This is a genomic window from Streptomyces sp. NPDC000983 (genome assembly GCF_040299205.1).
In the GTDB taxonomy this organism is placed as follows: Bacteria; Actinomycetota; Actinomycetes; order Streptomycetales; family Streptomycetaceae; genus Streptomyces.
The window spans coordinates 50,098-107,768 of the sequence record NZ_JBEPBM010000001.1; the positions used below are offsets into that span (position 1 = coordinate 50,098).

The window sequence follows — 57,671 nt, forward strand, 5'->3', positions numbered from 1 at the left end:
GGAAGCGGAACGCGAGAAGGCGGAAGCCAAGGCGGAGGCCGAGCGGGAGAAGGCCGAGGCGAAGGCCGAGCGGGAACGGGAAAAGGCCGAGGCGGAGCGGGAGAAGGCCGAGGCCAAGGCGGAAGCGGAACGCGAGAAGGCGGAAGCCAAGGCGGAGGCCGAGCGGGAGAAGGCCGAGGCGAAGGCCGAGCGGGAACGGGAAAAGGCCGAGGCGGAGAAGGAGAAGGCCGAGGCCAAGGCGGAGGCCGACCGCGAGAAGGCCGAGGCGAAGGCCGAACAGGAGCGCGAGAAGGCCGAGGCGAAGGCGGAGCAGGCCGCCGCGAAGGAAGAGGCCGAGCGGGAGAAGGCGGAGGCCAAGGCCGAGCAGGAGCGGGAGAAGGCCGAGGCGAAGGCGGAGCAGGCCGCCGCGAAGGCCGAGGCCCGCGAACAGCAGGCCATGATCCTCGCCCAGAACCAGAAGGCCCAGGACGAGGCGAAGAAGGAACGGGAACGGGCCCTCGCCCAGAACGAGGCCGACCGGGCCGAGGCCAAGGCCGAACAGGAGCGCGAGAAGGCCGAGGCGAAGGCGGAGCAGGCCGCCGCGAAGGAAGAGGCCGAGCGGGAGAAGGCGGAGGCCAAGGCCGAGCAGGAGCGGGAGAAGGCCGAGGCGAAGGCGGAGCAGGCCGCCGCGAAGGAAGAGGCCGAGCGGGAGAAGGAGGCGGCGAAGCAGGAGACGGCCGCCGAGAAGGCGGAGGCCAAGCAGGAGCAGGCCGAGGCCCGGGCCAGGGCGGAGGCGGCGCAGGAGGAGGCCCGCCGGGAAGCCCTCCAGGAGAAGCAGCAGGCCCGGCTGGACGCCCAGAACGAGAAGGCCGCCGCCCAGGCCGAGTACGAGGAGCAGCGGGCCGAGGCACGCGCCGAACGCGACGCGGCCGTCCAGGAGGCCGACCGTCAGGAGGCGGCGGCCCGCCGGGAGTACGAGCAGGAGAAGGCCGAGGCCCAGGAACAGCGGGACCAGGCCCGCGAGGACGCCGACCGGGAACGCGCCGAGGCCCGCCAGGAGTACGAGCGGGAGATCGCCGCGGGCACCGACGAGGACGTGGCCCGGGAGGAGTACGACCGTCGTATCGCCGAGATCGACGCCGCGGAGAAGGACGCCCTCGAACGGGCGGACGCCGCCGAGGCGGAGGCCAGGAGCGAGTACGAGGAGGCGAAGGCCGACGCCCGGGCGGAACGGGACGAGGCCCGCACCGAGGCCGAACAGGCCCGCAAGGACGCCAAGGCCGACTACGACCGGCGTATGAGCGAGATCCAGGCCGAGTACGACCGGATCGGCGCCGCCGACAAGGACATCGACGAGCTGATCAGGGAGCGCATCGCCGATCTGCCCGAGCCCCCCGACCTGTCCGCCTACGCCCCGGGCGGCTCCGCCTACTCCTCCGCGTTCAACGACAACCTCTACAACCAGGACGACCTGAACTCGGCGCTCGGCCGCCCCCAGGGCGGCGACGCCCTGGCCGGCGCGTCCGCGGACGGCTCCGGAGCCGGCTCCCCGGGCATGTACCCGCCGATGATGCGGGGCGCGGGCGGCGAGGCCGGCGGCGGCTCCGGCGAGCGTACGAGGACCGTCATCGAGCCCGGTGCCACCCGCTCCGGCCGTACGGCCGTCGCCACGCCGACCACCGACGACGAGGAGCACCGCGTCGTCCCCAGGTCCACGCAGACCAGCAGCAGTTCGCCCTTCATGCCGCCGATGGGACCCATGGGCGGGGCGGGGGAGGGCAGGCCGCAGACGGAGAGCGGCGACCGGGAACGGACCACCTGGCTGGCCGAGGACGAGGACGTGTGGGGCACCGACGAGGGCGGCGCACCGCAGGCCCTCGGGCGCTGAGCACAAGCCGGGGGACAGCTTGAGGGAACAGCGTGAGGGGCAGCACGAGGCGAGAGGGAGCGGGATGAGTCAGCCGATGCAGGACCGGGTGGCCCGGGCGATGGCCCACCTGAAGGCGGCCGAGGAGGCCGCCGCCTCGGCACGGGCCGAACTGGACGCGGCGTCGGTCACCGCGCGTTCGACGGACCGCTCGGTCCGGGTCTCGGTCGGCGCGAAGGGCGAACTGACCGGCCTGGAGTTCCTCGACGGCAAGTACCGGACGATGGCGGCCGCCCAGCTCTCCGCCGCGGTGCTGGAGGCCGCGAACTCCGCGCGGGCGGAGATGGCCCGCCGGGTCGTCGCCACCCTCGATCCGATCACCAGGATGACCTCGCGCGGCGCCGCCCCGGAGCGGATGGGCGTCGACTGGGAGTCCGTCTTCGGCACGCTGCTCGGCGAGACCGCCGTGGACCGGGGGCCCTCGGCGATGAGCAGGCTCCGCGACGAGATCGTCGACGACGAGGACACCCCGGCCGTGCCGTCCCGGGCGGCCCGCCCCACGGACGACGGACGGCACGACCGGCAGGAGGGCGTGTAACCATGGGCGGCAACTACTCGGCGGACATCCAGGCCATCCTCCAGGGCTCCAAGCATCTCTCCGACGCCGTCCGCTACGGCGACCAGATGCTGCCCCGCTTCGAGAGCGGCTGCGCCGTGTACTCGGGCTGGTGGGGCGAGGAGGGCGGCGACGACGAGTTCGCCAACGCCATCGGACCCCAGGTGCGGAGGGAACAGGAACAGGTCGCGGCCACGGTCACCGCCATCACCAGCGGCTTCCTCGCCCTGGTCGACGCGGTCGCGGCGGAGGCCGACCATGTGCAACGGCCGCAGCACCAGGCGCTGGAGGACATCGGGACGCACGGCTCGGAGAGCGAGAACAGGCGCTGAATGGCCATCATGTTCCCGCCCGGCCTGCGGGAGTTCATCGAGGTCTGGGTCGGTGCGAACGTCGCCACGGGGAACGAGGACCTCGGCTTCGACAGCCGCAACCCCTACAAGCGGCTCGCGGACGACATCGGTGACCTGTCCGACGCGATGAAGGGGGCGATCTCCAGCGCCGGGAACTCGCTCCCGCCGCGGATCGCCGACGAGTTCGTCGCCGCGGTGAAACTCTTCGTCGACGACAACGGCCAGAACCATCTGCAGAAGTTCGCCGACGAGGTCCGGGAGATCGGCGCCCAGCAGATCGACCGCTCGATCAAGCTGTCCGAGGCGAAGTACCAGATCCTCATCGAGTTCATCCTGATGAACATCGAACTGGCGCTCATCGCCGCGCTGGCCGTCTTCACCGGCGGCACGTCACTCACCGAGATCGCCATCGCCAAGGCCCGGACCGCGCTGACGATCCTGCTGATCCTCCAGCGCCTGGGCAACGCCGTCCCCACCCCGCTCTCGGTGTTGCTGGAGGCGATCCAGGAGGCGTTCGTCTCGTTCGCCGCGCAGCTGATCTCCATGACGGCACCGGACGACCCGGACCGCCGACGCAACCACTTCGACTGGACGGACATCGGCCAGGCCGCGGTGGCCGGCGCCTTCGCGGGACTGTTCGGCGGTCTGTTCTCGCAGTTCAGCGGGCCGATCGTGCGGAACATCTTCAAGGACAACCGCACCTGGAAGGAGTTCTTCGACCTTCCGCTGACGTTCCTCAACGAGGGACAGGCCGAAACCTTCGCGGAGGCGTTCACCGGCCTGATCTTCCTGGGCACCTTCACCCTGAACCCCGGCACGTTCCTCAGCGCGGGCCTCAGCGGCCTGGTCTTCGAAGCGGCCTCCACGGGCGCCGAGTACGGCGGGAAGTCGGCGCACGACCAGTTCTTCCGCGACCTCGACCTCGATTCCGACGACATCAACGACCTTCCCGGCGGCGGCGGGGGGAGCGGGGGCCGGGACCGCTACGAGAGTCCGTACCGGGACACCTACCAGGACACCTACCGGGATTCCTACGGCGACCTGTACGGGGGCGTCCACGGCAACGGTGCCGGCGACTTCACGGCGAACCTCGACCACACGGCCGAACTGCCGCCGCCGACACGGACGTTCAGCACCACCGACTCCTACGACAGCCCCTACACGCCGTCGCCCTACAGCCCCGGAACCCTCGACGACAACGCCTCGGTCTTCGGCGACAGCGACAGCGACACCGACTCGGTCCACAGTGACACCGACTCGGTCTTCACCGACGTCAGCGGCGTCTCGTCGGTCTCGTCGCTCTCGACGGTCCCCCTCCCGGAACCTCCGGGAACGACAGGGGCCCCCGGAACCCTGGGCGGCGCCGCCAAGCCGTCCTCCTCGCTCACGACCAACCCGAGCACGAACCCGCACACCAACCCGTACACGAACCCCGACGCGGATCCCTACACGAACCCGCACACGGCTCCCGACGCCCTCGGGAACTCCTCGACGGGCGACGCCGACAGCGTCTTCTCCACCCTCAACCCCTCCACCACCGGCACCCCGGTCTCCACCGCCGACACACCCTCCCCGCCCCGGCCCGTGCGCACGGAGTCCCAGGGGTTCCAGGAGTTCCCGGCCACCCGCAGCCCGGTGGATCCGGCCGCGGTCGTGCCCGGCGAGGAGTCACCCGCCCCGGCGGCCGTCGACGGGAGCCCGCTCAGTTCCGGAGCACCGGCCGGGAACCCCGTGGGGCCCCCGTCCGAGCCCGGTTCCCCCGACTCCATCGACATGATCGTGGACTGGGAGGACGGCGACAGCGACGCCGGCATGGAGGGCTCGCCCGAGCCGTCACCGCAGGCCACCTCGGACTTCGGCCGCGAACTCCTGTCCGGCCTGTTCGGGCCCGACATCGACAGCCACCGCATCTACCCCGCCCTCCGCGACACCCTCACCCAGCTCGACCAGCTGCGGCTGGCCGACCCTGCGCTGCGCGACGCCCCGCTCGACCTGGACTCCCTGACCCGGCGCGTGCTCCTCCTGGACCCGTCCGCCCCGGTGGCCGACGGCCAGCGCAGCGAACTGTTCCGGGTGGCGATGGACCCGGCCGTGGCACCGGCGCGCAGCCTGGCCGAACTGGCCGCCTTCCACCTCGAACTCCGGGGCGTGCTCTCCGCCGGCCAGGCGCTGACCGGCGACGACGGGGCCCTGTTGGGCCGCAACTGGACCACCGCCGACATCCCCGGCCTCGACCTCACCGACGTGGGGAAGGTCGTCCGCCAGAGTGACGGCGGCCTCGCGCGCGGCGACGTCGGCACCGCGCCCTGGCACCGGCCGGGCGAGCCGCCCCCGTACGTGGTGATGGCCGAGGGCGACCACGAGCGGATCGTCGTACGCGGCTACGACGGCGCCCCGCGCCCGGTGCCGATCGACGTGTTCGCCGAACTCCTCGCCCGCGACCCCGCGTTGGCCGGACTGCCCCCGGGCACCCCCGTGGTGCTGCTGGTGCCCGACGCCGGAGCGCGCGGCCTGGACCTGCCCCGCCGGGCCGCCGACCGCATCGGCAGGGAGGTCTGGTCCGCCAACGGCACCGTGAAGGTGTCCCCGCAGCAGGATCCGTCCGAGCCGTACGTCGTCTCCCTGCAGTTCGGTGCGGGCATTCCCCGCGCCGACTGGATCCGCAGCACGCCCGGCCAGGTGCTGGACCCGGCGGAGTACGAGGACGCGCCGGAGTGGGAGCGCGAGGTGCGCTCGCACAGCGTCGTCTCCGCCAGCGGCACCACCATCGGCCGGGGCGTCTTCGAGGACGCCGAGGCCCCGCGCCGGATCGAGGCGCTGCGACTGGCCACCGAGTCGTCGGAGCTGTGGCACTACAACCCCGCCACGGGCGAGTCGGCCAAGGACGACAAGCCGGTCCCGTTCGCGGGCAAGCCGGTGTACGTCTTCAGCGCCCACGCCCGGCCCGGCGCGACCCGGGTACCGACCACGACGGACCCCGGGCACCACACCAGGCAGCGTGAGACCGGCGGGATGCTCAGGCGCCGGCCGAGCCTGGCGCGGCTCCCCGAGGACCACGGCGTCGTGATGGAGGCGTGCTCCAGCGCCAAGCCGCCGGGCCTGGTCCGCACCCGCCGCGGCATCGACGACACCTTCGTCCCGGACCCCCTCGCCGCCGTCAGCGAGAGCCAGCACGTCGCCAACGAGACCGGGCGCACCACCTACGGCGGCACCCACATGGTCAGTTTCGCCGTCCTGCCGGACCGCACCTTCGTGCACCGCCTCTACACCGACTCGCGGGGACGGCGGGGGGCGTGGGTCGAGCACCGTCCGGAACCCGTCGGCGACCGCCTCGACGACCGCGCCCGCGCGGCCGGCCTGCACACCGACCCGACGCTGCCGGTCTCCGACGAGACCAGGGAACGGACGCTGCGGCTGGTCCGCGCGCTGCGCCTGACGTTCGGCGCGACGATCGAGGACGACAGCCGCTACGGCGAACTCCTGGCCGGAATAGGTGCGTTGGAGACCATGCGCGCGGCCGACCCGGACCTGCGCGACCTGGGCCCGTTCAGCATGGACCTGTTGGAGCGCGCGGCCCACGCCGGCCGGCGGGGCGCCGTGGACGCCGACGCCTACCGCGACCTGCTGGACCGGGCCGCCGAGGCAGTACGCCGCCGACCGGACACCGTCCTCTCCGACTTCGCCGACCTGCCCCCGGTCACCGCCGCCGCCCGGCGCCTGGGCGCCCTCGCCCCGCCCGCACTCGACGCCGAGGCCGCCCGCGTCCTCGGTGTGGACCCGGCGCTCGTCGGACCGCCCGAGCGGGCTCGGCTGTTCTGGGCGATGGTGAAGGCCCTGGAGTGGGAGAGCCGTACGCCCGACCCGGACGCGCTCACCGGCAGGGTCCTGCATCTGGAACGACCGGACCCGGCCCGCCGGCCGGAACTCCTCGACCTCGTCGCACGGGCGGCGGCCGGCGGCGTCGACGTGGACAACCTGACCGAACTGGGCGCGTTCCACCTGGAGAACCTGGGCGCCCTCGCGCCGGAGACCCGGCTCCTCGGCCCCGACGGAGCGCCGGCCGGCCGGCTCTGGTCGCCCGCCGCGCCGAACACGACCGTCACCACGGTCACCGACCGGGTGGTCGTCGCCGAACCCAAGCCGGGCGGCGGCTTCCGGGCCGTGGCCCAGGAACGCCCGCCGTGGAGCGCGCCCGGCACGGCACCGGCCTACGTGGTGTCCGCCGGGGGCGGCCCGGACCACCTCCTGATGACCCTGCCCGGAGGCTTCAAGGGCCGGGTGCCCTACGACGAGGTCGCCGAGCTGCTCGCCCGCGACCCGGTGCTCAACTCCCGTCCGCAGGGTGGCACGGACGTCGTCCTGGCCGTGCCGAAGGCGGCCCGGGGCGCGGGGCCGTCCGGGGTCGGAACCTCGGGCGTCGCGCGGTCCGGCACTGGAACCCCGCCCGTCGCGCAGTTCGGCACCGGAACCCCGGCCGCCGATCCGCGTGCCGTCGTCAGTGCAGCGACCGGGCGTGCCGTATGGGCCTCGCAGGGAAGCGTGGGCCTCGCCCCGACGGGCCCGTCCCGCCCGCACGTCCTCTCCGTGCTGCCGAGCGCGCCCGGGCGGCCCACGGCGGACGACTGGTCCGCCGTCCGCCCCGGCGACCTCACCGCGCCGGGCACCACCGCCCCCGAGGTGGACGACATCACCTTCGCGGACCGCCCGGACACCGGGAGCCGACCCGCGTCCGAGTCACCGGCCGCTCCCGACATCCCCGTACCGGACCACCTCGACGACGACGTGTTCGGCGACCGGGAACACCGGCCGCCCGCACAGCAGCCGACCCCGGAGGAAACCCGGTACCGGGAACTCCTGACGGACCTCTACGGCCCCGACACCGAGTCCTCCCCCCTGTACCCCGAACTCCTCGACGCCCTCACCCGCCTGGACCGGCTCCGCGCGGCCGACCCCCTCCTCGACCACGGCCCCCTCGACCTCGACGCCGTCGCACGCCGAGTGCTGCTCCTGGACCCCGGCACCTTCGTGACCGGCGCGCACCGCGGCGCGCTGCTCGCGACGGCCGGCCACCCGGCGGCGCGCTCTGCCAACGGACTGGACACCCTCTCCGCGCTCCACCTGCGCGGCCGGGGCGTGCTGTCACCCACCCGCGCCCTGCCCGCCGGGCCCGACGGCCGAGCCCGGGGCCGCGACTGGACCCAGGACCAGGCCCGGACCACCGCCCTGGACCTCACCCGTACCGGACGGGCGGGCCCGGAAGCCGACGGAACCCTGCCGCTCGACCAGGTGGACCCGGCCCCCTGGCACCGGCCCGGCACCCCGGAACCGTACGTCGTACGGGCGGACGGCGACCGCGACGCGATCGTCGTCCGCGGATTCGACGGCGCCCCGCGCGAGGTGCCCCTCGACGTCTTCGCCGAACTGCTCACCTTCGACGAGGAGTTGAGCGAGCTCCCGACGAACGTGCCGGTGCTGCTGCTCGTCCCGGACGCGGGCGGGGGAGGGCTGGAACTGCCCCGACGGCTGGCGGACCGGACCGGCCGTAACGTCTGGTCGGCCGCCGGTGACGTGGACCTCGCCGGCGCCCCGGACGGACCCGCCTCCCTCCCGTACGTCCAGCCGCCGAGGAACGCCCGCGCCGACTGGATCCTCAGCCCGCCCGGCCTGCTGCCCGACCTCGGGGAGTCCACCAACGCCCCCTTCTGGGAACAGGACGTGCAGTCCCACACCGTCATCAGCGACCAAGGCCCCATCGGCAGGGCGGTGTTCGAGGACGGCGACCGCGCGCGCCTGCTGCCCGGTGTCCGGCACGCGACGACGGCGAGCGAGCTCTACCACGTCAACCGGCAGGACGGGACATGGACCAGGGACGACGTGACCGTCCCGTTCGCCGGCAAACCCGTGTACGTCTTCTCCGCGCACGGTCTGCCCGGCGAGACACTGCTGCCGACCCGGTCCAACCCCCGCCACCGGACCCGCAAGGCCGCCCTCGGCGGCATGCTCAAACGCCGCCCGAGCCTGGCGCGACTGCCGCAGAACCACGCCGTCCTGCTCCAGGAGTGCTTCGCCGCGACCCCGCCGGGCGTCTCCCGCAAGCGCAAGCTCGTCACCGACACGTTCGTCCCCGACCCGCTGGGCGACATCAGCCAGAGCCAGCACGTGGCCAACGAGACCCGCCGCACCGTGTACGGCGCCACCCAGGAGGTCGGCTTCAGACAGGGCGACGACGGCAAGGTCTCCCACTTCGTCCTCACGGATTCGCGCGGCCGCCGCGGCCAATGGCTGGAGCACCGCCCGGAACCCGAGGGCCCCGGCCTCGACGACCGCGCCCGCGCCGCCGGACTGCACACCGACCCGCTGAACCCGGCCCCACCGGAGACCCGCGAGCGGACGCTGCGCCTGGTGCGCGCACTACGGCTGACGTTCGGGACGGCGATCGAGGACGACAGCCGCTATGGCGAACTCCTGTCGGGTATCGGCGCGTTGGAGGCCATGCGGCACGCCGACCCGGTACTGCGCGACGTCATGCCGTTCAGTCTCGACCTGTTCGAGCGGGCGGCCCGCGAGATCCGCGCGCGCGAGCACCCCGGCTTCGAGGGCGCCACGGACGGCGAGTTGGGGCCCGACGCCTACCGGGAGCTGCTGACCAACGCCACCGAGGCCCTGCGGCGGCAACCCGGGACCGTCCTCACGGACTTCCTCGCCCTGCCGGAAGTGACCACCGTGGCACAGGGCATGAGCGGTCTCACCGACGAGGAACTCGACACAGAGGCCGCCCACCTCCTCGGTCTCGACCCCGCCCTCGTCGGACCGCCCGACCGGGCAAGGCTGTTCTGGGCGACGGTGAAGGCCCTGGAGTGGGAGAGCCGCACCCCTGATCCCGCCGCCCTCACCGGCAGGGTCCTGCACCTGGACCACCCCGATCCGTCCCGGCTGCCCGACCTCCTCGAACTGGTGGTGCGGGCGGCGGCGGTCGGCGTCGACATCGACAACCCGGTGGAACTGGGCGCCTTCCACCTGGAGACCCTCGGCGCCCTGTCACCGGACACCCTGCTGCTCGACGCGAAGGGCGCCCCGACCGGGCGGAGTTGGGCGCCGGGGCCGACGGGCGGGACGGGGCCTTCGTCGGACGGGACAGGGCCTTCGGGTTCGACGGTCGACGCGGACATCGCCTTCGTCATGGCGGCCACTCCGGACGGCGGCCACCGGCCGCTGCGCCGGGCGAGGATGCCGTGGACCGACGACACCACCAGGCCCACTCCGTACCTGGTGCGCGGTGAGGCCGGTCCGGCCCACCTGACCATGGAGCTGCCGGGCGGCTTCCGGGCGCAGGTGCCGTACGAGGAGATCGCCGAACTCCTGGCGCTGGACCCGGCGTTGAACGGCCACCCACGCAAGGCCGACATCGTCCTCGCCTCCACGACGACGACGCCCACGACGCCGACGGACCCGGAGGGTGCCGACCGGCGTACCGTCATCGGTGCCGGAACCGGCCGCGGTGTCTGGACCTCACCCGGTCCGGTCCAACTGCTCGCGCAGAGCGACCCATCGAGCCCATTGGTCCTGGGCCTGCTCCCCGTCGAGTCCGGGCAGCGCCAGCGCGCCGACGACTGGTCGGTGGTCCGGCCGAACCCCGGGGCGTCCGCGACGGACCTCGACACACCGCCCACCACCGCGGCGGGCGGAACCGAGAGCGAAACCCCGCCCCCGCCCCCGAAGCCGACCGAGCCGAAGCCCGCGGAGACCAAGCCCGCGGAGACCAAGCCCGTAGAGACCAAGCCCACCCAGACCGACCTCGCCGAGACGAAGGCTACCCGGACCGACCCCCTGCCCCCGGACGCCCCGCGCCTCGACCGGGCCATGGCAGCTCCGCCCCAGGGGCGCCGAGCACCGGCCCGCTTCAAGGACGGCCGGCGCATGCCCGCGTACGTCGACGACCTCCAGGCGCTCCTGCCGCCCGGGCTCACCGCGGCCGAGATCGGACAACTCCTCTCCAACCCCGCCACGTTCGGGCAGAGCGCGGTAGCCCTGCGGGGCGTCGAGCAGGTCCTGGACGAGATCGACCGGGAGCTGCGGCGCAGGCCGGACGCCCGGCCCTCCGACACGCAACTGCTCACCGACATCCGGCAGACCCTCCGGGACAAGCCCAAGACCCTGGCCGACGGGGCCGGGCGGCCGTTCCCCTACGTCAACGCGGACGGCAAGGTCCGCGTCCTCTACCTCAGGGCACGCCACCGGGGTAGTTGGACCCCGTTCGACGACGGCGTCGGCGACTCCTCGAAGATCGACAGCATGCACCGGGCGGCCGCGACGTTCGGGCTGACCAAGAACATGCAGGCCAACTCCCAGTACGGAGTGGGCGGGCCGATCGGTCCTGCGGGCACCGCGGCGTTCGGCGGGTTCGGCCGGATCGCCCTGCGCTTCGGCTTCATCAACAAGGTCGGCTACACACTGACCGACCAGCGCATGAACCAGATGGAGACCAGGACGCTGGACAAGTCCCGCTCCTACCTCGACGACGTCCATTTCGACATCCACATCACCGACGCCGCCGGGAACGTCGTCACGGGCCTCGAAAGCGACGACACCGACTCGGACTCCGCCTCCGACAGCAGCACAGGCACAGGCACAGGCACAGACACAGACACGGACACGGACACCGACACGACCACCCCCGCCCACTTCTCCTTCGGCGTCCGCAACGGCCTCACGGTGCGGCTGCCGGACAGCGTGACGAAGATGCCGAAGCCGGGCCGGATCCCCCGCTCCATGACCCTGGACCGCAACGCCCAGTACCGCTTCGTCCGCATCGAGGGGTTCGGCCCGGTCGCCGCGATCCGCGACTGGGCCGCCGCGCGGGTCGGAGCGCTGCCCGGCAGCTCGGCCTACACCGAGCTGGACATCTTCTTCTCCGGCGACAGCTTCCAGCGGCACGGCAGCACGATGGCCCGCGGCCGCGTCACCACTCCGCCGCTGTTCGCCGACGACAGGAAGAAGTCCCCGCTCGGCGTCTTCGTGGTGGAGGAGCTCATCCCCCGGGCGGCGGTCCTCGTCGGAGAGACCGACCAGGCCGAGATGCGGGACATCAACACCTCCACCGTCCGCAACGAGCGGAGCCGGGCCAAGGGCAGAAGCCTGCTGCTCCAGGCCGTCGCCGGACCCGCGTTCAACTTCTTCGACCCCGGCACCGCCCCCTTCGACCTGCGGCTCCAGTTCGGGCCCACCGCCCAGTACTCCTTCGCCAGGACCTGGGCGGCCGGACTCGGCGGGGCCGGCACCCTGAAGTCGGCCGGACAGGTCAAAGGCCCCAGGACCGCCCTCTACCTGGTCGTGAAGTCCGTCCGGGTGCGGCGGGCCGGCGACAACGCGCCGCCGACGCGCTTCCTCACCTGGAGCCTGGACCGGATGACCAGCTCCGAGGCGCGCAGGCTCGCCGGATGGGACGACGGCACCTCGATGGCCCTGCGCCACGGCGCCGCCCCGCCGTACGTCCCGGCGTATCTGACCGTGGACCGCCCGCGCACCCTGGGCATGCACCGGGTGAAGGAGTTCACCTTCGCCGACGGACAGCGCACCCGCGTCACCCCGGACGCGGCGGACGGCGTCGGCCGTACCCTGCTGGACGCGTTCGCCGACGGTGTCGTCGACTCCGTCGCCCATCTGCGCGACGGGCTCGTGGTGCCCCTCGACCAACTGCTGCCGCCGAACCTGCCGAAGGGCTGGCGGGCCCGCTTCAACGACCTCCTCGCACGCGACCCGGACCGGCTCCTCGACGCGGCCCGCGGTCTGCCGATGCCGCCCCGGTGGAAGGACCCCGTCAAGTACCGGATCGCCCTGCAGAACACCCTCCAGATCCTCGGTGTGCTGTCCCAGCAGAACATCACCGCCAACCTGGAGACCCTCACCACCGTCGGCCTGCCGATCCGGCTCACCGACCCCGACTCCGTCGGCCAGACCTACTACACGCTCCGGGTGCACGGGGCGCTGACCGGACGGCGGTACGAGGGCAAGGACGCCGACGAGGGCATGCGCTTCAGCGCGCTCGGCGTCGACCGGCTCGACGGCCAGACCAGCGCCAAACGGGGCTTCGACCTCGGCTTCGAGGGCACGTTCTCGGGCCGCGACAACAACGTCGACGACGCAGGACTGCCCCGCAACACCCTCGGGCTCACCCTGGGCGCCCGCCACGGATGGCAGTGGGAGGCGGAGACCGGGTTCGGCTCCACGGTCACCAACGAGCCGATGTCGGTGAGCAACCAGCCCACGCACCTGTACCGCTACGACCTCGGGCTCACGGCCACCCTGAGCGGCTACTGGCGGCCCCGCGGCCTGATCCGCGGCCTGGGCCTCGGCCTGCCGGGACTGCTGGTGCTGGACGAGCCGGTCAACATCCTGTTCGGGCGGACGCCGCTCGGACACCTCAAGGGCGGCGGCCCGATGACCGGCCAGGTCCTCCTCGGCATCCCCGTGCAGCACACACCGGACGCCGACCCGTACGCGGACGGCGCCCTCAACCCGTACCTCACCGACGAGCCCGCCCCGACGTCCATGAACACCGAGCGGGCCCTGGCCTTCGCCAAGGGCGACCTCGCACTCCCCACCGGCGGCGGCCGCCCGGCCGACCGGCTCGCCAAGCGCGGCACGGCGCAGTTCGAGGCGTTCCGGCAGCACCCCTTCGTGATCGTCAACATGGTGCTGTCGCCCACGCTGATCGCGGAGGTGGACCGGGTCCTTCGAGCGGCCTCCGGCGGCGCCTGGCACCTCACGAAGGAGGGCGCCGCCACCCGGGAGGCGGTCGTGCGCACCTTCACCCCCCAGTACCTGGCGTCGAGCTTCGACCAGAGTTCGGGACCCCTCGGACTGGTCGGCAGCGGCCTGCTGGGCAAGGGCCCCTACGGCGAACTGTGGGGGACCTTCCGGTACGCGACGACCGTCGGGAAGCTGCGCCCGCTCACCCCGTCCATGGCGATGGACACCGAGATGACCCTCGGCGGCACCCGCCAGGCCGCCGGAAAGATCAGCAACAGCACGAGCTTCGTCTTCGGCGGCCAACTCGTCCACTCCGTCGCCCAGCACCCGGGCCACGGCCTCATGGGCGCGTACGGCGTCGTCGCCAACCCCGTCTCCACGTCCGGCACGCACAGCGTCAGCGTCGTACGGACGGTCGTCGCGGACATGAACCGCAAGGGGTTCACCCATCAGGTGCTGGTGGCGGGCGATGTGCAGCACTGGTTCGCGCTGCTCTCCAGCCGGCTGGGCATGGGCACCATCGGCACCGCGGCCGCCTCCACCACCCTCGTACCGCGCTCACTGGCGGGCGCGGCCGGTACCGAACTGACCAGCCCCGGGGGCCTGTTGGGGCATCTGTCGGAGAAGAGCGCCCACCGGATGGGGCTGCTCGACGACGGCTTCGGCGACGTCCCCCGCTACACCCGGCAGTCCTGGGCGCCGCAACCCTGGCTGCGCGGCGCCGCCTTCGGCACCTTCGCGGTCAACGCCCTGGACCCCACCGAGGTTCTGCTCGCCTTCGACCGGCGGATCGGGGAGCTGGGGCTCGACGACGAGAGCCGGGAACGTATCCGGCAGTTGGTGACGGCCCGCGCCACCCGGGCCCTGAAGGGGGAGATGACCACCACCCGCCCCTCGACCCTGGTCTCCGCCGGAGGCTGGGGCTGGGGCAGCGTCCGGATCGGCAGCCGACGGGTCCGGGTCCGGGTCGAACTCATCCCCGGCACACCCGTGTTCGAGGGTCTCGACCACAGTGTGGAGCTGGAGGAGAACCGGCGGGCCATCGAGACCGCCCAGCAGAACTCGGAGGCGTCCTCCGGGGCGGACGTCGGCTTCCTGACCAGCCAGGCGGTGTACACGGGCAACCCGTACGTCCCGGCCGCCGGACCGGCGTACACGGAGAGCGGCTCCCACCGCAAGACGATCGCGTCGAGTCACACGGTCACCACCGTCACCATCTACCGGGCGGCGTCCACCGAACCGCACGCGGAGACCGTCACCCCCTACCGCATGCGGATCGTCCTGGAGGCCGACGACACCCCCGCCACCGGCGGACCTGCGGACGGGAAGGAGGCGAAGTCCACGGCGCTGGACCGCTTCCGGGGGCGGCTGAGGATCGTCGAGGAGGACGACGTCGGCTCGCTGCGCGAACACGTTCCGCTCAGCCTGATGCAGCCGGCCCCCACCGGGGCGGACGGCACCGCGGGCCCGCTGCCCGCCCCCGATCCGGCGGCCGACCCGGCCCTGGCCGAAGCGCCCCGGCCGGTGCCCCTGCCCGGCGCGCCGCAACAGCTGACGGTCCTGGACGGCGAAGGCGTGGCCCGGCCGTTCGCCTTCCCCGAGAACGGCATGCACCCCCGCGGCATCATCGGCATCGACAACATCCGCGTCGCCAACGACCTCCTCCTCACCAGGGCGTACGACAGCGGCTTCAGCCTCGGCGCGCTGGAGGCGGAGGACGGCCCCGACGCCGACGCCCTCACCCGGCTCCTGCGCCGGACCAGGGAGACCGGCCTCACCCGGCTGGGCACCGGCTCGGCGCAGGCGCTGGAGGACGGCACCAGCTCCATGGCCGTCACCTCGTTCTACCCGCGCACCACCGAACCGGACGGCTACCAGGTCGCCGGCCTCACCGAGAAGTCCCTCGTGGGCACCGACACCGGCAGCCTCACCCTGCGCTCCGTGCCCGACTTCAGCGGCGCGCTCCTCCTGACCGTCGCCGACGGCAAGAAACTGGAGGTGCTCCGACGGTACGGCGAGAACGCGGGTACCTCGTCGTCCAGCGAACACAGCCAGTCCGGGAGCCTGGGCGGCGCCTTCCTGTACGACTCGCCCAACAACGCGGGCCTCAACCAGATCGGTCTCATCGGCCCCGGCCCCTACGACCTCGACGGCGACGGGATGCCGGTCGGGGACGACCACCTGACCTCCCGCAACCTCAAACCGAAGACGGGCCGCTCGTTCCTGTTCGCCGTCCCCGCCACCTGGACCGGCGTCGGCGACGTCCATCGGAGCATCGTCGACTCCAAGCTCGCCAAAGCCGCGAGGGGCACCTTCGGCAAGGCCGGACCGGGTCCGCAGGCGATGGAGTCCAAGGCGTACGTCGTCACCTGGATCCGTGAGGACGTCGCACGCGAGCTCAAGGTCATCACCGACGCGAACTTCCCCGAGAGCGTCTCCAAGGCGTGGGACGCGGTCGCCGAGGCGAGCCAGGCATGGGTCGACGCGGACAAGGCCTACTGGAAGAAGCGGCGCGCCTCCGGCGGACTGCGCACGGACCTCGACGCCGCGCAGGGCGCCCTCGACGAGGCCACCGGCATCGCCCGTGCGGCGGCCCGACCGGTCGACCTGGCCCGTACCGGCGTCGAGACCGCGGAAGCGGACCTGAAGCGGGCCGAGGCCGACGCCCGCCGGGACCACGGCATCGCCGACACGGACACGGCCGCCGCCCAGGCCGCATGGGACGCCTTCACCGAGAGCGCGGACACCGCCGACCCCGAACACGACGGCTGGGCCGAACTGCTGCGGGACGAACGGGACGCCGCCCGCGCCCGCCTGAGCGAGGCACGGGAGGCCGCCGGGAAGCTGCGGAGAGCGGCCGACCTGCGGCTCGACGCCGCGCGCGCCGAGAAGACCGCCGCGGACGAACGCCTCGACACGGCCCTGCTGTCCGCGCGGGCGCCCGGCCGGGCGCTGGACGAAGCCACCGCGCTCCGGGACGAGGCACGCGACGCCGTCGAGACCCGCCGCGACGAACTGGACGCGCTCCGGGACACGGCGGAGCGCGCCGCGGACGAGTACCACCGGGTACGGTCCGGCGCGGACCAGCTCACCCGCTGGCACCGGCTCGCGGCGACCGCCGAGGGCCGCGAGCAGTTGGAAGGCATCGCCGAGCCGCCGCCCGTGACCCACAAGGCCCCGCCCGCGCCGGCCAAGCCCAAGTCCCCCGCCCCGCCCCGCTACACCCGGTCCGGCAGCGGGGCGGACACCGTCCTCACATCCCCCGCGAAGGAGACCTACACGCTCCACGACGTCCCGAGGGACGGCGAGGCGTTCTACCGCGCGCTCGCCCTCGGCCTCGAAGGCGCCGCTCCGGGCCTGCTGGCCACGGAGGGCATCGACCTCGCCGACCCGGGCGCCCCGGCCGCACTCCGCCGCAAACTGGCCTCCTGGCTCACCGACCACGCCGACGAAGAGCTGCTGGCCGCCGTCGCCCCCGACGACACCGACGCCTTCAGCCCGGAGGAGATCGCCGCCGCCGGGCTGGACCTCGGCACCGGCACACCGGCCCGCCGCGAGTTCGACGGCCTGGGCGGACTCGTTCCGCACGCCGTCGGCCTCGACGCCGCGACACGGGCCGAACTGGCCGTCGCCCAGTTGCTGCGCCGGGGCGACGCCGCCTCCGAGGCCGGCTGGAACCACGCGGCCGCGGACCTGCTCCCGCTGCTCGCCGCACGGACCTTCGGCGTACGGGTCACGGTGGTCGGCGACGACGGCGCCTTCCAGGACTTCACGCCCACGGACCCCACGGGCGCCCTGAACGGACTCGTCGGGCCGTCCCCGCACGCAGGTGCCCATGTCGTGCTGAGCCTCGACAACCGGCACTACCGGTTGGCGGTGCCGGTGAAACCACCGGTCGAGGTGAAACCGCCACCGGTGGTGAAGGAGACGGTGGCGGTCCCCAAGCCCGCGCCGACGAAGGAGATCCAGGTCGAGGGCACCCAGGCCAAGGGGACCCAGGTCGAGGGGACCCAGGTCAAGGGGGCCCCGGTGAAAGAGACTTCGGTGAAGGGGTCCTCGCTCGACGACGAGTCCGCGCCGCCCAAGAAGACTCCGGACCCCGAGCCGAAGGTCGAGGGCGATCGCGCGCGGGGCCGCCGGGTCCGCGTGCCCGCGACGGGCGAGTGCCTGCTGTACTCCTTCATGGCCGGCGACCCCGAGCACATCCGGAACCGGCTGACCGGCCTCGCCGCCACCGACCGCGCCGCCCACGACTGGCTCGGGCACCCCGACACGGTCCGGGCCGACCTGCGGCGCCAGGCCGACACCCTCTCCACCACCGGCAAGCTCCCCACCGGCCCCGCCCAGGTGGCGCTGCACGCGATGCGCTCCCATGTGGAGGAGTACGTGGTGCGCAGCGAGGGGCGGCTGCACCCGCAGATCGTCGGCCAGTTCCGGCAGACGGTCACCGACGCGTTCGCCCGGCGCGTGCGGGGGATGAACCGGACGGAGCGGCTCGGCGCCCTCGCACACCACGGGGTCCACCACATCCCCGTGCCCGAGGCCCTCGACCCCGCCGAACTGCAGCGGCGGTACGTCGACGCCCGGGTGGCGGCCGGGCCCGCGGATCAGAACCTCTCCGCGCGGGACGCCCGTGCCCTGTACCGGGCGGAAGCCGAGGACCTCAGCCCGCGCCGCATGTTCGCCCACCTGGAGGAGCACGGTCTGCTGCCGGTCCCCGGCGACCTCGACGACGGCGCGCTGGGCCGGCTGCTCAGCACCGTCTACCCGCAGAGCACGGCCCCGCTGGACGACTCGGAACTGCCCACCCTGCTCGACGCCGTCGTCAACTGGGAGCAGCGCTGGGGGACACCGGCCGGAGAGATCTTCCTCCCGCTGCTCGCCCACGCGTTCGGACTGCGGGCCGATGTGGTGCGGCTGCTTCCCACGGGCGCCCGCAGGGTCAGCAGGGCCGGACCGGACGGCGCCCTGCGGCAGACGGAGGTCTACTACAACGGCAGCAACCACTACGACGGCAGCGACGCCGCACCCCGTGAGGGCTTCGGCGACCCGGTCATGCCGAAGCGGATCAAGGACGAGGAACGGGACCAGGACGGCGCGATACGGCTCAACCCGCTCTGGGTGCCCCTGGACGAGGTCGACCCCGACCTGCTGATCACGGGCAACCGGGACGCGGTGTGGCTGTACACGGTCACGGACGAGGGGCGGGTGATCCTCGGCTCGGAGAAGCCGAGCGGCATCGTCACCGAGGCGCAGTTCGACGCGCTGCTGGCGGGCATGCGGGAGAAGGATCCCGACCTGACGGCGGAGTCGCTGCGGAAGGCGCTGGACGGGCTGGGCCACACCGGCATCGCCACCGTCTTCGCCGACGGTGAGGAGGACGCACCCGGCCGGACGCTGCCCGGACGCAGCCGGGTGTCCGGAGAGTTCCGCTGGAGCGCGAAGCGGCGCTCCTGGGTGGTGAACGACAAGTCGGGCCGCTACATGAGCGTATTGGTCCGGCCGGGTCTGGACTCGGACGACGCCGCCGAGTGGCTGAGCAACGTGGCGGCACTGTTCAGCGACCGACTCGGCGTCGTCGTCCGTACCGAGCAGGTGAAGACCGTCGCACCGCCGAAGACCGAGCCGCCGCCCCCCGCGGCCCCGCCGGCGACACGGCCGCCGGCCTCCACCCCGGCGGCGGAGGAGGCGGAGCGGACGGTCCCGCGCCCCGGTGACGACACCGGCAAGCTGGACGTCGCGCGCCGCGTCGGTGCCGTGCTGGGCGACCTCGGCCACCCCGTGGTGCTCGCGGGGGCCGCCCGTGCCAGGGTCCGCTTCGGTCAGGCCCGGCCCTTCGGCGCGGTCGAGTTCCGGGTCACCGCGGACACCCCGCCCGACGCCACCGCCGTACGAGAGGCCCTGGAGCGGCACCTGCCCGGAGCGCGGGTGCGCGTGCGGAGGGACGCCGCCGACGGCCGTGTCCTCGACCTGTCGGTCGACGGAGTGCCCATGAGGATCACGGCGGTCGACGGACCGGCCCCCGGCGCGAACCGGGCCGGGCCGTCCCTCGTCACCGTCGGCGGTTTCACCGTGCCGGCCCCCGAGGACGCCGTCGCCGACGCCGCCCTCGCCCTGGCCACCGGAACCGACCCGGAGCTGCGCGCCCGCGACCTCCTCGACCTGCTGTGGGCCCTGCACCACACCCCCGCCGCCGGCACCGCCCCCCTCGCGCGCTCCGACGCCTACGCCTCCGCACGCCGGCCGGGCGCCGCCCCCTCCCTCGCCGTACGGCTCAGCGAACTCCTCGACTCCGTCGCCCTGGACCCCGACACCCTCGCCCGCCACACGGAGACCTGGCGCACCCTCGGCGTGAAGGACACCGAACTGCCCTCCCTCACAGCCCAGTTGACGGCGCTGGCCAGCGAGCTGCGGAACCGCCCGGACGTCATCGCCGACCCGATCCGCACGCTCGCCGCACGCCTGCCCGAACTGGCCACCGAAGAGCGCGACTTGGCGCTGGCGGCGCTCGCGCCCGGGGAACGTGAACGGCTGGCCGGCGACCCGACCCTCGTGGACGCCCTGCACGACGCGCTGGAGCCCGCCGAGTTCGCCACGGTCGCCGCGAACCTCATGACGCAGGTGCCCCCAGGGGTGGAACGGCCCGTCTCCGCCCGGGACCGGGCCCGGAACCTGGTCGCCCGGCTGCTTCGGGACCGCGACGTCACCGCCCGTCTCCTCAAGGGCGGTTCACGGGTCGTGGTGGTGCCCAAGGGCGAGGCCATGACCTCCCTGGACGCCTTCCGCGACCTGCGCGGCGGGACCAGCGCCGACGGCCGCCCCTGGGAGGGCGTCCGCGGCGCGGGACTGCGTACGGCGGCCGTCACCGAGGAGAACCTGCTGGGCGAGCGCACCACGGTCCCGACGGACGAGTCCGCCTACCCCGACGGCTACTCGACCACGGTCCACGAGGTCGCCCACACCGTCCACCTCCACGGCCTGGACCCCGAGGACAGCGCGCGCGTGACCGACGCGTTCCGGGCCACCGAGCGCGCGGGCGAGGCGGGCTCCTGGCCCGACGGCGCCCTGTACGGCCACGACGCCGACGGCCGGCGCAGCGCCCCCAACTACAGCAGCCGCGACGAGCGGGAGTTCTTCGCCCAGCTCACCAACGTCTATCTGAGGGCCAACGGCGGCACCGACCCGTACACCGGGCTGCCGCGCAACAACGGCGGTCCGGAGTGGGTCCGCGCCCACCAGCCGGCCCTGTACCCGCTGCTGCGCAGGCTGTACGGCGAGGGCCCACCGCCCCGGCCCCGACACCCGCGCAGTGTCGCCCCCGCCCGCCCGCGCGGAGTACGCCCCTCGGCCGTCAACCCCGTCGAGGCGACCGACGTCGAGAACGAGGCGCTGGCCCGCGCCCGCGCCCTGTGGGACATCGCCGAGGGCGGCCGGAGCGACGACGGCGGTGATCCCCACGACGGTGACGCCCATGAGGCCGTCCGCGCGCTCTGGAACGGAACCACCGGGGAACACGAGCCCCGGCCCCACCCGCCCGCGCCCCGCCCCCTCCCGGCCCCGGAGCGCCAGCCCCGCTCCATCGCCCTCCCCGCGCCACCGCCCGCCGACGACGTGACCCAGCGCCGGCTCCGCGAACTGTGGGCCGTCATCGACACCACCTTCGGCTCCCGACCCCTGCCCGAGGAGACGCGAACCGCGCTGTACAACTCGCTGCTCGTGATCGAGGCCGCCCGCGCCGGGCACCCCCGCTTCGGCCGCGAGCCGTTGGACCTGGCCGGCATCACCCGCACACTGCTGCACCTGCCCCCGGACACACCGGTGGACGCGGCCCGGCACTTCGACGCCTTCTCCCTCGTGGCCAGCGCCCACCGCAGGGGCCGCGGCACCACCCTGGACGCCATCGCCGCCTACGGACTGACCCGGCAGGGCTACCCCGGGCGGTCCGAACTCCTCGGACCGGACGACGTCCCGCACGGCAGGAACTGGAGCGGACGCGACGGCCTGACCCTCCACCTGGACCGGGTCGCCGACCCCCGGGGCGTCCGTCCCGCGCCCTGGGGCTCCGCCGCACACGCGCTGGTGATCGAACGGGACGACGAGGGACGCCTCCTGGCGGCCGGACTGCCCGTGTCCGACGCCGAGTTCGCCGAACTGGTGCGCCACGACCCGCAACGGCCGCCCGGCGTACCGGTGCTGCTGCTGATGGCGGAGGACGGGGGCCGCAACGAGGCCCTCGCCCGGCTGATCGCGGACCGCACCGGCACCCGGGCCTGGTTCTCCTACGGCGACCTGCGGCTCGTGCCCGCCCCCGACGGCCGACGCGTGCCCTTCCTGGCCGAGCCCGCCACCCCAAGCGATCCGGCCGGAACCTGGGTGCCCGCCGACCCGGGCCTGGTCCCGGACACCCCCGGCGCCACCGTCACCGCCGCGAACGGCACCGTCTTCCCCGACCCGGACATCCACTCGTACCCGCTGGTCACGGCCGACGGCCAGGCCCTGACCGGGCGGGCCTTCCTCAACGCGCACGACATGGCACTGCGCGAGCAGTCCTTCCGTGCCCTGTCCGCCGTCCAGCACTACTCCAACGTCATGGAAGGGCTGCCCGGTGTGTACGCCGGACGCGAGAGCGGCGACCTGCCCCTGCCGCGCGGCCTGACCGACTCCTACGTCGCCGTCGGCCACGGCGACCAGGGCCGCACCACCCTGCCCCGCCGCAGCACCGGCGCCAACCAGGCCGTACACCCAAGCCAGTTGGGCCGCGTCCTCGCCCGGCGCAGAAGCCTCATGGCGCTGCCCCCCGAGCGGCCGGTGTGGCTGCTGGTCTGCGAGGTGTCGATGACCCGCCCCGACCAGGACCTGCTCAACCGGCCACCCTCCTCCCAGTACGTCGCCAACGAGACCGGCCGCACCGTCTTCAGCGTGAACATGCAGGTCGGTACCAACGAGGCCGAGGGCGAACGGCCGCCCCGCCTGCTCGTGTTCGACGACCCCGACCGGCCCGAGGGCCACATCGAGGAGTTCCCTCCCGAACCCGGTACCGACGCCCTCGACGCGCTCGCCGACCTGGGCGGACTGCCCGCGCAGCGGCCCGGGCGCACCGACCGGGCCCGGCAGTGGGTGCGCGCCCTGCGGCGCACCCACGGCGTGCGTGTCGACTCCGACCCGGCCCGCGAGGCGGAGTTCCACGAGTTGATCGAGGGGTTCGGCGCCCTGGAGCAGCTGCGGTTCCGGAACGCCGGCGACCGCGATCCCGGCCCCCTCACCTGGGGCGCACTCCAGCACATCGTCGGCCGGTACGCCATGAGCGAGGGCTGGGACGGGTTCCTGAGCGCCGGCTCCCTGGAGCACCTGCTGCGCGCCGCCCTCGACGGGGCACTGACCCCCCAGGACACCGCGATGGCCGACGCCCCCGCCGCGCCGCCGACGTCCGGCCGCGGGCCGGGCGCCCCGCCCGTGGCCGACGAGGGGCTGCGGCGCACCGGCGACGACGAGGCCGTCCTCGACGGCACCCGGTACGCCCTGCGTCCCGTGACCGCCCCGCCCGGCCGGGCCGCCGAGGCCGCGCTACTGGCCGCCCTCGGCGGAACGGAGCCGCTCGCGGGGCTCCTCCCGGCCGCGCAGCCCGAGCGGAGCGAAGCCTTCCGCCAGTGGCTGTCGGACGCCGTCCAGGAGCAGGCTGATCAGCTCACCGACGACCAGGTGCCGCCGCCGGCGCCGTCGGCGACGGTCCCGCTGTCCCTGCTCAGGAGCGCGGGCCACCAGTTGACCGACGCCCAGTCGATGGAGGGCGCCCTGCTCGGCGACCGGCTGCCGGTGGCGGGCCTGGACCTCGGCCCCGCCGTACGGCTGCGGCTGCTGCTCGCCGATCCCACGCTCGGGGGCCCCGGCACCGAACTTCCGCTGATCCCGCTGCTGGCCGCCGCGGTAGGGGCGCTCGGGGTGGCGGTCGCCGTCGCGGAGACGGACGGCCCGGTCTCGGTCATCGGACCGACGGCGGAATCCGGCTCCGAATACCGCCGACACGCCCTGGACCTGCTCCTGCTCCTGCTGCGGGACGGGGACCGCTGGTTTGTGGGACACCCCCGCCCCGACGTCCGGCCGGTCCCCGCCGGACCCGTGCCGGGTGACTCCGATGTGTGGCCGATCCCCGCCGGACCCGTGCCGGGCGACTCCGATGTGTGGCCGATCCCCGCCGGACCCCTGCCGGGCGACTCCGACGTCCAACCGATCCCCGCCGCACCCCTCCCGAGGAACCCGTGATCGACACCGTCGCACCCGCCGTCGGCGGAACCGGCCCCGGGCCCGGGGAGAGTGCCGAGCTGCCGCCCGGGCACCCCCGATTCCGTGAACCCGGCGAGGAGTTCACCGCCGCCGCCCGGCTCGCCCCCGGTCACTGGCTGTCGCTGGTGGACCGGCACTGGCACGGCGAGGCGGGCGAGGCGCCGCCGGACTGGGCGGTGCCGGGACGCTGGCGCAGCGACGCCCGCGGCGAGATCGTCGCGTGGGCGGAGAACCCCGGCTACCGGCCCTCACCGGACGCCTACGGCTGGGACCCGCCGGCCGGCCCGGCCGACGCCGCCGTGCGCCTGGTCGCCACCGGCTACGGCCCCGAGGAACTGCTCGTCGTGGTCCTCGCCGACACCGAGGTGGCGGTCTGCCTCGACGCCGACGGAGGTCCTGCCGGGACCGAGGCGCCCGACGGCACCCCCGCCGTACCGGTCTTCCCGCCCGGCCCGGAGCCGGCCGACGGGCGCCTGCCCGCGCACGAGGTCATGCCGGTGACCGACCTCCTCGAACGGCTGCCCGAAGGGCGGGAGATCCTCTTCCTCAGCTCCACCGCCCCGGTCGCCCAACTCGTCACCGCCGAGGCACTGCGCGCCGGCCTGGCCGCGGTCCGCCGTCACGAGGAGCGGACCGAGGCGGACCGGGACGACCTCCGAGGGGCTCCCGCTCAGGGCAGCAGCGCGCAGGAGTCGACCACGTCGCCGTCCGCGGGCCTGGTGAGGGTGCGGTCCGCGGGCGGCCGTACGCCCTCCTCCACCCAGGAGACCAGCGCGTCGAACGCCGAGCGGTAGCAGGGCAGGATCGGACGGAGTCGGTCCGGATGGCTGTCGTACAGCCCGTCGACGTGGGTGCCGCCCGCGACGGTGTAGTAGCGGTGCAGCGCGCCGCGGCCGGCGGCGTCCACCATGCCCGCGTAGACGTCGGAGTCGGCCGCCTTCGGCAGCAGCGCGTCGAGATCGCCGTGCAGGGTGATCAGCGGCCTGCCGATCCGCCCGGTCAGCGCCACGCGGGCCACCGCGCGGTGCACGGAGGCCGGGCGGGAGGCGTAGTCGTAGACCGCGTCCTCGGCGCAGGGCGCGAGGATCTGGTCCGGGGTGCTGCCGGCCGAGGCACCGGGACAGTCAGGGGCGTACGACGGGTCGAACTCGGCGCGGTAGATCTTCTGCGTGACGCCCCAGTAGGCCCGCTCGTGGTAGGGCCACAGGAACTCCGAGCCGCGCGCGAAGCCCACCGCGTACAGGTCCTCGTCGCGTGCCGCGCCGGTCGCCCGTGCCACGGCCGTGGGCAGCGACGTCAGAAGGTTGGGGCCGTCCGCCGTCCACAGCGCCCCTTCCCAGTCCACGCCGCCGTCGTACAGCTCCGGGTGGTGCTCCAGCTGCCATCGGGTGAGATAGCCGCCGTTGGAGATGCCGGTCATGTAGGTGCGCCGGGGGAGGTGGCCGTAGCGCTGGGCGACGGCGCGTCGGGCCGCCCGGGTGAGCTGGGTGGTCCGGGTGTTCCACTCGGCGACCGCGTCCCCGGGCCGGGCGCCGTCGCGGTAGAAGTCGGAGCCGTTGTTGCCCTTGTCGGTGGCCGCGTACGCGAAGCCCCGGGCGAGCACCTGGTCGGAGATCGCCCTGTCCGTCGCGTACTGGCGCCGGGTGCCCGGGGCGCCGGTGACGACGAGCCCGCCGTTCCAGCGGTCCGGCAGCCGGATGACGAACTGCGCGTCGTGCTTCCAGCCGTGCGTGGCGTTGAACCGCGAGGAGTCCGGGAAGTAGCCGTCGATCTGGACCCCGGGCACCCCCGACGGCAGCCGGGTTCCGGCGGCCGTCAGCCCCGCCTGGTCCGCCGGGTCGGTGTACGGGGTGCCGACGAGACCGGTGGTGGTGAGGTCCGGGAGGCATGCGGTCCGCTGGAACCGGGCGCCGGGGACCCGCAGCCGGTCCTGGCGACCGCAGTGGTCCTCGCCGGCCGGGCTCGCCCCGGCGGGAGCGGGCCAGGTCAGCGCCGCCGCCAGCAGGGCGGTGGCGGCGAACGGAACACCTCGGGACGGACGCATGGGTGCCTCCAGGGCGGAGCGGCGGGGGAGAGCCCGGCAGGACAGCCCTGCCGAAGTCGCCCCATGCTCCGACTCCTGTCCCCTCCCATCCATGGGCCGGCGCCACATGGATGGACGTCCCCGCATGGTGTGCCAAGACACCACCTCAGCTGGGGCGTACGGCCATCCTGTCCAGTGCCTCCAGCAGACCCGGCAGCTCCGGGCCGCGGCCCACCGGAAGGACCTCGCCCGGCTCGTCGTCCAGCAGCACGAACGCGATGTCGTCCGTCCTCGCCACGAGCGACCAGCCCGGACCGTCGGCGCGCAGGGTGCGGGCGTCGCCCGACGCGAAGGCGGAACGGACCCGGCCGAGCGGCGGCGGGGTGTCCACGTAGGCGCGCGCCTCGGCGAGGACCCGGCGGATACCGCTGTGTCCCTTCGGCTTCGGCGCGTCCTCCGCCGCGTCCTCCTTCTCGTCCCCGTCGGCCGGGGTGCCGCCGTCGAGGCCGGGGAAGGCGGAGTCGTCGATCTGCTCCCGCCACGCGGCCCACTGCAGGGCGATCTCGTCGGCGCCCAGCCGCCGCTGCGCGGGACCCCAGGTGGAGGTGTCCGGCGGCGCCAGTGGCGGAGGGTCCGCCGGGTCCGGCTCGGGGTCGTGCGGAGCGGGCACGTTCGGCGCCGCGACGGCGACCGCCAGTGGCCAGCCGGGCAGGGCCGCCACGACCGTCCGCTCGTCCGGGGACAGGTCGTACTCCATGCCGCAGTCCCAGGACGCGATGGCGACCGCGACCAGCGACACGTCGTCGATGACGACCGTCCAGCGGGCGCCGTCCCCGTCCTGGCCGATCACCAGCCCGTACCCGTCGGCGAGCGGCGCGAGGCCGAGCGCCGCGCACGCCTCCGGGTAGTCGTCGCCCAGCACGCTCGGGAACTTCGCAGGCGTCAGCAGCACCGCCGTGAGCACATACAGCGCGTCGTCCTCGGCGGCGACGGCGCCCTCGTCCGTCCCGGCCATCCCAGCCTCCCCATCGGTTCGTCCATCGGCGCGCACCCTAATGCGACGGGAAGCCCCTTGTCACGACCACCCACCCCATCCGGAGCTGCTGTTTTCCGTCTGGACGGGGCGAAAACGCCTCTCGGCGAGGGTCCGGTCAGGCCGCCGGGAGGCCGAGGAGGTCCCGGGCGACCGTCCGCGGGGACTCGTCCCGCTCCCGCGCGAGGGCGATGACGGCCCGGCAGGCCAGCTCGTTCACCCCGAACGACAGCGCCTCCGGCGAGACCCATCCCGCGGCCTCGTCGACGCGCTCCTGGTCGTCCTCCGCGCCGGCCGCGACATAGGCCGCCGCCGCTTCGAAGAGATTGTGCGTCCGCGTGTCCTGGTCGGCGTCCGGCCCCGTGCGCCAGGCGTCCAGCACCTTGCCCCATGACTGTCGGAACCTGCCGAACATCCCGGCCGCCTTCCCCCTGCGATCGCCCTCGGTCATCGTCTCATCTCCCGCTGTTCAACCTAGAGTTGAATAACCCGCAACAGAAGAGGGCATCGCGGTCAAGGGCGTTCACCCGGCGGAGCGGAGCCCGGCGGCGAGGGGCGCGCGGCGGACGCTCAGCCCTCCCGCACGGCCAGGGCGAGGAACCGGGCGTCCTCGTCCACGTACGACGTCATGCGCCAGCCGGAACCGGCCAGCAGCGGGCGGAGATTGGGCTCGGCCCGCAGGTCCGCGGGGGTGATCCGCCGGCCCTGACGGGCCGCGAGCGCCGCCCGGCCGATCGGATGGAACAGGGCCAGCGTGCCGCCCGGGCGGACCACCCGGGCCAGCTCCCGCAGGTCCCGGGACGGCTGGGGCAGATGCGCGATCAGGCCCGCGCCGAACACGGCGTCCAGCGCATCGGGGCGCAGCGGCAGCGCGGCCACGTCCGTGAGCAGCAACTGCCCGTCCCGGTGCCGTCCCGCCCGTACGGCGGCCTCGAGCATGGCCGGGGTGAGATCGGCCCCCAGGACCACTCCCGTGGGTCCCACGGCCGCGCGCAGCGGCGGCAGGGCCCGCCCGGTGCCGCAGCCCGCGTCGAGGACCCGGTCGCCCGCGCGCAGACCGAGTTCGGCGACGGCGGCCGCGTACGCCGGTCCGTCGTCGGGGAACCTGGCGTCCCAGCCGGCGGCACGGGCGGAGAAGAACTCCTGGACATGCGTGTGGTCGTCGCTCATGTCCGGCATGATCCCGCACCGGCCGGGGGACGCCCGCGCCGACAGCGCCGTGCACGTTCGCTCGTAGGGCGGTCGTTGACGGACCGATCCGTGTCATGTTGCAGCACCTTTCGAAATGCGCCCCCTTTGTGCCCCCGTGCCCCGGCTAGCGTCCCTGGGCCATGGGACATCTGGACCACGCGGCCCTGGGGCCGCTGACCCCGGCGCTGTCGTACGCGATGGCCTGCATCGGCGCCGCGCTCGGTCTGCGCTGCACCGTCCGCGCGCTGGGCGCGACCGGCCGGTCGCGCCGCAACTGGCTCGTCACAGCCGCGTCGGCCCTCGGCACCGGCATCTGGACCATGCACTTCGTGGCGATGCTCGGCTTCGGCGTCAGCGGCACCGACATCCGCTACGACGTGCCGCTCACCCTCGCCAGCCTGCTCGTCGCCATGGCCGTCGTCTGCGCGGGCGTCTTCGCCGTCGGCTACGGCCGCGACCGCACCCGCGCCCTGCTGCTCGGCGGACTCACCACGGGACTCGGCGTGGCCAGCATGCACTACCTGGGCATGGCCGCCGTGCGCCTGCACGGCGAGGTGCGCTACGACCCCCTCCTGGTGGGGCTTTCGGTGCTGATCGCCGTCGCGGCGGCGACGGCGGCCTTGTGGGCGGCGCTCAACATCGAGTCGCCCGTCGCCGTCACGGTCGCCTCCCTGATCATGGGCGCGGCGGTCAGCAGCATGCACTACACCGGCATGTTCGCGGTGAGCGTGCGGGTCACGCCCGGCGGCGACACCCTGCCCGGGGCCACGGCGATGCAGTTCATCTTCCCCCTCGCCGTCGGCCTCGGGTCCTACCTCTTCCTGACCTCCGCCTTCGTCGCCCTGTCCCCGACGACCGGGGAGCGCGCCGCCTCCGCCTCCGCCCAACGGCCGGTCGAGAGCGCCGCCCAGTAGGGCCCATCCTATGGATCTCTCCCGAGCGAGGAGGCCATGCGTACACCCCGCAGGACCACCGCATCCGGCGCCGGCCCGGCGTCCGCACCGCCCGCGCGCGGCCGCCGCGCCCACGCCGGACCGCCCGCCGACGAAGGCCCGGAGGAGGCCCCGGGCGCGATACCGGGCGACCCGCCCACCCGCGCGGGCGGATGGCGGCTCCGCCCGCGCACGGTCCGCGCCAAGATCGTCTGCCTGCTGATGGTGCCGGTCGTCTCCCTGCTCGCCCTGTGGGCCCACGCCACCGTCACCACCGCGCAGGACGTCTCCCGGCTGCGGCAGGTCCAGCGCGTCGACGCCGGCATCCGCGCCCCCCTCGCCGCCGCCGTCGCGGCCCTCCAGGCCGAACGCGCCACCGCGGTACGCCTCGTCGCCGACCCCTCGGCCGTACGTGGCGACGACTACCGCAGGCTCACCGGGCGCACCGACGCGGCCGTCGCCGCACTGCGGCTCGGCCCGCGCGACACCGTCGCCCACGCCGAGGAACTCCCCGCCGACGTCGCCGCACGGCTGGAGGAGTTCGTCGGTGGCGCGGAACGCCTCGGCACCCTGCGCACCGCCGTCCTCGACCGCGAGGCCGGCTGGAGCGAGACCTACCGGCGCTACACCGGCACCATCGCGGCGGCCTTCCCCGTGGGCGGCGCCCTCACCGGCATCCAGGACGCCGACCTCGGCTCGGACGCGCGCGTGCTGCTGGAGTTCTCCCGCGCGGCGGAGGCCCTCGCCCAGGAGGACGCGGTCCTCGCCGCCGCCCGCCCGGCCGGCCGTCTCGACGGGGAGCGGCTGCGGCTGTTCACCGGCGCCGTCGCCACCCGCCGGGTCCTCACCGGCGCCGCCGTCGCCGACCTCGGCGGCGCCGGGCGCACCGCCTGGCGGGAACTCACCGCGGGCGGCGACCACGCCGCCGTCGAGGCCGCCGAGGACGCGGTCCTCGCCGCCGCGCCCGGCCCGCGCGCGGCCGACGCCGTCCCGGAGGCCGCCTGGGACCGTGCCTTCGCAGGCGTGCGGGACGGCATGCGGGACATCGAGACCGACGCGGGACAGGGCGTCGCCGACCGCGCCGACCCGTTCACCCGGGGCCTGCTCAGCCCGGCGGGCGCCGCGGTGCTCTTCGGCCTCGCCGCCGTCCTCGCCTCGCTGGTGATCTCCGTCCGGATCGGCCGCGGCCTCGTCGTCGAACTGGTCGGCCTGCGCAACAGCGCCCTGGAGATCGCCCGCCGCAAACTCCCCGAGGCGATGCGGAGACTGCGCGCCGGGGACGAGATCGACATCCGCGCCGAGGCCCCGCCCGGCGAACCCGCCGAGGACGAGACCGGGCAGGTCGCCGAGGCGCTGAGCACCGTGCACCGCGCCGCGCTGCGGGCCGCCGTGGAGCGTGCCGAGCTGGCCGGCGGCATCTCTGGCGTCTTCGTCAACCTCGCCCGCCGCAGCCAGGTGCTGGTGCACCGTCAGCTGACGCTGCTGGACAGCATGGAGCGCCGCTCCGACGACCCCGACGAACTGAGCGATCTGTTCCGGCTGGACCACCTCACCACCCGGATGCGCCGGCACGCCGAGAGCCTGATCATCCTCTCCGGCGCCGCCCCGGGGCGCGCCTGGCGGATGCCGGTCTCCCTGACCAACGTGGTGCGCGCCGCAGTCTCCGAGGTCGAGGACTACGCGCGCGTGGAGGTGCGCCGACTGCCCGAGACGGCCGTCGTCGGCGCGGCCGTCGCCGACCTCACCCACCTGCTGGCCGAACTCGTCGAGAACGCCGCGCAGTTCTCACCGCCCCACACCCGGGTGCGCGTCACGGGCGAACCCGTCGGCAACGGCTACGCGATCGAGGTCGAGGACCGCGGCCTCGGCATGGGCAAGGAGACCCTCGCCGAGGCGAACCGGCGGATCGAGCAGTCCGAGGCGCTCGACCTGTTCGACAGCGACCGGCTCGGTCTGTTCGTGGTCAGCAGGCTCTCCGCCCGCCACGGCGTCAAGGTCCACCTGCGCACCTCGCCCTACGGCGGCACCACCGCGGTCGTGCTGCTGCCCACCGCCCTGCTGCACCTCGGCGCGGCGGAACGTTCCCCCAACGCGGAGGCCGCCCCGGCCCGGCCTCCCGAGCGCGCCTGCGCGCGCGTGCCCGGCGACGCACCCGGCCAGGAGTCCGTCGAGGCCCCCGCCGACCGGCCCGCGCTGGTGGCGCCCGCGCCCGCCGCCCCGCACACCGCGACCGAACCCCCGCCCCCCGGAGTCACCGCCTTGCGCCTGCACCGCCCCCCGGACGACTCCCACGGCAACGACGAGCTCCCACGCCGCGTCCGGCAGGCGAGCCTCGCACCCCAACTGCGCGAGCACGCCGAGGAGCGGCCCCCCACCGCCTCCCCGGGCGGCGACGACCGACGCACACCCGAACTCGTACGCGACCGCATGACGGCGTACCGCGACGGCTGGGCGCGCGGCGGCGGGCGGCAGCCCGGCCGCGGCACCGCCCAGGACGCCCCGGCGCGCGGCGACACCACCGAAGGAGACCCCGCATGATCCAGGACCCCGGCCCCAGGACCGCCCCACGGTCCGGCGAACTCGACTGGCTGCTGGACGACCTGGTGCTGCGTGTGCGCGAGGTACGGCACGCGGTGGTGCTCTCCAACGACGGACTCGCCGTGGGCGCCTCCACCGACCTCGGCCGTGAGGACGCCGAACACCTCGCCGCCGTCGCCTCCGGGTTCCACAGCCTGGCCAAGGGTGCCGGCCGGCACTTCGGGGCCGGGGGCGTGCGCCAGACCATGGTGGAGATGGACGACGGCTTCCTGTTCGTCGCCGCCGCGGGCGAGGGCTCCTGCCTGGCCCTGCTCACCGCGGTGACCGCCGACATCGGCCTCGTCGCCTACGAGATGGCCCGCCTGGTGAAACGTGTCGGCGAGCATCTGCACACCGGGCCCCGCACGGGCGCGCGGCCGCCCGCCGCGGGCTGAGGCGAGCGGGCCTTCCGTGCACATGACCGACGACCGCGACCCGCGCGAGCAGGACAGCCAGTGGTACGACAACGAGGCCGGACCGCTCGTCCGGCCGTACGCGATGACGGGGGGCCGCACCAGGTCGGGGCCCACCGGAGTGGCCTTCGACCTGATCGCGCTCGTCACGCTCGACGCGAGCGCCCCGGACGCCGACGACACCCTCGGCCCCGAGCACCGGACGCTGATCGAACTGTGCCGCCCCGAGACGCAGTCCGTGGCCGAACTCGCCGCGGGCGCCGACCTCCCGGTGGGCGTCGTCCGGGTCCTCCTCGGAGACCTCCTGGAATCGGGCCGGGTCACCGTCAGCCGTCCGGTGCCGCCCGCACAGCTTCCCGACGAACGGATCCTGCGCGAGGTGATCGAAGGACTGCGGGCCCTGTAGACGACAGTTCAGAACCCGACGGTCGCGTACGGCGCCGATTTGTACACCATTGCGGACGCGGGAACGTCATGAGTCGGTCACATCGGGCAAAGAGCGGTCGAACCCCACGAGGGCGGGCCGGAGTTGTCATGATGCTGACTTCGCACACACGCACAGCAGTCGCACGCGCACGCTTCGTGAGCGCGGGACGCACCCCCGGCGACGTCCACCGGCGCCGGCACTCCCGAGAGAAGTGATCGATGGTCTCCGAGAACTTTGACGAGCCGGGCGACGACACGTCCGCCCTGGCACTGAAGATCCTGGTCGCCGGCGGTTTCGGCGTGGGCAAGACGACCCTGGTGGGCGCGGTCAGTGAGATCAGGCCGCTGCGCACCGAGGAACTGCTCAGCGAGGCGGGCCAGTGGGTGGACGACACCGACGGCGTGGACCAGAAGGTCACCACGACCGTCGCCATGGACTTCGGGCGCATCACCATCCGGTCCGGCCTCTCGCTCTACCTCTTCGGAACACCCGGCCAGGACCGGTTCTGGTTCCTGTGGGACGAACTCTCCCAAGGGGCCCTCGGCGCGGTGGTCCTCGCCGACACCCGGCGCCTGGAGGACTGCTTCCCGGCCGTGGACTACTTCGAGCACCGGCACATCCCCTTCGTGGTGGCCGTCAACTGCTTCGTGGGCGCCCGGTCCTACGGCGCCCACGACGTCTCGCGCGCCCTCGACCTCGACCAGGGGACGCCCGTGGTCCTCTGCGACGCCCGGGACCGCGACTCGGGCAAGGAGGTGCTCATCCGGCTCGTCGAGTACGCCGGGCGGATGCACACCGCCCGGCTGCTCGACTCGGTGAGCTGACCGGATCCGTCCGCGCGGGCCGGACATCCTCCGTTCCGTACCGAGTCGTCCTTGCCCCTGCCCCGACTTGTCCGGAAGGCTGGGTGGCCGGGACCTCCCTCGGCCGGAGGGGGGCGTCGTACGGGGAGACGGGAACATGGCGCAGAATCAGCAACTGGGCTGGCTGCTGGACGAACTGACCGAGCGCGTGGAGCATGTGCGGCACGCGCTGGTCCTGTCCAACGACGGGCTGGTGACCGGCGCGAGCACCGGACTGCGGCGGGAGGACGCGGAACATCTGGCCGCCGTCTCCTCGGGCCTGCACAGTCTCGCCAAGGGGTCCGGGCACCACTTCGGCGCGGGCAGAGTGCGGCAGACCATGGTCGAGTTCGACGACGCCGTCCTGTTCGTGACCGCCGCCGGATCCGGTAGCTGTCTGTGCGTCCTCAGCGGCGCCGAAGCCGACATCGGACAGATCGCCTACGAGATGACCCTGCTCGTCAACCGGGTCGGCGAACACCTCGGCGTGGACGCGCGCAAACCCGAACACGACCCGGACACACGGTTCTGACCTGCGCTTTCACCCTCTCCCGTGGAGTTGTCCACAGGCCCGCCACGAGATCGTCCGGATTGGCTACGGTTCTGTCACGGCGAACGCACACAGCGTGAGCACCGGAACTCCACGGGGGAGAGCCACCATGACCGGCGACACCGTCACCCAGCCGCACCACACCTCCTGCACACCCGCCCGCGCCGCCCGCGAACTGGGCATGAGGCGGCGCGAGTTCGACCTCGCCGTCCATCTCGGCCGAATCCGCACGGTGCCCGACGAGGGAGGCGGCGGAGCCCGCCGCGTCGCCCGCTCCGAGATCGAACGGCTGCGGTCCTCCCAGGGGTTCCCCGAGTCGGTCCTGGACCGGGTGCGGACGGTGGGCACCGGAGAGGGCGCCGCCCTGATGCAGGTGTCGCCCGGCAGGTTCACCCGCCTCGCCCGACTCGGCCTGGTGGTCCCGGTGTTCTTCTACCTCAACCGCTACCGCGCCGTGGTCTGGATCTACTCCGCCGAGGAACTGCGGCAGTTCGCGGCCGACGAGGCACACGCCCCGCTGCTCAAGGCGCGCACCCCCGAAGGACTGCGCGGCCAGTTGGAGGCCGGCCTCGACCTGCGCCCGCGCAACTGGCGCGGCCGCCAACTCGGCTTCCTGCTGCGGCAGAGCGACGACCCGTGGCAGCGGGCCGGAGCGGTGGCCGCCTTCCTGGACCCGGCCCGGATCGCCGAGGCCGTCCCCGACCCCGGCGAACGCGCCCACCTGAGCCGCCACCGGCCGGGCCCGCCCACCCACGGCGCCCCCGGTTCACCGGCCGCCCGCCTGTGCGAACAGATCATGACGGCCGACGACGCGGACGAGGTGGACTGGCTGCTGGCCGACCTCACCCGGGCGATGGCCGAGGCGCGCGCCCACCGGCCCGCGCCACGCACCACCCCGGAAACCGGCCACCGCGCGACGACACCCGGCCGACAGCGGTGCGCCCGCGCACCCCGGCTGCTCGGCTGGCTGCGCCGCAGAAACACCTGACCCGCGGCACCCCGACCTACAGCGCCCGGAACAGCCCTTCCTGGACCACCGACACCAGCAGCCGGCCCTCGAGGTCGTAGATCCGGCCACGGGCCAGACCGCGGCCGCCCGTGGCGATCGGCGACTCCTGGTCGTACAGGAACCACTCGTCCGCACGGAACGGCCGGTGGAACCACATCGCGTGGTCCAGCGACGCCATGTCGAAGCCCCGAGGCCCCCACAGCGGCTCCACCGGCAGCCGGACCGCGTCCAGAAGGGTCATGTCACTGGCGTACGTCAACGCGCAGGTGTGCACCCACGGGTCGTCGCCCAGCGGACCCACCGCGCGCATCCACACCGCGCTGCGCGGCTCCGCGCCCTTGACCTCCTCGGGAGTCCAGCGCAGCCGGTCCGCGTAACGGATGTCGAAGGGCTGACGGCGCGCCATCCGCTCCAACTGCTCCGGCAGCGCGCCCAGATGCTCCCGGATCTCGTCCGCGACCGTGGGCAGCGACTCGGGATCCGGAACCTCACGCGCCGGCGGCAACTGGTGCTCGAAGCTCCCCTGTTCAGGCTTGTGGAAGGAGGCGGTGAGATTGAAGATCGTGCGTCCCTGCTGCACGGCGGTGACCCGGCGCGTCGTGAACGACCGCCCGTCCCGCACCCGTTCCACCTGGTACACGATCGGCACACCCGGCCGGCCCGGGCGCAGGAAGTACGCGTGCAGCGAGTGCACCGGGCGCTCGCCGTCCGTGGTGCGCCCCGCGGCGACCAGGGCCTGGCCCGCCACCTGCCCGCCGAAGACCCGCTGGAGGGACTCCTGCGGGCTGCGGCCGCGGAAGATGTTGACCTCGATCTGCTCCAGGTCGAGCAGGGCGACAAGGCTCTCGGCCGGGTTCGTCATGGGTGGCATTCTCCTGTGCTCACAGCTGGCCGACATCGGTGACCCGGACGACCGCGCGGCCCTCCGCGTCGGAGGCGGTCAGGTCGATCTCGGCGCTGATACCCCAGTCGTGGTCCCCGTTGGGGTCGTCGAAGATCTGCCGCACCCGCCACAGACGGTTCGCCGGCTCCTCCTCGATCACCAGGAGCTTGGGGCCGCGGGCGTTGGGACCGGTACCCAGGTCGTCGTACTCGTCCCAGTACTTGTCCATGGCCTCGCCCCAGGCGTCCGCGTCCCAGCCGGCCTCGGCGTCCATCTCGCCCAGTTCCCCGACCTGGTCCAGGGCGGCCAGCTCCACCCGGCGGAACAGCGCGTTGCGGACCAGCACCCGGAAGGCGCGCGCGTTGGTGGTGACCGGCTTGACCTCGTCGGCCTTCTCCTGGGCCTCCTCGGCGGTCATCTCCTCCGGGTTGGCGAGCTGCTCCCACTCGTCCAGCAGGCTGGAGTCGACCTGGCGGACCATCTCGCCCAGCCACTCGATCAGATCCTGCAGATCCTCGGACTTCAGGTCGTCCGGGATGTTGTGGTCCAGCGTCTTGTAGGCGCTCGCCAGGTAGCGCAGCACGATGCCCTCGGTGCGGGCCAGCTCGTAGAAGGAGACCAGCTCCGTGAAGGACATGGCCCGTTCGTACATGTCCCGGATCACGGACTTCGGCGACAGCGGGTGGTCACCGACCCAGGGGTGGCTCTTGCGGTAGGTGTCGTACGCGTGGAAGAGCAGCTCCTCCAGCGGCTTGGGGTAGGTGATGTCCTGGAGCCGCTCCATGCGCTCCTCGTACTCCACACCGTCGGCCTTCATCGCGGCGACGGCCTCGCCCTTGGCCTTGTTCAGCTGGGCGACGAGGATCTGCCGCGGGTCGTCGAGGGTCGACTCCACCACGGACACCATGTCCAGGGCGTAGGACGGCGACTCCGGTTCCAGCAGTTCGAACGCGGCCAGCGCGAACGTGGACAGCGGCTGGTTGAGGGCGAAGTCCTGCTGGAGATCGACGGTGAGCCGGACGATCCGGCCCTCGGCGTCCGGCTTGTCGAGCTTCTCGACGATGCCGCCGTCCAGCAGCGAGCGGTAGATGGCGATGGCGCGCCGGATGTGCCGCAACTGCTGCTTGCGCGGCTCGTGGTTGTCCTCCAGCAGATGCCGCATCGCCTCGAAGGCGTTGCCGGGCCGCGCGATCACCGACAGCAGCATGGTGTGCGTCACCCGGAAACGGGACGTCAGCGGCTCCGGGTCGGAGGTGATGAGCTTGTCGAAGGTGTTCTCCGTCCACCCGACGAACCCCTCGGGCGCCTTCTTGCGGACGACCTTGCGCCGCTTCTTCGGGTCGTCCCCGGCCTTTGCGAGCGCCTTCTCGTTCTCGACGACGTGCTCGGGAGCCTGCGCGACGACGAAACCCGCCGTGTCGAAGCCGGCCCGCCCGGCCCGGCCCGCGATCTGGTGGAACTCACGGGCCCGCAGCGTGCGCACACGGCTGCCGTCGTACTTCGTCAGCGCCGTGAACAGCACCGTGCGGATGGGCACGTTGACGCCGACGCCCAGTGTGTCCGTACCGCAGATCACCTTCAGCAGACCGGCCTGCGCCAGCTTCTCCACCAGCCGGCGGTACTTGGGCAGCATGCCCGCGTGATGGACGCCGATGCCGTGGCGGACGTAACGGGAGAGGTTGCGGCCGAACTTGGTGGTGAAGCGGAAGTTGCCGATCAGCTCGGCGATCCGGTCCTTCTCCTCCCGGGTGCACATGTTGATGCTCATCAGCGCCTGCGCCCGCTCCACGGCCTGCGCCTGCGTGAAGTGCACGATGTAGACCGGCGCCTGCTTGGTCTCCAGCAGTTCGGTCAGGGTCTCGGTGAGCGGGGTGAGCCGGTACTCGTAGGAGAGCGGCACCGGGCGGGTCGCCGAGCGGACCACCGACGTGGGGCGGCCGGTGCGCCGGGTGAGGTCGGTCTCGAACATCGAGACGTCGCCCAGCGTGGCCGACATCAGGACGAACTGCGCCTGGGGCAGTTCGAGGATCGGGATCTGCCAGGCCCAGCCGCGGTCCCCCTCCGCGTAGAAGTGGAACTCGTCCATGACGACCTGGCCGACATCGGCGTTCTTCCCGTCGCGCAGCGCGATCGAGGCCAGGACCTCGGCGGTGCAGCAGATGACGGGGGCGTCGGCGTTGACGGACGCGTCGCCGGTGAGCATGCCGACGTTCTCGGTGCCGAAGAGCTTGCACAGTTCGAAGAACTTCTCCGACACCAGCGCCTTGATCGGAGCCGTGTAGAAGGTGACCTCGTCACGGGCGAGCGCGGCGAAGTGCGCGCCCGCCGCGATCATGCTCTTGCCGGAGCCGGTGGGCGTCGACACGATCACGTTCGCGCCGGACACCACCTCGATCAGCGCCTCCTCCTGGTGGGGGTAGAGAGTCAGACCGCGCTCCTCCGCCCACGACTCGAAGGCTTCGTAGAGGGCGTCGGGATCCGCGGTCGGCGGCAGCTGATCGATGAGGGTCACCCACCCATCTTGCCTGCCGTCCCGGCCGACAGGGGAATCGGCTGCCCGCACGAAGATCGCGAACGCTACGCTGTGTCGCCGACGGCACGTCGGAGCACCAGGTCAACTGGACAGCGGCACACGAGGAATGGGGCGGGGAACGGCCATGATGGGACCAGCACACTCACTGTCGGGCGCCGCGGCCTGGCTGGGCGTCGGAGCGGCCGCCGCGGCAATGGGGCGTCCGATGCCCTGGCCCGTCGTCCTGGTCGGCGCCCTGATCTGCGCCGGGGCGGCCCTGGCGCCGGACCTCGACCACAAGGCCGCCACCATCTCCCGCGCCTTCGGGCCGCTGTCCCGATGGCTGTGCGAGATCGTCGACAAACTCTCCTACGCCGTCTACAAGGCCACCAAGAAGCAGGGCGACCCGCGTCGCTCCGGCGGCCACCGCACGCTCACGCACACCTGGCTGTGGGCCGTGATGATCGGTGCGGGCGCCTCGGTCCTGGCGATCACCGGGGGCCGCTGGGCGGTGCTCGGCATCCTCTTCGCGCACATGGTGCTGGCCATCGAGGGCCTGCTGTGGCGGGCGACCCGGGGATCCAGCAGCGACGTCCTGGTCTGGCTGCTGGCCGCGACCAGCGCCTGGATCCTCGCGGGTGTCCTGGACAAGCCGGGCAACGGCGCGGACTGGCTGTTCACCGAGCCGGGCCAGGAGTACCTGTGGCTGGGGCTGCCGGTCGTGCTGGGCGCGCTGGTGCACGACATCGGGGACTCGCTGACCGTCTCGGGCTGCCCGATCCTGTGGCCGATCCCGGTGGGCCGCAAGCGCTGGTACCCGATCGGCCCGCCGAAGGTGATGCGGTTCCGGGCGGGCAGCTGGGTGGAGCTGAAGGTGCTGATGCCGGTCTTCATGCTGCTGGGCGGGGTGGGCTGCGCGGCGGCGCTCAACTTCATCTGAGCGAGCCGTTCGCGCGCCGGGGCCGGGCGCCGGACCGAGGTTCAGGTGCCGTCGGAGCCGTAGCGGCGCTCGAACCGGGCGACGCGGCCCTCCGAGTCCACCGTGCGGGCCCCGCCCGTGTGGAACGGGTGGCTCTCCGAGGAGATCTCCACGTCGACGACCGGGTAGGTCTCGCCGTCGTCCCACTCGATGGTCTCGCCGCTGGTGGCGGTGGACCGGGTGAGGAAGGCGTACCCGGCGGCGCGGTCCCGGAAGACGACCGGGTGGTAGTCGGGGTGCTTGTCCTGCCGCATCAAGGCTCCTCGGGCTCAGCCGGACAGGGCGTCCTCGTCGACGATGTGCATGGCGGCCTCCTCGGCCGAGGCCGCGGCACCGTCGATCCCGACGTCGGTGGCGACCAGCGCGCTCTCCTCGTCCTCGTGGGCACCCTCGTCGGGTGCCACGAGGCGGCCGGAGCGCACCGCGCCGACCTCGTTGTCCAGGAGCTCGCCGTCGGTGCCCTCGACGTCGCCGAGGCCGTCGCCGTCGGGGGTGCCGACCTCGGGCACCTCCTCGGCGAGCCGCTCGTCCAGGGTCTCGCCCCGGCTCCGCTCGGCGGCCGTCACACCGGCGCGCTCCACCGCCCAGGGCCGCTCCGGTGGGGACCAGCCGCGGTCGAGGGGGTCGCCGACGCCGTCGTTGTCCAGGGTGTCCTCGGCGTCGAGCAGTCCCGCGTCGTCCTGGACCTCGGACGCGTCGGGCTGGTAGACGTCGTCACCCCATCCGTCGGCGCTGTTCACGGGTACCTCCTGGTGGTGGGGGCGGGCCCGTCGACTCCGCGATCGACGACGGACCGGTGTGCGCGGCGCAGGCTGCGCCCCGCACATGCGGCAGGCTTCCCCGGTGCTCCCCGAACCGGTGCCGATAACCAGCCTTCCACCCCTTTTGACCCCCGCGCAACGCCACGGACCCGGCCCGGGGACCGGACACCCGCGCGAACGGCCCTGCGGCCACGCGTCCCGGAGCCCACGACGCGGCTCTTCGCGACGGCCTCCGCCCCGGCCCGAGCCGCATGCCGCGGGCCGGCCCCGGAGCGCTGGCCCCGAGACCGACCCGCCATCGCGGGACCCCGCGGCGCCGGTCCGGGACGGCCCGCGAGCCGGACCCCTTCATCCGCCGCGGGCACCGATCCCGCCCAGGTCCTCGGACCCACGCGCCCGCTCCCTGTACCCGCGCGGGCTCCGGGCCAGACCTGCGTGCCGGCTCCCGCGTGGTCTTCGGGCCAGACCTCTGTACCCGCCCCCGCGCGGACTCCGGGCCGGGCTCGCGGAGCCGGCCCGGTCACCGCTCCCGGGCGGGCCGGTCCCGTCGGTTCACCCGTGCCAGGACTGCCACAGCGCCGCGTAGGCGCCCTTCGCCGCGACCAGCTCGTCGTGGCTGCCCAGCTCGCTGATGCGGCCGTTCTCGACGACGGCGATGACGTCGGCGTCGTGCGCGGTGTGCAGACGGTGGGCGATCGCCACCACCGTGCGTCCGTCCAGCACACGCGCCAGCGAGCGCTCCAGGTGGCGGGCGGCCCTCGGGTCGAGCAGCGACGTCGCCTCGTCCAGGACCAGCGTGTGCGGGTCGGCCAGCACCAGTCGGGCCAACGCGATCTGCTGCGCCTGCGCCGGGGTCAGCGCGAAACCGCCCGAGCCGACCTCGGTGTCCAGGCCCTCGTCGAGGGCGCGGGCCCAGCCGTCCGCGTCGACCGCCGCGAGCGCCGCCCACAGCTCCCCGTCGGCGGCGTCCTCGGCCGCCTGCTCGCCCGACGGCAGCCGGGAGTGCGGCAGGGCGAGCAGCAGGTTGTCGCGCAGGGAGCCCACGAAGACGTGGTGCTCCTGGTTGACGAGGGCCACATGCTCGCGGACCCGCTCGGCGGGCATCCGGGACAGCTCGGCGCCGCCGAGGGCGACCCGGCCCTCCCGGGGCGCGTAGATACCGGCGAGCAGCCTGCCCAGCGTGGACTTGCCGGCGCCGGACGGGCCGACCAGCGCCAGCCGGGTGCCGGGGGCGACCTCCAGCGAGACCCGGCGCAGCACGTCCACGCCGTCGACGTAGCCGAAGTGCACCCGGTCGGCGTGCACATCGCGTCCGCCGGGGGCCAGCGAGGGATCCCCGGCGTCCGGCTCGATGTCCCGGACGCCCACCAGCCGGGCCAGCGACACCTGCGCGACCTGGAGCTCGTCGTACCAGCGCAGGATCAGGCCCACCGGGTCGACGAGCATCTGGGCGATGAGCGCGCCCGTGGTCAGCTGGCCGACGTCGATCCAGCCCTGGAGGACGAACACCCCGCCGAGCATCAGCACCGAGCCCAGCACGGTGACATGGGTGACGTTGATGACCGGGAAGAGCACCGAGCGCAGCCACAGCGTGTAGCGCTCCCAGGCCGTCCACTCCTTGACCCGCTGCTTGGACAGTTCGATCCGGCGCTCGCCGAGGCGGTGCGCCTCGACGGTCCGGCCGGCGTCCACCGTCTCGGCGAGCGCGGCGGCCACGGCGGCGTATCCGGCGGCCTCGGAGCGGTAGGCGGCGGGCGCCCGCCTGAAGTACCAGCGGCACCCGACGACCAGCAGCGGCACGGCGACCAGCACCGCGGCGCCCAGCTCGGGCGCGGTGATCACCAGGCCGCCCAGCAGCAGCGCCGCCCACACCACGCCGATCGCCAGCTGGGGCACGGCCTCGCGCATGGCGTTGGCCAGCCGGTCGATGTCGGTGGTGATCCGGGACAGCAGATCGCCGGTCCCGGCGCGCTCCAGCACGCCCGGGGGCAGTCCGACGGACCGGACCAGGAAGTCCTCGCGCAGGTCGGCCAGCATGCGCTCGCCGAGTATCGCGCCGCGCAGCCGCACCTCCCGGACGAACACCGCCTGGACGACGAGTGCGACGACGAACAGTGGGACGGTGACCTCCAGCCGGAGTTCCGCCGCGTTCTCCGACACCCGCTCGACGAGATCGCCGAGCAGCCACGGGCCCGCCATGGAGGCCATCACGGCGGTCGTGTTGACCGCGATCAGGACCATGAAGGCCCGGCGGTGCCGGCGGAACAGTTCGGTCACGTACGCGCGTACGGTGGCCGGGGCGCCGACGGGCAGCGTGCTGGCCGCCGTCGGGGCCGCGGGGTCGTAGGCCGGTGGCGCCACGCCGATCATGCGCTCTCCTCGATCTCTTCCAGTGCGTCCAGCGCTTCCAGTCCGTCCAGCCGGGGGCCGGCGTCCCGCAGTTCCGCCGCCTCGGCCGCCGCGGCGGCCTCCTCGTCCGTCTCGCGGGTGACGACGGCGCGGTACAGCGGCTCCTTGTGCAGCAGCTCCCGGTGCACGCCGACCGCCGTCACCTCGTCCTCGTGCACGAGGACCACGCGGTCGGCCCGGTCCAGCAGCAGCGGCGAGGAGGTGAACACCACGGTGGTGCGTCCGGACCGCAGATCCCGCAGACCACACGCGATGCGGGCCTCGGTGTGGGAGTCCACGGCCGAGGTGGGTTCGTCCAGGACGAGCACCTCCGGGTCCGTGACCAGCGAGCGGGCGAGGGCCAGCCGTTGGCGCTGGCCGCCGGAGAGGGAACGGCCGCGTTCGGTGATGAGCGCGTCCATGGCGTCCGCCGCGTCGAGCGAGGCCTGGGCCAGGGCGGCCAGTACGTCTTCGCACTGCGCCGCCGCCAGCGCCTCGGACGGGCCGACGGCGCCCGACCGGGGGACGTCGAGCAGCTCGCGCAGGGTGCCGGAGAGCAGGACGGGGTCCTTGTCCTGGACGAGGACGGCGGTGCGCGCCGTGTCCAGCGGCAGTTCGTCCAGCGGTACGCCGCCGAGCCGTACCGGGGTGCCGGACTCCGAGGGATGCCCGCCGAGGCGTTCGGCCAGCCGTCCGGCCGCGTCCGGGTCGCCGCACACCACGGCGGTGAACCGGCCCGCGGGCGCGAGCAGTCCGGTGGCCGGGTCGTACAGGTCGCCGGACGGCGGCTCGGCCGCGCGGGAGCCGTCGGTGTCGGTGGCCCGCTCCAGGGACAGCACCCCCGCGGCCCGCCGGGCCGAGGGACGCGAGAAGGAGTAGGCCATCGCGATCTCCTCGAAGTGCCGCAATGGGTAGGTGAGCAGCATGATCGAGCTGTAGGCGGTGACCAGTTCACCGACGGTGATCCGGCCCTGGCCGGCGAGATGGACGCCGTACCAGACCACGGTGATCAGCAGCAGGCCCGGCAGCAGGACCTGGATCGCGGCGATCAGTGCCCACATCCGGGCGCTGCGCACGGCGGCGTGCCGGACCTCCTGGGAGGCGCGGCGGTAGCGGTCCAGGAAGAGTTCCTCGCCGCCTATGCCGCGCAGCACGCGCAGCCCGGCGACGGTGTCGGAGGCCAGTTCGGTGGCGCGCCCCGCCTTCTCGCGCTGGAGGTCGGCGCGCCGGGTGGCCCGGGGCAGCAGCGGCAGGACCGCCAGCGCCAGGACGGGCAGGCCGACGGCGACGACCACACCGAGCGCGGGCTGGTAGAGCACCAGGCCGACACAGACCAGCACGATGGTGACCGCGGCCGCGGTGAAGCGGGAGAGGGCCTCGACGAACCAGCCGATCTTCTCCACGTCACCGGTGGACACGGCCACGACCTCGCCGGCCGCGACCCGCCGGGTCAGCGCGGAGCCGAGGAGGGCGGCCTTGCGGGCGAGGAGTTGCTGCACCCGGGCCGCGGCGGTGATCCAGTTGGTGACGGCGGTGCGGTGCAGGAAGGTGTCGCCCAGGGCGTTGCCCGCGCAGGCGAGGGCCAGCAGTCCGCCGGCGAGGGCGAGGTCGCTGCCGGAGCGGTCCACGACGGCCTGGATGGCCATGCCGACACAGAAGGGCAGGGAGGCGACGGACGCGAAGTGCAACAGGCCCCAGGCCAGTGCCTTGAGCTGGCCGCCGACTTGGTTCCTGAAGAGCCACCACAGGAAGCGGGGCCCCGAGCGGGCGTCCGGGACGCCCGGGTCGGGAAACGGAAGGTCTTGAATCTGCATGACGTCCCAGGGGCTCGGTCGGGGGATGGAAGGCGGGAGCCACCGCGAGCGGAGGCAGCAAACCGTGACAGGTTCGCGTCGGAGCGTGGTCGGAGGCAAGCGGTTTTCCTCTGGGGCGAAACGATTCGGCTGCCCTCGTGCGTCGCACCGGACCCACAGGTTCCGCCCGTTGCCCCCGCCCCGCCCGACCGGGACGCACGGCACCCTCCGTGGCCCCCGGAGAGCGCCGGCCGCGATCGCCCTCGGCCCTGTTGTGCGTGGGGCCGCGGCCACTTTCGCGCCGGTTGCGCGGGCCGCGGCCACTCTCGCCGCGGTCGTGCGCGGGCCGCAGCCACACTCACCCCCGGTCGCACGAGGGCCGCGGCCGCCCTCGCCCCGCTTGTGCGCGAGCCGCGGCCCCCCACCCGCGCCGCTCAGCCCCTCGGTCCGCCGTCCGGCTCGGCCAGCGTGTCCAGCAGTCCGCCGAGCACCACGCGCTGCTCGGAGGTGAGCGGCGCCAGGATCTCCTCGGCCGCCGACCGGCGGGCCGCGCGCAGCTCGCCCAGGGCCGCGCGCCCCGCGTCGGTCAGCTCGATGCGGATCACCCGCCGGTTCGCCGGATCCGGCACCCGGCGCACCTTGCCGCCCGCCTCCAGCCCGTCGACCAGGGAGGTGATCGCCCGCGGGACCACCTCCAGCCGCTCGGCGAGGTCGGCCATCCGGGGCGGCGCGGGGCAGTGCGCGAGGGTGCGCAGCAGCCGCGACTGGGCCGGAGTGACGCCCAGACCGGACTGCTCGATGTACCGCTTCTGGATCCGGTGCGCGCGACGGGTGAACCGCAGCAGCCGCTCGGCGAGCGGGCCTTCGGGATCGGGGCTGGTCATACGGGAACAATATCAGGACTACATTCATTGTGAGCATAGGTAACAATGAGCTAAGCTCCGTAAGCCCCGTTCTCACCCTCCGAAGGAGCCCATGCGTCCCGATCGAGAACCCGTCTGGACACCGCCGGCCGATGCCGAAGAGCAGCCCCGGCAGGTGCGCCGCATCCTGCGTCTGTTCCGTCCCTACCGCGGGCGGCTCGCCCTGGTCGGACTCCTGGTCGGCGCCGCCTCACTGGTGTCCGTGACCACGCCCTTCCTGCTGAAGGCGATCCTCGACGTCGCCATTCCCGAGGGCCGTACCGGGCTGCTCGGCCTGCTCGCCCTCGGCATGATCGCCGGCGCCGTCCTCACCAGCGTCTTCGGCGTCCTGCAGACACTGATCTCCACGACCGTCGGCCAGCGCGTCATGCACGATCTGCGCACCGCCGTCTACGGCCGCCTGCAGAGCATGTCGCTGGCCTTCTTCACCCGGACCCGCACCGGCGAGGTGCAGTCCCGGATCGCCAACGACATCGGCGGCATGCAGGCCACCGTCACCTCCACCGCCACCTCGCTGGTCGCCAACTTCACCGGCGTGGTCGCCACGATCATCGCGATGCTCGCCCTGGACTGGCGGCTGACCACGGTCTCCCTGCTGCTGCTCCCGGTCTTCGTGTGGATCAGCCGCCGGGTCGGCAACGAGCGCAAGAAGATCACCACCCAGCGCCAGAAGCAGATGGCCGCGATGGCCGCCACGGTCACCGAGTCGCTCTCCGTCAGCGGCATCCTGCTCGGCCGCACCATGGGTCGCTCCGACTCGCTCACCCGGTCCTTCGCCGCCGAGTCCGAGGGCCTGGTCGACCTGGAAGTGCGCTCGAACATGGCGGGCCGCTGGCGCATGGCCGTCATCACCGTCGTCATGGCCGCCATGCCTGCCGTCATCTACTGGACCGCCGGAATGGCCCTCCAGACGGGCGGCCCCGAGGTCTCCATCGGCACCGTCGTCGCCTTCGTCTCGCTCCAGCAGGGCCTGTTCCGGCCCGCCGTGAGCCTGCTCGGCACCGGCGTCCAGATCCAGGCGTCGCTCGCGCTCTTCCAGCGCATCTTCGAGTACCTCGACCTGCCCGTCGACATCACCGAGTCCGAGGACGCCGTCCACCTCGACGAGATCAAGGGCGAGGTCCGCTTCGAGAACGTCGAGTTCCGCTACGACGGCAAGGGCGCCCCGATCCTCGACGGCGTCGACATCACCGTCCCCGCGGGCGGCTCCCTCGCCGTCGTCGGCCCGACCGGCGCCGGCAAGTCCACGCTCGGCCACCTGGTGCCGCGGCTGTACGACGTCACCGGCGGCCGGGTCACCCTCGACGGCGTCGACGTCCGCGATCTCGACTTCGACACCCTCGCCCGCGCGGTCGGCGTCGTCTCGCAGGAGACGTACCTCTTCCACGCCTCGGTCGCCGAGAACCTCCGCTTCGCCAAGCCGGACGCCACCGACGAGGAACTGCACGAGGCGGCTCGGGCGGCGCAGATCCACGACCACATCGCCGCCCTGCCCGACGGGTACGACACGGTCGTCGGCGAGCGCGGACACCGCTTCTCCGGCGGGGAGAAGCAGCGCCTGGCCATCGCCCGCACGATCCTGCGCGACCCGCCCGTGCTCGTCCTCGACGAGGCGACCAGCGCCCTGGACACCCGTACCGAACACGCGGTGCAGCAGGCCATCGACGCGCTCTCCGCCGACCGCACCACGCTCACCATCGCCCACCGCCTGTCCACCGTCCGCGGCGCCGACCAGATCGTGGTCCTGGACTCCGGCCGGGCCGTCGAACGCGGAACGCACCAGGAACTGCTGGCCCGCGACGGACGGTACGCGGCACTGGTCCGCCGAGACGCCCAACTGGAGCCGACAAGATGAAGATATGTCGGGTTTATAGGCTTTAAGGGGTTACCGTGCCCGCATGCATATGAACTCTCCGTCACGGAGCGCGATTCGTCTGACCCGCAGGGGCCGACTCGTCCTCATCGCGACCGGGGCCGTCGTGGCGGGCACCGCCGTGGCGGTGCCGCTGCTGACCTGGGGCGAAGAGGGGGAGAAGAAGCCCACCACCCTCGTCGTCCCGGAGGGCTGGCGGTCCGGCCAGGTCTACGAGGCCGTCGACAAGACCCTCGCCCTGCCCGCGGGCACCACCAAGAAGGCCATGGCCAAGGTGGATCTGAAGCTCCCCGAGGACGCCGAGGGCAACCCCGAGGGCTACCTCTTCCCGGCGACCTACCCGCTGGAGCAGAACGGCGAGAAGGCGACCCCCGAGTCGCTGCTGGCGGCCATGGTCGACACCGCCAACAAGAAGTTCAACGGCGCCCCGATCGCCGCGGGCGCCCAGCGCAACGCGATGAACGTCTACCAGGCGGTCACCATCGCGAGCATCGTCCAGGCCGAGGCGGCCACCGAGGCGGACATGGGCAAGGTGGCCCGGGTCGTCTTCAACCGCCTGGAGCGCGGCATGCCGCTCCAGATGGACTCCACCCTCAACTACGCCCTCAACCGCTCGACCCTGAAGACCACCCAGGCCGACACCAGGATCGACAGCCCCTACAACTCGTACCAGCGCATGGGGCTGCCGCCGACCCCGATCGACAACCCGGGCGAGGACGCCGTGCGCGCCGCCATCGCGCCCACCCCGGGGGACTGGCTGTACTTCGTCACCGTCAAGCCGGGGGACACCCGCTTCACCGCCGACTACGCCGAACACCAGCGCAATGTCGCCGAGTTCAACCGGAACCAGCGCAGCGCGTCGCCCTCGAAATGACCGGGCGGGGCATCACGCGGCGACGGAGCCCTCCTCGGCCAGCAGCCGCCTGATGTCCCGCACGGCCGCGCGGCCGGCCCGGTTGGCGCCGATGGTGCTCGCCGACGGACCGTAGCCGACGAGGTGGATCCGCGGATCGGCGGCCACCCTCGTCCCCTCGATGCGGATCCCGCCGCCGGGCCCGCGCAGCCCGAGCGGGGCGAGATGGTCGATGGCCGCCCGGAACCCGGTCGCCCACAGGATGACGTCGGCGTCCACCCGGCCGCCGTCCGCCCACTCCACACCGTCCGGGGTGATCCGGTCGAACATCGGCCGCCGGTCCAGCACGCCCTCGGCGATGCCCTGCCGGATCGCGTCGTTCAGCGGCAGCCCGGTCACCGACACCACGCTCCTCGGCGGCAGCCCCTGCCGTACCCGCTCCTCCACCAGCGCCACCGCCGCACGTCCGGCACCCTCGTCGAAGGGGCCCTCGCGGAAGACCGGGGGCCGCCGGGTGACCCAGGTGGTGGCGGCCGCGTACGGGGCGAGCTCCAGCAGATGCTGGGTACCGGACGCACCGCCGCCCACCACGACCACGCGCAGCCCGGCGAACTCCTCCGGCCCCGCGTACTGCGCGGTGTGCAGCTGGCGTCCGCGGAAGGTCTCCTGGCCGGGGTAGCGGGGCCAGAACGGGCGGTCCCAGGTGCCGGTGGCGTTGATCAGGGCCCGGGCAGACCAGTCGCCGGCCGAGGTCTGCACGAGCAGCCGTCCGCCCTCGCCCTCGCGCACCGCCCGCACCTCCACCGGCCGGCGTACCCGCAGGTCGAAGGTGCGCTCGTAGTCGGCGAAGTACTCCGACACCACCTCCGCGGACGGCCGCAGGGGGTCGGCGCCGGTCAGCTCCATCCCGGGCAGCGCGTGCATACCGTGCACCTTGCCGTACGTCAGCGAGGGCCAGCGGAACTGCCAGGCGCCGCCCGGCCCGGGCGCGTGGTCCAGGACGACGAAGTCGCGTCCCGGCTCGAACCCCGTGCGTCGCAGGTGGTAGGCGGCGGCGAGCCCCGCCTGCCCGGCGCCGATGACGACTGCCTCGGTGTTGTTCACGTTTCCACCAACGGCACGGAAGGCGCGGATCTTCCCGAGCCGCCCGACCGCGGGCCGGTTCAGGCGGCCGGTGCGCCCAGACGCCGGAGGAGTCCGGCGCGCAGCTCGGTGAAGCGCGGGCCGGTGACGTCACGCGGCCGGTCGAGACCGACGCGCTGCTCATGGGCGATGGAGCCGTCCTCCAGGACCAGCACCCGGTCGGCGAGGAGCACGGCCTCCTCGACATCGTGGGTGACGAGGAGCACGGCGCAGCCACGCCGTCGCCACAGTTCGTCGAGGAGTCGCCGCGCGGTGGCGCGGGCCGGTGCGTCGAGCGCGCCGAACGGATCGTCGAGCAGCAGCAGATCGGGTTCGTCCACCAGGGCCCGGGCGAGCCAGGCGAGCCGGGTCTCGCCGCCGGAGAGGGTCCTGGACCACGCGGTGGTGCGGTGGCCCAGGCCGACCTCCTCCAACACCCTTTCGGCGACGGCTCGTTCGGACTTGCCGGGCAGGACCGTGCGCCACAGCCGCCGCCAGGGCATCGGACGGGGCTCCTGGACGACGACGGCCTTGCGGCGCGGCACCAGTACGGTGCCCTCGATGTCACGGTCGAGCCCGGCGAGGATGCGCAGCAGCGTCGACTTGCCGGAGCCGGCGCGGCCGAGCAGGGCGACGAACTCGCCCGGCCGGACGTCGAGTCGGAGCCCGTCGATGACCGGGCGCCCGTCGAAGCAACGGGTCAGCCCCTCGACCCGTACGGCCAGGACGGGCTTGACCGTGGTCGGCCGGTGAACGTCGATCGCCATGGCGGAAACAGCCTTTCGCGGGGTACGGACGACGATCACGCCCTGTATGCGGGGTGGGTCCCGCGCGCGCCCACGCCTCACCGGTTCCGGATCGGACCGTGGAGTACCCGTGAGGAGGAGGCGGCAGGGCGTCAGCGGTCGCGGCGACACGCGGCGGAGGCCACCCGCAGCAGGTCGATGTGACCGCGCGTGGTGAGCACTGCTGAACCCGGCATACGGCCGACCGTAGGGAGCCGCGGCCGACCCGGTCAACGGGCGTCCGGCGAACTTCATGCGGCCGTCACACCCGGGCGCGGCAGGGCGCGCGGCGCCTCACCGGTACGGGAGGATGGACGTCATGCCAGACGCCTTCACCACCCGCATCCTGAACGTCGCCTCCGGATCGAAGGAGACGGTCGTCGACCTCACCCACGACTGCGAGGCGTTCCTGCGGGAGGCGGCCGCCGGCCGCGACGGCCTGCTGAACGTCTTCGTGCCGCACGCCACCGCCGGTATCGCCGTCATCGAGACGGGCGCCGGCAGTGACGACGACCTCCTGACGGCCCTGCACACCCTGCTCCCGGCCGACGACCGCTGGCAGCACCGCCACGGCAGCCCCGGCCACGGCCGCGACCACGTCCTCCCCGCCTTCGTCCCTCCGCACGCGACGCTGCCGGTGGTGAACGGACGCCTGGAGCTCGGGACTTGGCAGTCGGTGTGCCTGGTCGACACCAACCGGGACAACCCCAACCGCCAGGTACGGCTGAGCTTCCTGGGCTGACCCGCCCGGCGACGGGCCGACGGGGATCGGCCCGCGCCCTCTCGGCGACCCTGGGCCGTCCCCGTCGGCCCGTCGCCGGCCGCCTCCAGTCGCCCCCGGTCGCCCTCAGCCGCCCGACAGGAGCCGTTCGCGCTCCGCCGCCACGATCTCCCGGGCCAGTTCGGCGTCCGTGATGTCGAACGCCTCCGGGGCGCTGTCCGCCGTCGCGGAGACCCGGGCGAACTCCGAGAAGAGCTGGTTCTTGCGGGCCAGGATCTCCACGATGCGCTGGTCCACGCCCTCCTCGGAGAGCAGCCGGTGCACCTGCACCGACTCCAGTTGCCCCATCCTGTGGGCGCGGCCGATCGCCTGCCACTCGGTCGTGGGCTTGAGCTGCGGCTCGCAGATCACGACGACGGAGGCCGACTGGATGTTCAGGCCCACGCCGCCCGCCACGATCTGGGCGACGAGGACGGCACCGTGGGGCGCCCGGGCGAACTCGTCGACCATGCTCTGCCGCGCCGCCGCGGGCACCGAGCCGGTCAGGGGGCCGAACACCTTCCCCGGGAGGTTCGACGCCACCGAGTCGAGGACGTCACGGAAGTACGAGAAGACCAGCACCTTGCGGTGGTTGTCCTCCGCCTCCTGGACGATGTCGAGCAGGCGCCGCATCTTCTCCGACCCGGTCCCGGCGCGCAGCGCGGCCTGCCGCATGGCCATGAAGTTGCCCTCGACGACGGCGTCCCGGTAGTACCGCTCGTCGGCGCCGGACATCGGCAGCCACTCGTCGACGTCGAACCGCTCCGGAAGCTCGGTGAGGACGTCTTCCTGGTTGCGCCGCAGGTAGGCCGGTGCCACCTGCTTGCGGAACTGGCGCGGGGAGAGCTCCGAGGCGTTGACCGGAAGGTCCGGCCGGAGATAGCCGACGAGATTGCGGAACTCCTCGATCCGGTTCTCCAGCGGAGTGCCGGTGAGCAGGACGGCACGCTCGGCGCGCCGTATCAGCGCCGTGGAGCGCTGGGTTCGCTTGGCGAACGGGTTCTTGATGTAGTGCGCCTCGTCGAACACCAGACAGGCCGGTTCGGCGGGCCGGGGAATGCGGCCTTCGAGCCAGCCGAGGATGTCGTAGGTGGTGACCGCGACCCCGCCGTTGCGGATCCAGGACTTCAGCGCGTCGTCCCGCGCGGGCCCGTGGAGGCGGTAGGCACGCAGCTCGGACTTGGCCTGGACCTCGCGCACCCAGTTGGTCACGACGGCGGCCGGGCACACGACCAGGAAGTGGGAGGAGCCCTTGGTGCGCAGATGGGTCAGGACGGCGAGGGACTCGACGGTCTTCCCCAGGCCCATCTCGTCGCCGATGACGACCTTCCGCTGCACGATCGCGAAGCGGGCACCGAAGGACTGGTACCCACGCAGCGACGCCTTGAGGTAGGTGGTGTCGAGGGCGAGTTCCCGGACCGCCTCGACGATCTCGGCCGGCAGGTCGCCCTGGCTCTTCTCGGCGTCGTCCGCCAGGAATCCGAGCTCGGCGAGCATCGCGTAGTAGTCGGCCGGCCGGGAGAGGAAGTCCTCCCAGGGATCGCCGCCCGTGGCGCCGGTCCCACCGCCGAGCAGCGCCCCGCGTCGCTCGACGGCAGCCAGGGCCTGGCGCAGCTCGGCGACGGACCGGGCCCGGGGGACGACCACGACGTGCGAGGTCCGGGCGTCGAGGCGGCGCAGCAGCGGCCGTACGGCGTCGGCGGCGGCGAGGTCCTCGGTCGCGCCGCGGATCGAGCGCGCCGTGTCCCAGGCCCGCATCGCCCGGAGGAGGTTCGTGGTGGCCTGCGAGCGGTTCCTGACGTCGATGCGGACCGGCATCTCGTCGATCGTGGTCTGCCAGATGGTCCGGGCGGCGCCGACCATTCGGTTGCCGGTCGTGTCACCGACCCCCGGCAGCGTGCGGATGCGTGACTGCTGGTCGAGGACCTGCTGCACGTTCTTGATCCCGGCGTCGACCAGCGCGGTGATCCGCAGCTGGCCGCTGGTCGCCTCCTTGAGTCGTTCGACGGGCATCTCGGCGACCAGCTTGCGCGCCTCGGCCTGCCGGACGGCGTGGCCCGCCGTGTCGACGGCCTTCCTGAACTCGCTCTCGCGGTGCAGTGCCTGGTCGATCGCGGCGACCGCGGACCCGGCGGCATCCAGCGAGGTCCGCTCCACGAGTGCGGCCCCGGAGCCGAGGCGCGCGCCGAAGCCGACCCGGTCGTCCAGGACGTCCGAGGGGCCGAGGGCCGGGAGCGCCTGTCCGTTCCGGGCCGCCAGGCTCTCCAGCTCGGGCACGAGCCAGCCGCCGGCGCACTCCTCGTGCAGGGACAGCAGACGGGCGGCGGCCCGCTCCGCCGCTTCCTTGCTGCTCCGGCCCGAGAAGATCCGGCGGGCACCGAACAGCGCGCGGACGGCCGTCAGCGCCGGTCCCGCGTCCGCGGTGAGCCGGCGGATGCCCTCTCGGGTGTCGGCCGAGAGGGGCAAAAGGGCCTCGCGCGCGGCCATGGCGCTCACCAGACCGGCATCGGACGGCGAGATCTGCAGGGTCCGCCAGGACTCGGTGGTCCCTGTGCCGAGGGGCACCATGCGGTTCAGGAGCTGCCCGGCGGCGTCCTCCGCGCCCGACTCCACGGCCCCGCGCCGCTCGGAGATCCCCGCCGCGAGTCCGTGCCACCCGCTGACGGTGTCCACCACACCACGCAGGTGAAGACGTGCTTCTCGTTCCATTGCCCCCGCCGACTCGCATGAACCTCTGGGAAGATTAGCGACCTCTGTCGATCAAGTCGACGGGATCACGACATCGCCGGAACGTCCGAGTAGCGTTCGCGGGCGGCCGAGCGGAGGTTGTGCACGTGTTGCTGGAGGAGCTCAAGCCGGGGCTGCGGATCGACGGACTCGCGGCGGCGGGCGTCGTCACCCTCATCGCCGCCCAGCCGCACGGCAGGGACGCGGTCGAGCTCACCTTCAAGACCGCCGAGGGCGGCCTCGACCAGCAGATCGTCTTCCGCAAGGACCAGGACAGGCTGAGCGTCGCCCGCAGCGGCGGCCGCGCCTTCGACGCGGACGCGCGTGACTTCAGGCTGGCCGCCGAGGCGCAGCGGATCTCGCTGGCGGGCCTGTTCGACCCGATGCTGGCCGTGGCGACCAGCGACGTCCAGCCGCTCCCGCACCAGATCCGCGCCGTGTACGGCGAACTCATGCCCCGTACCCCGCTGCGCTTCCTGCTCGCCGACGACCCCGGCGCGGGCAAGACGATCATGGCCGGGCTCTACATCAAGGAGTTGCTGCTGCGGGACGACGTCAGACGGTGCCTGGTCGTGGCGCCGGGCGGCCTGGTCGACCAGTGGCAGGACGAGCTGTTCTTCAAGTTCGGCCTCCGCTTCGACCTGCTCACCCCCCAGCTCGCCGACGCGCAGCTCCACCACAACGTCTTCGAGTCCCATCCGCTCCTCATCGCCCGCATGGACCAGCTCTCCCGCAACGAGCACCTCAAGGCGCAGCTGCGGGAGACGGAGTGGGACCTGATCGTCGTGGACGAGGCGCACCGCATGGGCGGGCACCACTTCGGCGGCAAGGTGGAGAAGACCAAGCGGTTCCAACTGGGCGAGATGCTCGGGGAGATCACCCGCCACCTGCTCCTGATGACCGCGACCCCGCACTCGGGCAAGGAGGAGGACTTCCAGCTCTTCCTCACCCTGCTGGACCGTGACCGCTTCGAGGGCAGGCAGCGCAGCAGCGCCGACGTCCGCGGGATCATGCGGCGCATGGTCAAGGAGGACCTGCTCACCTTCGAGGGCAGGAAACTCTTCCCCGAGCGGCTCGCGGAGACCGTCCCCTACGAACTCACGGCGCTGGAATACCAGTTGTACGAGGACGTCACCCACTACGTCCGCGAGGGGATGAACCGCGCCGACCGCGTCGGCGGCACCCGGAAGAACACCGTCGGTTTCGCCCTCACCGTGCTGCAACGACGGCTGGCCTCCAGCCCCGAGGCGATCCACCGGAGCCTCGTGCGGCGCACCGAGCGCCTGGAGCACAGGAAGCGGGAGATCCTGGACGGCACCGGCCGCGACGGCGTCCCCACCGTCGACCTCGCCCGGTTCGACGCCGACGGCTTCCCCGGCGACGACTTCGACGCCCGGGAGATCGAGGACATGGAGGAGGAACTCCTCGACGCCGCGACGGCGGCACGGACGGTGGAGGAACTCGACGCCGAACTCGTCGAGTTGCGGACCCTGGTGGGGACGGCGCGGCGGGTCCGCGAGGCGGGCACGGACCGCAAGTGGACCGAACTGGCCGCCCTGCTGCGCGACCACGCCCTGGTGACGGACGCCCAAGGGCGCCCGCGGAAGCTGATCGTCTTCACCGAGCACCGGGACACCCTCGGCTATCTGCGGGCCAGGATCGGTGCGCTGCTCGGGAGCGCCGACGCCGTCAGGACCATTCACGGCGGTGTGGGCCGGCCCGAACGACGGCAGATCACCGAGGAGTTCACCAAGAACCCCGACGTGCGGATCCTGCTGGCCACCGACGCCGCGGGCGAGGGCCTCAACCTGCAGGCCGCCCACCTGATGATCAACTACGACCTGCCCTGGAACCCCAACCGCATCGAGCAGCGCTTCGGCCGCATCCACCGCATCGGCCAGGAGGAGGTCTGCCGGCTCTGGAACCTCGTCGCCTCCAACACCCGCGAGGGCGAGGTCTTCACCCGCCTGCTGGAGAAACTCGACCAGATGCGCCAGACGTACGGCGGGAAGGTCTTCGACGTCCTCGGGGAGGCGTTCGCCGAGACCCCGCTGCGGGACCTGCTCCTGGACGCGATCCAGTACGGGGAGCGGCCGTCGGTGAAGGACAGGATGCACGAGGTCATCGACAGCACGGTCGGCGAGGGGCTGAGGAGTCTCCTGGACGAGCGCGCACTCGCCTCGGAGCACCTCTCCGACGCCGATCTCCGCGCACTGCGCGCCACCGTGGACGACGCCCGCGCCCGGCGTCTGGAGCCGCACGACATCGAGGCCACCTTCAAGGACGCCTTCACCCGGCTCGGCGGCCGGATCGTCAAGCGGACCCGGGGACGCCACGAGATCACCCACGTCCCGCAGCACATCAGGGCGGCGGGCGGCGGTCCCATCGCCACCCGGTACGACCAGGTCACCTTCGACCTCGGACGCGTCGGGCCCGACGACCGCGCCCACGTCGACCTGCTCGCCCCCGGCCATCCGCTGCACGACGCCGTTATGGCGGAGGCTCTCGGGAACTTCGGGGGCGCCCTCAACCGCGGCACCGTCCTCGTCTCGGCCGACCTGGACGCGCCGCACCTCCTCGTCGGCGTGGTGGAGGAGGTCGTCGATGGGACCGGCGACTCGGTGGCCCGACGGTTCTCCTACGCCTACGTCGACAGCCGCGGCACCGTGCGCCCGGCGGGCCCCGCGCCCCACCTCGACTGCTCCCCGGCACCCGAGGCCGTGGCGGCCGACGCCGTGCGCGCACTGCCGTGGTTGCCGGACGCCGAGTCCAGGGCGGCCAGCTGGATCATCACCCACCAGCTCGCCGCGTTCCTCGCCGAGGTCCAGCCCCGCCGCCTGGCCGAGTTGACCAGGACCCGTGAACTGGTGACCCGGCGGCTGACCGCGGAGGGCGAGCGGCTGCGCCTCGACGCGGCGGCGGCCTCGGAGAAGGAACGCAGGGGCGAGAAGCCCAAGGAGTCCTCGGAGAGCCTCGACCGCAAGGCCGTCGACCTCGATGTGCGGCTCTCCAGGCGCCTTGACCTGCTGGACCGGCAGCAGCAGATGTCGACCAAGCCACCGCTCATCGTCACCGCGGCGCTCGTGCTGAGTGCCTCCGGTCCGGCCTCCCGCGCATGACCCTCGGGCCGGTGGACCGGCCCCTCGCGCAGGTCGGACCCGAGGTCACGGCCGGTTCGGCGGCGTCCCCGGGTCCTGGTCGGCGGCCTCGCCCCGGATCACCCGGGGCTCGCCGGGCCGGTCCTGCTCCTTCATGGCCCTGGCCTCGGCCTTGAGGATGCGCGCCGACTTGCCCGCCGAGCGGGTCAGTTCGGGGAGCTTCTTCACGCAGAGGACGGCTATGACGACGACCAGGATGATCGCGATTTCGCTCAGCCCGAACATGGAGGACCTGCCTTTACCGGTGAAGGGGCGGCATCCGATTGCGTACGGCACGAATCTACAGCACTGTAGAAAGGGCCGGTGGGTCCGCGCGGACCGTGCACCGGCGCCGCTGTCCTTACGATGGGCCGTTCGACGCGTCGCACTCGGCGCGCGGCGCGGCCGAAGGGAGACAGGGTATGGCGGACCATCAGCGTTCCGGGCGCCGGGCACAGGGGGAGCTGGAGGCGCTGGTGCTGTCGGCGCTGCGCGAGGCCGACGGTCCGGCGACGGCGGGCTGGGTGCAGGAGCGGCTCGGCGAGGACCTCGCCTACACCACGGTGATCACCATCCTGACCCGGCTGCTGGCCAAGGGCGCCGTGACCCGGGAACGCGTGGGCCGCTCCTTCGCGTGGACGCCGGCCTCGGACCAGGCGGGCCTCGCGGCGCACCGGATGCGCCGGGTGCTGGACGCCGTGACCGACCGCGAGGCGGTGCTCGCCAGCTTCGTCACCGGTCTCGGGCCGGACGACGAGCGACTGCTGCGGGAACTGCTGGGTCAGGCCCGCGGCGAAGGGGAAGACTGACGCCTGATGGGGCTCTTCGTCTTTCTGCCGCTGGTCCTGCCGCTCACCGCCTGGCCGATCGCGCGCCTGGCCGAGCAGCATCTGCACCCCCGCACCGCCACCCGGCTGTTCGCCGGCGTCGCCGCGGTGATGGCGCTGTGCAGCACCGTCTGCCTCGCCCTGGTGATGGTCGTCGGCACCGCCCAACTGCCCGGCAACCCACTGCCCGACGGCTGGTCGGACCCCGAGGTGCGGGCGGCCGTGCCGTTCGACGAGGTGGTCGGCAAGGCGGCGATCCCGGCCCTGGTCGCGGTCGTCGTCGCCTGCGCCCGGACCCTGTGGCGGCACGGGCGGGTGCGCCGCCGGGCGCACCGGGCACTGGCCGGGGTGCGGGGCACCACCGTCGCCGTCCTGCCCGACGAGACGCCCTACGCGTACGCGCTCCCCGGAGCCCGGGGCGGCCGGGTCGTGGTCAGCACGGCCCTGCTCCAGCGGCTCGAACCCGCCGAGCGCAGAGCGCTGTTCGCCCATGAACGGGCCCATCT

34 protein-coding genes and 1 pseudogene (1 of these 35 running past the window's edge) are annotated in these 57,671 nt (G+C 73.4%); 19 read left to right on the forward strand and 16 right to left on the reverse strand.

Going from position 1 to position 57,671, the window contains the following annotated elements; all coding sequences use genetic code 11:
- The 5 genes and pseudogenes from ABT296_RS00170 to ABT296_RS00190 all read left to right on the forward strand — a co-directional run.
- On the forward strand, positions 1 to 1,867 hold a 1,867-nt coding region (locus ABT296_RS00170; RefSeq protein WP_502977142.1), incomplete at its 5' end, for a coiled-coil domain-containing protein.
- Positions 1,868 to 1,931: 64 nt separating this feature from the next.
- Entirely contained in the window at positions 1,932 to 2,444 is a 513-nt protein-coding gene (locus ABT296_RS00175; RefSeq protein ID WP_351922069.1) for a YbaB/EbfC family nucleoid-associated protein, read from the forward strand.
- A gap of 2 nt (positions 2,445 to 2,446) precedes the next feature.
- Entirely contained in the window at positions 2,447 to 2,794 is a 348-nt protein-coding gene (locus ABT296_RS00180; protein ID WP_351922070.1) for a hypothetical protein, read from the forward strand.
- Entirely contained in the window at positions 2,795 to 23,824 is a 21,030-nt protein-coding gene (locus ABT296_RS00185; protein WP_351922071.1) for a lonely Cys domain-containing protein, read from the forward strand. It begins immediately after the preceding gene.
- A pseudogene (locus tag ABT296_RS00190) lies at positions 23,821 to 24,432 on the forward strand (type VII secretion system-associated protein); the annotation flags it as partial. The gene ABT296_RS00185 and the pseudogene ABT296_RS00190, both read left to right, overlap by 4 nt.
- A gap of 83 nt (positions 24,433 to 24,515) precedes the next feature.
- Here ABT296_RS00190 and ABT296_RS00195 read toward each other — a convergent pair.
- The 4 genes from ABT296_RS00195 to ABT296_RS00210 form a co-directional block, all read right to left on the reverse strand.
- Positions 24,516 to 25,889, reverse strand: a complete 1,374-nt coding sequence (locus ABT296_RS00195; RefSeq protein ID WP_351922072.1) for a tannase/feruloyl esterase family alpha/beta hydrolase — start codon at positions 25,887 to 25,889, stop codon at positions 24,516 to 24,518.
- Between the two features lie 145 nt (positions 25,890 to 26,034).
- On the reverse strand, positions 26,035 to 26,883 hold the full coding sequence (locus ABT296_RS00200) for a hypothetical protein (RefSeq protein ID WP_351922073.1): 849 nt from the start codon (positions 26,881 to 26,883) through the stop codon (positions 26,035 to 26,037).
- Between the two features lie 136 nt (positions 26,884 to 27,019).
- The gene (locus ABT296_RS00205) at positions 27,020 to 27,316 is read right to left on the reverse strand and encodes a hypothetical protein (RefSeq protein WP_351922400.1); all 297 of its coding nucleotides are present in this window, start codon (positions 27,314 to 27,316) and stop codon (positions 27,020 to 27,022) included.
- 155 nt (positions 27,317 to 27,471) lie between these two features.
- On the reverse strand, positions 27,472 to 28,071 hold the full coding sequence (locus ABT296_RS00210) for a class I SAM-dependent methyltransferase (protein WP_351922074.1): 600 nt from the start codon (positions 28,069 to 28,071) through the stop codon (positions 27,472 to 27,474).
- 161 nt (positions 28,072 to 28,232) lie between these two features.
- Here ABT296_RS00210 and ABT296_RS00215 point away from each other — a divergent pair, with 161 nt between their 5' ends.
- The 7 genes from ABT296_RS00215 (at position 28,233) to ABT296_RS00245 (ending at position 34,821) form a co-directional block, all read left to right on the forward strand.
- The gene (locus ABT296_RS00215) at positions 28,233 to 29,006 is read left to right on the forward strand and encodes an MHYT domain-containing protein (RefSeq protein WP_351922075.1); all 774 of its coding nucleotides are present in this window, start codon (positions 28,233 to 28,235) and stop codon (positions 29,004 to 29,006) included.
- A gap of 36 nt (positions 29,007 to 29,042) precedes the next feature.
- Complete coding sequence (locus ABT296_RS00220; protein ID WP_351922076.1) at positions 29,043 to 31,562, forward strand: sensor histidine kinase; 2,520 nt, start codon at positions 29,043 to 29,045, stop codon at positions 31,560 to 31,562.
- Positions 31,559 to 31,996 carry a roadblock/LC7 domain-containing protein gene (locus ABT296_RS00225; RefSeq protein ID WP_351922077.1) on the forward strand — a complete coding sequence of 146 codons (438 nt, stop codon included), beginning with the start codon at positions 31,559 to 31,561 and terminating at the stop codon, positions 31,994 to 31,996. Before ABT296_RS00220 ends, ABT296_RS00225 begins: the two co-directional genes overlap by 4 nt.
- A gap of 22 nt (positions 31,997 to 32,018) precedes the next feature.
- Positions 32,019 to 32,420: a DUF742 domain-containing protein gene (locus ABT296_RS00230; protein ID WP_351922078.1), complete on the forward strand. Its 402-nt coding sequence runs from the start codon at positions 32,019 to 32,021 to the stop codon at positions 32,418 to 32,420.
- 239 nt (positions 32,421 to 32,659) lie between these two features.
- Entirely contained in the window at positions 32,660 to 33,265 is a 606-nt protein-coding gene (locus ABT296_RS00235; RefSeq protein ID WP_351922079.1) for a GTP-binding protein, read from the forward strand.
- Positions 33,266 to 33,401: 136 nt separating this feature from the next.
- A complete protein-coding gene (locus ABT296_RS00240) occupies positions 33,402 to 33,815 on the forward strand; it encodes a roadblock/LC7 domain-containing protein (RefSeq protein ID WP_351922080.1) in 414 nt (137 codons plus the stop codon).
- Between the two features lie 127 nt (positions 33,816 to 33,942).
- Positions 33,943 to 34,821 carry a DUF6397 family protein gene (locus ABT296_RS00245; RefSeq protein ID WP_351922081.1) on the forward strand — a complete coding sequence of 293 codons (879 nt, stop codon included), beginning with the start codon at positions 33,943 to 33,945 and terminating at the stop codon, positions 34,819 to 34,821.
- 16 nt (positions 34,822 to 34,837) lie between these two features.
- On the opposite strand, the gene ABT296_RS00250 is transcribed toward ABT296_RS00245, so the two are convergent.
- Together ABT296_RS00250 and ABT296_RS00255 are read right to left on the reverse strand one after the other, a co-directional pair.
- Entirely contained in the window at positions 34,838 to 35,704 is an 867-nt protein-coding gene (locus ABT296_RS00250; RefSeq protein ID WP_351922082.1) for an acyl-CoA thioesterase, read from the reverse strand.
- A gap of 19 nt (positions 35,705 to 35,723) precedes the next feature.
- Positions 35,724 to 38,237 carry a DEAD/DEAH box helicase gene (locus ABT296_RS00255; RefSeq protein WP_351922083.1) on the reverse strand — a complete coding sequence of 838 codons (2,514 nt, stop codon included), beginning with the start codon at positions 38,235 to 38,237 and terminating at the stop codon, positions 35,724 to 35,726.
- 145 nt (positions 38,238 to 38,382) lie between these two features.
- On the opposite strand from ABT296_RS00255, the gene ABT296_RS00260 reads away from it, so the two are divergent.
- Positions 38,383 to 39,177 carry a metal-dependent hydrolase gene (locus tag ABT296_RS00260; protein ID WP_351922084.1) on the forward strand — a complete coding sequence of 265 codons (795 nt, stop codon included), beginning with the start codon at positions 38,383 to 38,385 and terminating at the stop codon, positions 39,175 to 39,177.
- A 41-nt stretch (positions 39,178 to 39,218) separates the two neighbouring features.
- On the opposite strand, the gene ABT296_RS00265 is transcribed toward ABT296_RS00260, so the two are convergent.
- The 5 genes from ABT296_RS00265 to ABT296_RS00285 all read right to left on the reverse strand — a co-directional run bounded on the left by ABT296_RS00265 (position 39,219) and on the right by ABT296_RS00285 (position 45,042).
- Positions 39,219 to 39,470 (reverse strand): type B 50S ribosomal protein L31, encoded by a 252-nt coding sequence (locus ABT296_RS00265; RefSeq protein ID WP_351922085.1) that lies wholly within the window; start codon positions 39,468 to 39,470, stop codon positions 39,219 to 39,221.
- Between the two features lie 15 nt (positions 39,471 to 39,485).
- Positions 39,486 to 39,956 (reverse strand): DUF5709 domain-containing protein, encoded by a 471-nt coding sequence (locus ABT296_RS00270; protein WP_351922086.1) that lies wholly within the window; start codon positions 39,954 to 39,956, stop codon positions 39,486 to 39,488.
- Between the two features lie 573 nt (positions 39,957 to 40,529).
- Positions 40,530 to 42,347 carry an ABC transporter ATP-binding protein gene (locus ABT296_RS00275; protein ID WP_351922087.1) on the reverse strand — a complete coding sequence of 606 codons (1,818 nt, stop codon included), beginning with the start codon at positions 42,345 to 42,347 and terminating at the stop codon, positions 40,530 to 40,532.
- Entirely contained in the window at positions 42,344 to 44,179 is a 1,836-nt protein-coding gene (locus ABT296_RS00280) for an ABC transporter transmembrane domain-containing protein (RefSeq protein ID WP_351922088.1), read from the reverse strand. Before ABT296_RS00280 ends, ABT296_RS00275 begins: the two co-directional genes overlap by 4 nt.
- A 413-nt stretch (positions 44,180 to 44,592) precedes the next feature.
- The gene (locus ABT296_RS00285) at positions 44,593 to 45,042 is read right to left on the reverse strand and encodes a MarR family winged helix-turn-helix transcriptional regulator (RefSeq protein ID WP_351922089.1); all 450 of its coding nucleotides are present in this window, start codon (positions 45,040 to 45,042) and stop codon (positions 44,593 to 44,595) included.
- Between the two features lie 91 nt (positions 45,043 to 45,133).
- On the opposite strand from ABT296_RS00285, the gene ABT296_RS00290 reads away from it, so the two are divergent.
- Both ABT296_RS00290 and mltG read left to right on the forward strand, forming a co-directional pair.
- Positions 45,134 to 46,936, forward strand: a complete 1,803-nt coding sequence (locus ABT296_RS00290) for an ABC transporter ATP-binding protein (RefSeq protein ID WP_351922090.1) — start codon at positions 45,134 to 45,136, stop codon at positions 46,934 to 46,936.
- Positions 46,937 to 46,979: 43 nt separating this feature from the next.
- The gene (mltG, locus tag ABT296_RS00295; RefSeq protein WP_351922091.1) at positions 46,980 to 47,828 is read left to right on the forward strand and encodes an endolytic transglycosylase MltG; all 849 of its coding nucleotides are present in this window, start codon (positions 46,980 to 46,982) and stop codon (positions 47,826 to 47,828) included.
- Between the two features lie 12 nt (positions 47,829 to 47,840).
- On the opposite strand, the gene ABT296_RS00300 is transcribed toward mltG, so the two are convergent.
- The 3 genes from ABT296_RS00300 to ABT296_RS00310 form a co-directional block, all read right to left on the reverse strand.
- A complete protein-coding gene (locus tag ABT296_RS00300; protein WP_351922092.1) occupies positions 47,841 to 48,911 on the reverse strand; it encodes an NAD(P)-binding domain-containing protein in 1,071 nt (356 codons plus the stop codon).
- A 59-nt stretch (positions 48,912 to 48,970) separates the two neighbouring features.
- Positions 48,971 to 49,696 carry an ABC transporter ATP-binding protein gene (locus ABT296_RS00305; RefSeq protein WP_351922093.1) on the reverse strand — a complete coding sequence of 242 codons (726 nt, stop codon included), beginning with the start codon at positions 49,694 to 49,696 and terminating at the stop codon, positions 48,971 to 48,973.
- A gap of 131 nt (positions 49,697 to 49,827) precedes the next feature.
- Entirely contained in the window at positions 49,828 to 49,911 is an 84-nt protein-coding gene (locus ABT296_RS00310) for a putative leader peptide (protein ID WP_351922401.1), read from the reverse strand.
- A 122-nt stretch (positions 49,912 to 50,033) separates the two neighbouring features.
- On the opposite strand from ABT296_RS00310, the gene ABT296_RS00315 reads away from it, so the two are divergent.
- On the forward strand, positions 50,034 to 50,456 hold the full coding sequence (locus ABT296_RS00315) for a secondary thiamine-phosphate synthase enzyme YjbQ (protein ID WP_351922094.1): 423 nt from the start codon (positions 50,034 to 50,036) through the stop codon (positions 50,454 to 50,456).
- A gap of 105 nt (positions 50,457 to 50,561) precedes the next feature.
- Here the strand turns inward: ABT296_RS00315 and ABT296_RS00320 are convergent, their stop codons facing one another.
- The gene (locus ABT296_RS00320) at positions 50,562 to 53,150 is read right to left on the reverse strand and encodes a DEAD/DEAH box helicase (RefSeq protein WP_351922095.1); all 2,589 of its coding nucleotides are present in this window, start codon (positions 53,148 to 53,150) and stop codon (positions 50,562 to 50,564) included.
- A gap of 158 nt (positions 53,151 to 53,308) precedes the next feature.
- Between ABT296_RS00320 and ABT296_RS00325 the strand changes: the two genes are divergently transcribed.
- Positions 53,309 to 56,320, forward strand: coding sequence for a helicase-related protein (locus ABT296_RS00325; protein ID WP_351922096.1), 3,012 nt, complete (start codon positions 53,309 to 53,311; stop codon positions 56,318 to 56,320).
- 45 nt (positions 56,321 to 56,365) lie between these two features.
- On the opposite strand, the gene ABT296_RS00330 is transcribed toward ABT296_RS00325, so the two are convergent.
- Positions 56,366 to 56,584, reverse strand: a complete 219-nt coding sequence (locus tag ABT296_RS00330; RefSeq protein ID WP_351922097.1) for a twin-arginine translocase TatA/TatE family subunit — start codon at positions 56,582 to 56,584, stop codon at positions 56,366 to 56,368.
- 176 nt (positions 56,585 to 56,760) lie between these two features.
- On the opposite strand from ABT296_RS00330, the gene ABT296_RS00335 reads away from it, so the two are divergent.
- Both ABT296_RS00335 and ABT296_RS00340 read left to right on the forward strand, forming a co-directional pair.
- On the forward strand, positions 56,761 to 57,147 hold the full coding sequence (locus ABT296_RS00335; protein ID WP_351922098.1) for a BlaI/MecI/CopY family transcriptional regulator: 387 nt from the start codon (positions 56,761 to 56,763) through the stop codon (positions 57,145 to 57,147).
- Positions 57,148 to 57,153: 6 nt separating this feature from the next.
- Positions 57,154 to 57,671, forward strand: partial view of a M56 family metallopeptidase gene (locus ABT296_RS00340; protein WP_351922099.1) — the 5' portion only. 415 nt of this gene lie beyond the right edge of the window; 518 of the gene's 933 nt are visible here — the first part of the coding sequence; it begins with the start codon at positions 57,154 to 57,156; its stop codon lies beyond the right edge, outside the window.

What these genes read in the sequence shown, in the direction of transcription:
- ABT296_RS00175 (WP_351922069.1), top strand. Translation starts at nt 1,932, where the DNA reads ATGAGTCAGCCGATGCAGGACCGGGTGGCCCGGGCGATGGCCCACCTG.
- ABT296_RS00180 (WP_351922070.1), top strand. Translation starts at nt 2,447, where the DNA reads ATGGGCGGCAACTACTCGGCGGACATCCAGGCCATCCTCCAGGGCTCC.
- ABT296_RS00185 (WP_351922071.1), top strand. Translation starts at nt 2,795, where the DNA reads ATGGCCATCATGTTCCCGCCCGGCCTGCGGGAGTTCATCGAGGTCTGG.
- ABT296_RS00195 (WP_351922072.1), bottom strand. Translation starts at nt 25,889, where the DNA reads ATGCGTCCGTCCCGAGGTGTTCCGTTCGCCGCCACCGCCCTGCTGGCG.
- ABT296_RS00200 (WP_351922073.1), bottom strand. Translation starts at nt 26,883, where the DNA reads ATGGCCGGGACGGACGAGGGCGCCGTCGCCGCCGAGGACGACGCGCTG.
- ABT296_RS00205 (WP_351922400.1), bottom strand. Translation starts at nt 27,316, where the DNA reads ATGTTCGGCAGGTTCCGACAGTCATGGGGCAAGGTGCTGGACGCCTGG.
- ABT296_RS00210 (WP_351922074.1), bottom strand. Translation starts at nt 28,071, where the DNA reads ATGAGCGACGACCACACGCATGTCCAGGAGTTCTTCTCCGCCCGTGCC.
- ABT296_RS00215 (WP_351922075.1), top strand. Translation starts at nt 28,233, where the DNA reads ATGGGACATCTGGACCACGCGGCCCTGGGGCCGCTGACCCCGGCGCTG.
- ABT296_RS00220 (WP_351922076.1), top strand. Translation starts at nt 29,043, where the DNA reads ATGCGTACACCCCGCAGGACCACCGCATCCGGCGCCGGCCCGGCGTCC.
- ABT296_RS00225 (WP_351922077.1), top strand. Translation starts at nt 31,559, where the DNA reads ATGATCCAGGACCCCGGCCCCAGGACCGCCCCACGGTCCGGCGAACTC.
- ABT296_RS00230 (WP_351922078.1), top strand. Translation starts at nt 32,019, where the DNA reads ATGACCGACGACCGCGACCCGCGCGAGCAGGACAGCCAGTGGTACGAC.
- ABT296_RS00235 (WP_351922079.1), top strand. Translation starts at nt 32,660, where the DNA reads ATGGTCTCCGAGAACTTTGACGAGCCGGGCGACGACACGTCCGCCCTG.
- ABT296_RS00240 (WP_351922080.1), top strand. Translation starts at nt 33,402, where the DNA reads ATGGCGCAGAATCAGCAACTGGGCTGGCTGCTGGACGAACTGACCGAG.
- ABT296_RS00245 (WP_351922081.1), top strand. Translation starts at nt 33,943, where the DNA reads ATGACCGGCGACACCGTCACCCAGCCGCACCACACCTCCTGCACACCC.
- ABT296_RS00250 (WP_351922082.1), bottom strand. Translation starts at nt 35,704, where the DNA reads ATGACGAACCCGGCCGAGAGCCTTGTCGCCCTGCTCGACCTGGAGCAG.
- ABT296_RS00260 (WP_351922084.1), top strand. Translation starts at nt 38,383, where the DNA reads ATGATGGGACCAGCACACTCACTGTCGGGCGCCGCGGCCTGGCTGGGC.
- ABT296_RS00265 (WP_351922085.1), bottom strand. Translation starts at nt 39,470, where the DNA reads ATGCGGCAGGACAAGCACCCCGACTACCACCCGGTCGTCTTCCGGGAC.
- ABT296_RS00275 (WP_351922087.1), bottom strand. Translation starts at nt 42,347, where the DNA reads ATGATCGGCGTGGCGCCACCGGCCTACGACCCCGCGGCCCCGACGGCG.
- ABT296_RS00280 (WP_351922088.1), bottom strand. Translation starts at nt 44,179, where the DNA reads ATGCAGATTCAAGACCTTCCGTTTCCCGACCCGGGCGTCCCGGACGCC.
- ABT296_RS00285 (WP_351922089.1), bottom strand. Translation starts at nt 45,042, where the DNA reads ATGACCAGCCCCGATCCCGAAGGCCCGCTCGCCGAGCGGCTGCTGCGG.
- ABT296_RS00290 (WP_351922090.1), top strand. Translation starts at nt 45,134, where the DNA reads ATGCGTCCCGATCGAGAACCCGTCTGGACACCGCCGGCCGATGCCGAA.
- mltG (WP_351922091.1), top strand. Translation starts at nt 46,980, where the DNA reads ATGCATATGAACTCTCCGTCACGGAGCGCGATTCGTCTGACCCGCAGG.
- ABT296_RS00305 (WP_351922093.1), bottom strand. Translation starts at nt 49,696, where the DNA reads ATGGCGATCGACGTTCACCGGCCGACCACGGTCAAGCCCGTCCTGGCC.
- ABT296_RS00310 (WP_351922401.1), bottom strand. Translation starts at nt 49,911, where the DNA reads ATGCCGGGTTCAGCAGTGCTCACCACGCGCGGTCACATCGACCTGCTG.
- ABT296_RS00315 (WP_351922094.1), top strand. Translation starts at nt 50,034, where the DNA reads ATGCCAGACGCCTTCACCACCCGCATCCTGAACGTCGCCTCCGGATCG.
- ABT296_RS00330 (WP_351922097.1), bottom strand. Translation starts at nt 56,584, where the DNA reads ATGTTCGGGCTGAGCGAAATCGCGATCATCCTGGTCGTCGTCATAGCC.
- ABT296_RS00335 (WP_351922098.1), top strand. Translation starts at nt 56,761, where the DNA reads ATGGCGGACCATCAGCGTTCCGGGCGCCGGGCACAGGGGGAGCTGGAG.